The 53353-nt window shown below is 72.5% G+C and carries 52 protein-coding genes (1 of these 52 only partly in view); 22 read left to right on the forward strand and 30 right to left on the reverse strand.

Going from position 1 to position 53353, the window contains the following annotated elements:
• Positions 1 to 508 carry the 5' end (the start) of a M16 family metallopeptidase gene (locus tag ABD437_RS41860; RefSeq protein WP_425558374.1) on the reverse strand. Its footprint begins 836 nt before the window's first position, so only the first 508 of its 1344 coding nucleotides appear in the window; the start codon lies at positions 506 to 508; its stop codon lies beyond the left edge, outside the window.
• Entirely contained in the window at positions 505 to 1830 is a 1326-nt protein-coding gene (locus tag ABD437_RS41865; protein WP_344654546.1) for a M16 family metallopeptidase, read from the reverse strand. The genes ABD437_RS41860 and ABD437_RS41865 overlap by 4 nt, the downstream gene beginning before the upstream one ends.
• Before the next feature lie 178 nt (positions 1831 to 2008).
• On the opposite strand from ABD437_RS41865, the gene ABD437_RS41870 reads away from it, so the two are divergent.
• Entirely contained in the window at positions 2009 to 3850 is a 1842-nt protein-coding gene (locus tag ABD437_RS41870; RefSeq protein WP_344654547.1) for an AMP-dependent synthetase/ligase, read from the forward strand.
• Here the strand turns inward: ABD437_RS41870 and ABD437_RS41875 are convergent.
• Both ABD437_RS41875 and ABD437_RS41880 read right to left on the reverse strand, forming a co-directional pair.
• Positions 3838 to 4758 carry a hypothetical protein gene (locus ABD437_RS41875; protein WP_344654548.1) on the reverse strand — a complete coding sequence of 307 codons (921 nt, stop codon included), beginning with the start codon at positions 4756 to 4758 and terminating at the stop codon, positions 3838 to 3840. The two genes, ABD437_RS41870 and ABD437_RS41875, sit on opposite strands and share 13 nt — an antisense overlap.
• 45 nt (positions 4759 to 4803) lie before the next feature.
• Positions 4804 to 5052 (reverse strand): hypothetical protein, encoded by a 249-nt coding sequence (locus tag ABD437_RS41880; protein WP_344654549.1) that lies wholly within the window; start codon positions 5050 to 5052, stop codon positions 4804 to 4806.
• Between the two features lie 211 nt (positions 5053 to 5263).
• On the opposite strand from ABD437_RS41880, the gene ABD437_RS41885 reads away from it, so the two are divergent.
• Together ABD437_RS41885 and ABD437_RS41890 are read left to right on the forward strand one after the other, a co-directional pair.
• Entirely contained in the window at positions 5264 to 5986 is a 723-nt protein-coding gene (locus ABD437_RS41885) for a VOC family protein (protein WP_344654550.1), read from the forward strand.
• On the forward strand, positions 5983 to 6822 hold the full coding sequence (locus ABD437_RS41890; RefSeq protein WP_344654551.1) for an alpha/beta fold hydrolase: 840 nt from the start codon (positions 5983 to 5985) through the stop codon (positions 6820 to 6822). Before ABD437_RS41885 ends, ABD437_RS41890 begins: the two co-directional genes overlap by 4 nt.
• Here ABD437_RS41890 and ABD437_RS41895 read toward each other — a convergent pair.
• Together ABD437_RS41895 and ABD437_RS41900 are read right to left on the reverse strand one after the other, a co-directional pair.
• Positions 6803 to 10069: an ATP-dependent helicase gene (locus ABD437_RS41895; RefSeq protein WP_425558375.1), complete on the reverse strand. Its 3267-nt coding sequence runs from the start codon at positions 10067 to 10069 to the stop codon at positions 6803 to 6805. The genes ABD437_RS41890 and ABD437_RS41895 overlap by 20 nt on opposite strands.
• Positions 10033 to 13257 carry an ATP-dependent helicase gene (locus ABD437_RS41900; protein WP_344654553.1) on the reverse strand — a complete coding sequence of 1075 codons (3225 nt, stop codon included), beginning with the start codon at positions 13255 to 13257 and terminating at the stop codon, positions 10033 to 10035. Before ABD437_RS41900 ends, ABD437_RS41895 begins: the two co-directional genes overlap by 37 nt.
• 104 nt (positions 13258 to 13361) lie before the next feature.
• Between ABD437_RS41900 and ABD437_RS41905 the strand changes: the two genes are divergently transcribed.
• From ABD437_RS41905 to ABD437_RS41915, 3 genes are read left to right on the forward strand one after another with little or no spacing between them, the layout of a single operon-like run.
• Positions 13362 to 13886 (forward strand): PadR family transcriptional regulator, encoded by a 525-nt coding sequence (locus tag ABD437_RS41905; protein ID WP_344654554.1) that lies wholly within the window; start codon positions 13362 to 13364, stop codon positions 13884 to 13886.
• Positions 13883 to 14554 (forward strand): ABC transporter ATP-binding protein, encoded by a 672-nt coding sequence (locus ABD437_RS41910; protein ID WP_344654555.1) that lies wholly within the window; start codon positions 13883 to 13885, stop codon positions 14552 to 14554. Before ABD437_RS41905 ends, ABD437_RS41910 begins: the two co-directional genes overlap by 4 nt.
• Entirely contained in the window at positions 14551 to 16668 is a 2118-nt protein-coding gene (locus ABD437_RS41915; protein ID WP_344654556.1) for an FtsX-like permease family protein, read from the forward strand. Before ABD437_RS41910 ends, ABD437_RS41915 begins: the two co-directional genes overlap by 4 nt.
• On the opposite strand, the gene ABD437_RS41920 is transcribed toward ABD437_RS41915, so the two are convergent.
• From ABD437_RS41920 to ABD437_RS41940, 5 genes are read right to left on the reverse strand one after another with little or no spacing between them, the layout of a single operon-like run.
• On the reverse strand, positions 16637 to 17455 hold the full coding sequence (locus ABD437_RS41920) for an alpha/beta fold hydrolase (RefSeq protein WP_344654557.1): 819 nt from the start codon (positions 17453 to 17455) through the stop codon (positions 16637 to 16639). The two genes, ABD437_RS41915 and ABD437_RS41920, sit on opposite strands and share 32 nt — an antisense overlap.
• The gene (locus ABD437_RS41925; RefSeq protein WP_344654558.1) at positions 17452 to 18033 is read right to left on the reverse strand and encodes a Clp protease N-terminal domain-containing protein; all 582 of its coding nucleotides are present in this window, start codon (positions 18031 to 18033) and stop codon (positions 17452 to 17454) included. Before ABD437_RS41925 ends, ABD437_RS41920 begins: the two co-directional genes overlap by 4 nt.
• Positions 18034 to 18043: 10 nt before the next feature.
• A complete protein-coding gene (locus tag ABD437_RS41930; protein ID WP_344654559.1) occupies positions 18044 to 18271 on the reverse strand; it encodes a hypothetical protein in 228 nt (75 codons plus the stop codon).
• A gap of 59 nt (positions 18272 to 18330) precedes the next feature.
• On the reverse strand, positions 18331 to 19773 hold the full coding sequence (locus ABD437_RS41935; protein ID WP_344654560.1) for a pyridoxal phosphate-dependent decarboxylase family protein: 1443 nt from the start codon (positions 19771 to 19773) through the stop codon (positions 18331 to 18333).
• Entirely contained in the window at positions 19770 to 21140 is a 1371-nt protein-coding gene (locus tag ABD437_RS41940) for an MFS transporter (protein ID WP_344654561.1), read from the reverse strand. Before ABD437_RS41940 ends, ABD437_RS41935 begins: the two co-directional genes overlap by 4 nt.
• 65 nt (positions 21141 to 21205) lie before the next feature.
• Between ABD437_RS41940 and ABD437_RS41945 the strand changes: the two genes are divergently transcribed.
• Both ABD437_RS41945 and ABD437_RS41950 read left to right on the forward strand, forming a co-directional pair.
• On the forward strand, positions 21206 to 21529 hold the full coding sequence (locus tag ABD437_RS41945; RefSeq protein ID WP_425558376.1) for an MGMT family protein: 324 nt from the start codon (positions 21206 to 21208) through the stop codon (positions 21527 to 21529).
• 52 nt (positions 21530 to 21581) lie between these two features.
• Positions 21582 to 23060 (forward strand): amino acid permease, encoded by a 1479-nt coding sequence (locus ABD437_RS41950; protein ID WP_344654563.1) that lies wholly within the window; start codon positions 21582 to 21584, stop codon positions 23058 to 23060.
• Between the two features lie 52 nt (positions 23061 to 23112).
• On the opposite strand, the gene moeZ is transcribed toward ABD437_RS41950, so the two are convergent.
• From moeZ to ABD437_RS41970, 4 genes are all read right to left on the reverse strand, one after another.
• On the reverse strand, positions 23113 to 24273 hold the full coding sequence (moeZ, locus tag ABD437_RS41955) for an adenylyltransferase/sulfurtransferase MoeZ (protein WP_344654564.1): 1161 nt from the start codon (positions 24271 to 24273) through the stop codon (positions 23113 to 23115).
• Between the two features lie 66 nt (positions 24274 to 24339).
• Complete coding sequence (locus ABD437_RS41960; RefSeq protein ID WP_344654565.1) at positions 24340 to 25380, reverse strand: DUF3152 domain-containing protein; 1041 nt, start codon at positions 25378 to 25380, stop codon at positions 24340 to 24342.
• A gap of 27 nt (positions 25381 to 25407) precedes the next feature.
• A complete protein-coding gene (locus ABD437_RS41965) occupies positions 25408 to 26376 on the reverse strand; it encodes an alpha/beta hydrolase (protein ID WP_344654566.1) in 969 nt (322 codons plus the stop codon).
• Positions 26377 to 26397: 21 nt separating this feature from the next.
• The gene (locus tag ABD437_RS41970; RefSeq protein ID WP_344654567.1) at positions 26398 to 29118 is read right to left on the reverse strand and encodes a hypothetical protein; all 2721 of its coding nucleotides are present in this window, start codon (positions 29116 to 29118) and stop codon (positions 26398 to 26400) included.
• Between the two features lie 212 nt (positions 29119 to 29330).
• Between ABD437_RS41970 and ABD437_RS41975 the strand changes: the two genes are divergently transcribed.
• Both ABD437_RS41975 and ABD437_RS41980 read left to right on the forward strand, forming a co-directional pair.
• Positions 29331 to 29993 carry a TetR/AcrR family transcriptional regulator gene (locus ABD437_RS41975; protein WP_344654568.1) on the forward strand — a complete coding sequence of 221 codons (663 nt, stop codon included), beginning with the start codon at positions 29331 to 29333 and terminating at the stop codon, positions 29991 to 29993.
• 88 nt (positions 29994 to 30081) lie between these two features.
• Positions 30082 to 30309 (forward strand): DUF3107 domain-containing protein, encoded by a 228-nt coding sequence (locus ABD437_RS41980; protein ID WP_344654569.1) that lies wholly within the window; start codon positions 30082 to 30084, stop codon positions 30307 to 30309.
• Positions 30310 to 30352: 43 nt separating this feature from the next.
• Here ABD437_RS41980 and ABD437_RS41985 read toward each other — a convergent pair whose 3' ends face one another.
• The gene (locus tag ABD437_RS41985; protein ID WP_344654570.1) at positions 30353 to 31039 is read right to left on the reverse strand and encodes a ferritin-like fold-containing protein; all 687 of its coding nucleotides are present in this window, start codon (positions 31037 to 31039) and stop codon (positions 30353 to 30355) included.
• Positions 31040 to 31425: 386 nt separating this feature from the next.
• Between ABD437_RS41985 and ABD437_RS41990 the strand changes: the two genes are divergently transcribed.
• Both ABD437_RS41990 and ABD437_RS41995 read left to right on the forward strand, forming a co-directional pair.
• The gene (locus ABD437_RS41990; protein ID WP_425558387.1) at positions 31426 to 33210 is read left to right on the forward strand and encodes a DEAD/DEAH box helicase; all 1785 of its coding nucleotides are present in this window, start codon (positions 31426 to 31428) and stop codon (positions 33208 to 33210) included.
• Between the two features lie 14 nt (positions 33211 to 33224).
• Positions 33225 to 33584, forward strand: a complete 360-nt coding sequence (locus tag ABD437_RS41995) for a translation initiation factor 2 (protein WP_344654571.1) — start codon at positions 33225 to 33227, stop codon at positions 33582 to 33584.
• A 10-nt stretch (positions 33585 to 33594) separates the two neighbouring features.
• Here the strand turns inward: ABD437_RS41995 and ABD437_RS42000 are convergent, their stop codons facing one another.
• Positions 33595 to 34131: a DUF2231 domain-containing protein gene (locus tag ABD437_RS42000; protein WP_344654572.1), complete on the reverse strand. Its 537-nt coding sequence runs from the start codon at positions 34129 to 34131 to the stop codon at positions 33595 to 33597.
• A 98-nt stretch (positions 34132 to 34229) separates the two neighbouring features.
• Between ABD437_RS42000 and ABD437_RS42005 the strand changes: the two genes are divergently transcribed.
• Both ABD437_RS42005 and ABD437_RS42010 read left to right on the forward strand, forming a co-directional pair.
• Positions 34230 to 35078, forward strand: coding sequence for an alpha/beta fold hydrolase (locus ABD437_RS42005; RefSeq protein ID WP_344654573.1), 849 nt, complete (start codon positions 34230 to 34232; stop codon positions 35076 to 35078).
• 19 nt (positions 35079 to 35097) lie between these two features.
• Positions 35098 to 35949: an oxygenase MpaB family protein gene (locus ABD437_RS42010; RefSeq protein ID WP_344654574.1), complete on the forward strand. Its 852-nt coding sequence runs from the start codon at positions 35098 to 35100 to the stop codon at positions 35947 to 35949.
• Here the strand turns inward: ABD437_RS42010 and ABD437_RS42015 are convergent.
• From ABD437_RS42015 to ABD437_RS42040, 6 genes are all read right to left on the reverse strand, one after another.
• On the reverse strand, positions 35935 to 36777 hold the full coding sequence (locus ABD437_RS42015; RefSeq protein ID WP_344654575.1) for a RecB family exonuclease: 843 nt from the start codon (positions 36775 to 36777) through the stop codon (positions 35935 to 35937). The two genes, ABD437_RS42010 and ABD437_RS42015, sit on opposite strands and share 15 nt — an antisense overlap.
• A 32-nt stretch (positions 36778 to 36809) precedes the next feature.
• Positions 36810 to 37667, reverse strand: a complete 858-nt coding sequence (locus ABD437_RS42020; RefSeq protein ID WP_344654576.1) for a PHP domain-containing protein — start codon at positions 37665 to 37667, stop codon at positions 36810 to 36812.
• A gap of 32 nt (positions 37668 to 37699) precedes the next feature.
• Entirely contained in the window at positions 37700 to 38200 is a 501-nt protein-coding gene (locus ABD437_RS42025) for a PH domain-containing protein (protein ID WP_344654577.1), read from the reverse strand.
• Positions 38201 to 38497: 297 nt separating this feature from the next.
• Positions 38498 to 38650, reverse strand: a complete 153-nt coding sequence (locus tag ABD437_RS42030) for a hypothetical protein (protein ID WP_344654578.1) — start codon at positions 38648 to 38650, stop codon at positions 38498 to 38500.
• An 86-nt stretch (positions 38651 to 38736) separates the two neighbouring features.
• A complete protein-coding gene (locus ABD437_RS42035; RefSeq protein ID WP_344654579.1) occupies positions 38737 to 39399 on the reverse strand; it encodes a DUF6758 family protein in 663 nt (220 codons plus the stop codon).
• Between the two features lie 67 nt (positions 39400 to 39466).
• The gene (locus ABD437_RS42040; RefSeq protein WP_344654580.1) at positions 39467 to 40123 is read right to left on the reverse strand and encodes a TrmH family RNA methyltransferase; all 657 of its coding nucleotides are present in this window, start codon (positions 40121 to 40123) and stop codon (positions 39467 to 39469) included.
• Between the two features lie 57 nt (positions 40124 to 40180).
• Here ABD437_RS42040 and ABD437_RS42045 point away from each other — a divergent pair, with 57 nt between their 5' ends.
• Positions 40181 to 41737: a hypothetical protein gene (locus ABD437_RS42045; protein ID WP_344654581.1), complete on the forward strand. Its 1557-nt coding sequence runs from the start codon at positions 40181 to 40183 to the stop codon at positions 41735 to 41737.
• Between the two features lie 4 nt (positions 41738 to 41741).
• Here ABD437_RS42045 and ABD437_RS42050 read toward each other — a convergent pair whose 3' ends face one another.
• Positions 41742 to 42245 (reverse strand): MaoC family dehydratase, encoded by a 504-nt coding sequence (locus ABD437_RS42050; protein WP_344654582.1) that lies wholly within the window; start codon positions 42243 to 42245, stop codon positions 41742 to 41744.
• An 87-nt stretch (positions 42246 to 42332) separates the two neighbouring features.
• Between ABD437_RS42050 and ABD437_RS42055 the strand changes: the two genes are divergently transcribed.
• Together ABD437_RS42055 and ABD437_RS42060 are read left to right on the forward strand one after the other, a co-directional pair.
• Positions 42333 to 42770, forward strand: a complete 438-nt coding sequence (locus tag ABD437_RS42055; protein WP_344654583.1) for a hypothetical protein — start codon at positions 42333 to 42335, stop codon at positions 42768 to 42770.
• Positions 42767 to 43630, forward strand: coding sequence for an MFS transporter permease (locus ABD437_RS42060; RefSeq protein ID WP_344654584.1), 864 nt, complete (start codon positions 42767 to 42769; stop codon positions 43628 to 43630). The genes ABD437_RS42055 and ABD437_RS42060 overlap by 4 nt, the downstream gene beginning before the upstream one ends.
• Here the strand turns inward: ABD437_RS42060 and ABD437_RS42065 are convergent.
• Together ABD437_RS42065 and ABD437_RS42070 are read right to left on the reverse strand one after the other, a co-directional pair.
• The gene (locus ABD437_RS42065; RefSeq protein ID WP_344654585.1) at positions 43584 to 43967 is read right to left on the reverse strand and encodes a thiol-disulfide oxidoreductase DCC family protein; all 384 of its coding nucleotides are present in this window, start codon (positions 43965 to 43967) and stop codon (positions 43584 to 43586) included. The genes ABD437_RS42060 and ABD437_RS42065 overlap by 47 nt on opposite strands.
• Before the next feature lie 7 nt (positions 43968 to 43974).
• A complete protein-coding gene (locus tag ABD437_RS42070) occupies positions 43975 to 45057 on the reverse strand; it encodes a DUF2332 domain-containing protein (RefSeq protein ID WP_344654586.1) in 1083 nt (360 codons plus the stop codon).
• A gap of 98 nt (positions 45058 to 45155) precedes the next feature.
• Here ABD437_RS42070 and ABD437_RS42075 point away from each other — a divergent pair, with 98 nt between their 5' ends.
• Positions 45156 to 46202 carry an Rv2578c family radical SAM protein gene (locus ABD437_RS42075; RefSeq protein WP_344654587.1) on the forward strand — a complete coding sequence of 349 codons (1047 nt, stop codon included), beginning with the start codon at positions 45156 to 45158 and terminating at the stop codon, positions 46200 to 46202.
• Between the two features lie 193 nt (positions 46203 to 46395).
• Here ABD437_RS42075 and ABD437_RS42080 read toward each other — a convergent pair whose 3' ends face one another.
• Both ABD437_RS42080 and ABD437_RS42085 read right to left on the reverse strand, forming a co-directional pair.
• Positions 46396 to 47598: an acyl-CoA dehydrogenase family protein gene (locus tag ABD437_RS42080; RefSeq protein ID WP_344654588.1), complete on the reverse strand. Its 1203-nt coding sequence runs from the start codon at positions 47596 to 47598 to the stop codon at positions 46396 to 46398.
• Between the two features lie 73 nt (positions 47599 to 47671).
• On the reverse strand, positions 47672 to 48460 hold the full coding sequence (locus tag ABD437_RS42085) for an SDR family NAD(P)-dependent oxidoreductase (RefSeq protein ID WP_344654589.1): 789 nt from the start codon (positions 48458 to 48460) through the stop codon (positions 47672 to 47674).
• Positions 48461 to 48552: 92 nt separating this feature from the next.
• Between ABD437_RS42085 and ABD437_RS42090 the strand changes: the two genes are divergently transcribed.
• Entirely contained in the window at positions 48553 to 49083 is a 531-nt protein-coding gene (locus ABD437_RS42090; protein WP_344654590.1) for a DUF4190 domain-containing protein, read from the forward strand.
• 33 nt (positions 49084 to 49116) lie between these two features.
• On the opposite strand, the gene ABD437_RS42095 is transcribed toward ABD437_RS42090, so the two are convergent.
• Complete coding sequence (locus tag ABD437_RS42095; protein ID WP_344654591.1) at positions 49117 to 50079, reverse strand: HpcH/HpaI aldolase/citrate lyase family protein; 963 nt, start codon at positions 50077 to 50079, stop codon at positions 49117 to 49119.
• Between the two features lie 31 nt (positions 50080 to 50110).
• Entirely contained in the window at positions 50111 to 51049 is a 939-nt protein-coding gene (locus ABD437_RS42100) for a DMT family transporter (protein ID WP_344654592.1), read from the reverse strand.
• A 19-nt stretch (positions 51050 to 51068) separates the two neighbouring features.
• On the opposite strand from ABD437_RS42100, the gene ABD437_RS42105 reads away from it, so the two are divergent.
• From ABD437_RS42105 to ABD437_RS42115, 3 genes are all read left to right on the forward strand, one after another.
• A complete protein-coding gene (locus ABD437_RS42105; RefSeq protein ID WP_344654593.1) occupies positions 51069 to 51548 on the forward strand; it encodes a hypothetical protein in 480 nt (159 codons plus the stop codon).
• Positions 51549 to 51568: 20 nt separating this feature from the next.
• Complete coding sequence (locus tag ABD437_RS42110; protein WP_344654594.1) at positions 51569 to 52819, forward strand: magnesium transporter MgtE N-terminal domain-containing protein; 1251 nt, start codon at positions 51569 to 51571, stop codon at positions 52817 to 52819.
• An 8-nt stretch (positions 52820 to 52827) separates the two neighbouring features.
• The coding region (locus ABD437_RS42115; protein ID WP_344654595.1) for a DUF1003 domain-containing protein at positions 52828 to 53353 on the forward strand (526 nt) is incomplete at its 3' end.

A 53353-nucleotide genomic window follows, 5' to 3' on the forward strand; every position in this document is an offset into this window, starting at 1 on the left:
AGACCCGGCGCAGCAGCGCACGGCGAACCGCCTGAGCGGGCTGCGAGAACGCGATCTGGATGCGGTCGGCGAGCCGGTCGCGCTCGGTGCGCACCTCCCGCTCGGGGTAGGTGGCGGTGGTGAGGACCTCGTTGAGGATCTCCAGCAGCCGGCCCAGCCCGTCCGAGAGCGTGTTGCCGGAGACGACGAGCCGGTCGGGGTCGACGCCGACCGACAGCCCACCGCCGATCTTCTGCAGCTCGGCGGCCAGCTCCACGTTGGTGTGGGCGTCGGTGCCGGACAGCAGCGCGTTCGCGAGCACCGCGGCGACCGGCACGTCCGCACCGGCGGACTCGCCCGCGAACGGGATCCGCAGGCGGAGCTCGACCAGCGGAACGGTGCCGCGGCGCACCGCGACGACACGCAGACCGCTGGCGAGCGTGCGCTCGGCGACCTCGGGCTCGGGCAGCGCCCTGGGCTCCTCGAGATCCGGGACGGTACGGCGTGGGGCGGCGTGCGACGGGCTCACTGGGCGCTCCCCGGGACCAATTCGAGTACGGCACGGCGGGACGGACGCAGCGTCTGCGCTGCGGCGACCACCTGTTCGGCGGTGACCTCGGCCAGCAGGTGCGGCAGGTCGTTGATCAGTTCGGCCCGCCCGCGCTGCTGCTCGAGCACGGCGATCGAGAGCGTGCGGCCGAGGACGGCGTCGACCTCGCGGAGCAGGTGGGCGGCCAGCCGCGCCTGCACCCGGGACAGCTCACCCGGGGCGAGCCCGGATCCGGCCAGGCGCTCGAGCTCCTGGTCGATCGCGGTGATCACGGTGTCGGCCGACACCGACGGCGGGAAGTGCACCTGGAGCAGCAACGCGGTGGGGTCGCGCACGTCGAACGGGTCGCCCATGAAACCCAGGTAACCCGAGACGCTGGTCGCGATCGCGTCGGTGAGCACCAGCCGCTCCTGCAGCCGGGAGGCGTCGCCGTCGGTGAGCACCTCGGCCAGCACCACGTAGGGCAGGTAGGCCGCGAGGTCGTTGACCGGGTCGGGCACCCGCCAGGCCATCGCGACCGCGGGCAGCGGCGCCATCGCGTCGGAGTGCACCGCGCGGCGCTCGGACGTCAGATCGGGCTCGGCGAAGTCGGGCCGCGTCGGCACCGGCCGCGCCTCGACGTCGCCGAAGTGCCGTTCGATCAGCGCGGTCGCCCCGGCGACGTCCAGGTCACCGCCGACCGCGAGCACCGCGTTGCCCGGTGCGTAGTACGTCGAGAAGAAGCTCTGCGCGTCCTCGACGGTGGCCGACTCCAGGTCCTCGAACGACCCGTAGCCGTCGTGCGCGTTGGCGAACGTGTCGAACATGACCGGCGGCAGCAGCAGCCAGGGGAAGCCGCCGTAGGGGCGGTTCTTCACGTTGACCCGGATCTCCTCCTTCACCACCGCGATCTGGTTGGCGAGGTTCTCCGCGGTCAGCTCGGGCCGGCGCATCCGGTCGGCCTCGAGGAAGAGCGCACGCTCCAGCGCGTTGCTGGGCAGCGTCTCGTAGTAGTCGGTGTAGTCCAGGTGGGTGCTGCCGTTGAAGACGCCACCGGAGGCCTGCACGTAGCGGAAGTGGGCGAGCTTCTCCAGGTTCTCCGAGCCCTGGAACATCAGGTGCTCGAAGAGGTGGGCGAAGCCGGTGCGACCCTGCGGCTCGGATCGGATGCCGACGTCGTAGACGACCCCGACCGCGATCACCGGGGCGGACCGGTCCGGCGTGAGGACGACCCGGAGGCCGTTGGGCAACGTGAACCGCTCGACCGGGAAGCCGGTGGCGGGAATCGTGACCGGCGCGCCGGCAGAGGTGGGTGCAGACACGCTCACGACCCTAGCCCGTGAATTCGCCGAACCTCGCCTTAGGCACTCCGCCGAACGTTTGGCCAGGCCAACTAGGTCGCCGACGGGAGACGACGAGAATCGTCGAACGACGCACACGCGTGCTTACTCGTCAGTACCGTGTGCCGCATCACATGCCGGGGGCGAAGGAGCGCGCAGCATGACCGTCACCGTGGACACCGGGCACCGCTCGATCGGCCAACTTTTCCGCGCCCAAGTGGCGAAGAACCCGGAGGGCCGGGCGTTCGCGGGGCCGGCGCCGATCAGCACGACGATCGCCGGCGGCGCCATCGGCACCACGAGCCTCACCTGGCAGGAGACCGCCGAGCAGGTGTACGCGCTGGCCGCGGGGCTGGCCGAGCTCGGCGTCGGGCCCGGTGACCGGGTCGCGATCGCGTCCGGCACCCGGATCGAGTGGATCCTCGCCGACCTCGCGGTGATGTGCGCCGGTGGCGCCACCACCACGATCTACCCGACGACGGAGCCCGGCGACGCGGCGTTCATCGTGGCCGACTCCGGCAGCGTCGTCCTGTTCGCCGAGGACGCCACCCAGCTGACCAAGTTCCAGGGCAAGCTCGACGAGCTGCCGGACCTGCGGGCGATCGTCACGCTCGACGCGCTCGAGACGCCGGAGGTCACCGACGGCCCCGAGGTGCTCTCCCTGCACGAGCTGCTCGAGCGCGGCGCCGAGCGGCTGATCGCCGAGCCGAAGCTGATCGAGCAGCGCATCGACGGCATCGGCCCGGACGACCTGGCCACGCTCGTCTACACGTCCGGCACCACCGGCCGTCCCAAGGGCGTCCGCCTGGTGCACGCGAACTGGATCTGGGAGTCCGACGCCCAGGCCGGCCTCGGCATCATCGAAGAGACCGACCTGCAGTACCTCTGGCTGCCGATGGCGCACGTCTTCGGCAAGGTGCTGCTCTGCGCCCAGCTCACGATCGGCTTCGAGAGCTACGTCGACGGCCGGGTCGACAAGATCGTCGAGAACCTGCCGACGGTGCGGCCGACGGTGATGGCCGGCGTGCCCCGGATCTACGAGAAGGTCTACAACCGGGTCCGGACGATGGCGCAGGACAAGGGCGGCGCCACCTGGAAGATCTTCACCTGGGCACTCGGCGTCGGGCGGGACGTCGTGGCGCTGCGCGAGCAGGGCAAGGAGCCCTCCGGTCTGCTCGCGATCAAGTACGCGGTCGCCACCAAGCTGGTGTTCAGCAAGCTGCAGACCCGGTTCGGCGGCCGGATGCGCGGGATGATCTCCGGAGCCGCGCCGCTCTCCCGGGAGGTCGCGGAGTTCTTCCACGCCGCGGGCATCCCGATCTACGAGGGCTACGGGCTCACCGAGACCACCGCGGGCTCATTCGTCAACCGGCCGGGCCGGTTCCGGCTCGGCACCGTCGGGCTCCCGCTGGGCGACCTCGAGGTGAAGATCGCCGAGGACGGCGAGATCCTGCTGCGCGGTGGCGGTGTCATGCGCGGCTACCACCACAAGCCGGAGGAGACCGCGGCCGTCCTCACCGAGGACGGCTGGTTCCACACCGGTGACATCGGCGAGCTCGACGACGGGTTCCTGCGCATCACCGACCGCAAGAAGGACCTGGTCAAGACGTCCGGCGGCAAGTATGTCGCGCCCTCGTACATCGAGGGGCTGTTCAAGACGATCGTCCCGCAGGTCAGCCAGGTGATCGTGCACACCAGGAACTACTGCACGATGCTGATCACGCTCGACCCGGACGAGATCAGGACCTGGGCGCAGGGAGCGGGGCTGGAGTCGCTGTCGGTGGCCGAGCTCTCGAACCACCCGCAGGTGCGCGCCCACGTCCAGAGCGGCGTCGATCAGCTCAACGGCCAGCTCAACCGCTGGGAGTCGATCAAGGGCTTCGTGATCCTGCCGAACGACCTCTCGGTCGACAACGGTGAGATCACGCCGTCGCTCAAGGTCCGCCGCAAGTTCGTCGAGGAGAAGTACACGAAGGAACTCGACGCCCTCTACGCGGGCTGAATCGAGGCGACGATCCGATCGATCTCGGGGTTGTACTGCCGGTGGGTGTCCGGGATCGAGATGTAGAGCACCGCGGCGTCAGGTCGGCCGACGTCAACGAGGACGACGGCCACCTGCTCGCCGCGGGCGTCCAGACCGTTCGCCTCGAACGTCAGGTGGAACGTCGACACCCAGGCCGGCCGGCCGCCCACGACGATCTGCTCGTCGCGGGTCTGCTCCTTGACGTTGGGCTGGGGGTAGTAGGCCCGGCGGACGTCCTCGGCCACCTGACGCCCGGCGCAGGGCAGGTTCAGCGAGAGGCTGTCGCCGACCGTCGCCGGGACCTTGCCGGAGAGCACGGACGCGAGGTAGTCACCGCCCGAGTACGTCTCGGTGACGAAGTAGTAGCCGGTTTCGAAGTCGACGCCGAGCGTCCCCTGCCCCCAGGGGCCGCGATCCCACAGCGTCCACGGTGCGTCGAGCCGGAGGTAGGAGATGCCGGAACCCCGGTCGGTGATGCGCGGGCCCTCCACCGGGGCCGGTTCCTCGCCACCGGGCGGCGGGTTCTCCGACGCCGGCGGGCAGAGCCGCGCCAGTGGCGGCCCGGACGCTTCCGGGTTCTCACCGGCGAACGGGCCGAACAGGCTCGGGTTGTCGCTGCGGAAGACACCCGTCGACGCCAGTACCAGTACGGCCACCAGGCCGAGGACCAGGAGGGCACCCCCGCCGATCACCCATCTCGCCAGCTGCGGCTTCGCGGCCGGGGTTTCGACGACGTCGGGGGCCGGTTGCTGGTACGGCCGGTACGACGGAGTGACCGGCGGCCGGGGCGGCACCCAGGTGACCGGGGGCTCACTGCCGGTAGCCGGGCGCGCCCACGGGCTCTCGCCCCCACCGTTCGCGTTCCCCGACCCGTTGCCGGTCGTCATACGCAGCCGCTCCCGTGCACCGTTCCGGCCCGGGGGCGCCGTAGATCAGCCGACGCGGTACCAATCCGCGCCGGACACGTCCCGGGTCGCGGCGATGAAGCTCCGGACGTTCACGCCGCGCTCGACGGCTCCATCCTCCCTCACGGATTCCACCCGGTCACGTGACCCCGGACCGCCGAGGTCGGCCACGCGCCAGGGGGTCAGCGCGACCAGCGCCGCCATCACCAGGCCCGCGGCGGCGCTGAGCACCACCGTCGACCACCCGGCAGCCTGGGCTCGCCGGAACATGCGCATCTCGACACCTCCTGTCGGCTCCCGGGTCTCCCGGGGCCGAAGTGAAATCCCCTCACGCGTTAGGACGCTGTGAACCGGCCCCTGGTTGCATCGTGGCGCTAGTCTGCGTCGTTTCCCCGTAGATTTCTGTCAGCGAGCCAACGTACGGATGGAGCGATTCGGTCTCTACCGGCTCAGATCGACCGCCCCCGAGTGAATAAGGTCTCCGCCCATGGCGATCGCCCGATTCAAAGACCTGGTTCTGGACGCCCCGCTGAACGACGCCGCCGGACTGAGCGGATTCTGGGCCGCGGTGCTGGGCTCCACCACCACGGAGGGCCCGAAGGGCTATCGCGTGGACGCGCGGCCGGGTGCGCCGATCGAGACCCAGCTCTGGGTCAACCCCGTCGGCGAGCCGCGGATCGGCAAGACCCGCGTGCACCTCGACCTCCGGCTGCCCTCCGCCGACGTCTCGCCGCTGGTGTCGCTGGGGGCACGCATCCTCACCGAGCCCGACGTCGATCCGTGGTGGCAGCTCACCGACCCGGACGGGAACGTGTTCTGCGCGTTCCCGCCGACCGCCGAGTCGACGCCGGTCACGCGGACCACGCCGTTCGAGCTGAACGTCGACAGCGGCAACGCGCGGGAACTGGCCGGCTGGTGGGCGGCCCTGGTCGGCGGCGAGGTGCACGAGGCCGAGCACAAGGACTACTGCTGGATCGAGGGCGCGGCCGGCTTCCCGTGGGACTACTGGGTGTTCGGCCCGGTTCCCGAGCCCAAGAGCGTCAAGAACCGCTGGCACTGGGACGTCACGCTGGTGGACGCCGACGGTCCGGAACCGTTCGTCGCGGCGGGCGCGACGCTGCGGCGACGCCCGGACGAGGACGTCTCCTGGTGGATCCTGACCGACCCCGAGGGCAACGAGTTCTGCCTGTTCCCGAGGGCGGACCGATGACCCGGTGGTCGTCGGGCGGTCTCACGTTCGATCTGCGGGTCGGCGGCCCGGCCGACGGCGACCCGGTGGTCCTCCTGCACGGCTTCCCGCAGAACGCCGCCGAGTGGGATGGCGTCACCGCGCGGCTCAACGCGGCCGGCTACCGCACCTACGCCCCCGACCAGCGGGGCTACTCCCCCGGCGCGCGGCCGGACACCGTCGACGCGTACCGGATCGACCACCTGGTCGCCGACGTGCTGTCGCTGCTCGACCACCTCGGCCTGGCCTCGGCCCACGTCGTCGGCCACGACTGGGGTGCGATCGTCGCCTGGCACCTCACCGCGCGCCACCCCGACCGGGTCCGCACGCTCACCGCGCTCTCCGTCGGCCACCCGCGGGCGTTCGTCACCGCGCTGCGCTCGGACCCGGACCAGCGCAAGAAGTCGTCGTACATCTACTTCTTCCGACGCCGCTGGATCGCCGAGCGCGCGCTGCTGGCGTTCAACGCGCGGTTGCTCCGCGGGGTGTTCGCGGGCGCCGGGCTCTCGCGCGACGAGGTCGACGGGTACGTGCGGCCGCTCCGCGAGCGCGGTGCGCTGACCGCGACGCTGAACTGGTACCGGGCCATGCGTGCCCGTGACTCGCTGAACGCCGACCCGGTGCGGGTGCCGACGACGTACGTCTGGAGCGACGGCGACACCGCGCTGGGGCGCACCGCCGCCGAGGCCACCGGCACGTACGTCGAGAGCGACTACACGTTCGTCGAGCTCGAAGGCCTGACGCACTGGCTGCCCGACCAGGCGCCCGAGCGCGTCGCGGAGATCGTGCTGGAGCGGGTCAGCGCCCCAGCGAGGTGACGAGCGCGGCCAGGCCCGCCTCGTCGAGCAGGTCGGCCGGCCGCACGGTGCGCACCGCGCGGACGTAGTGGAACGCGGCGCTCACCTCGTCGACCGGGCAGCCGGCGAGCGCCGCCCAGGCCAACCGGTACGCGGCGAGCTGCACCTGCGCCGCCGCGGCCGCCGGCCCGGACGGCGGGCGGCCGGTCTTCCAGTCGACGACCTCCCAGCCGTGCGTGGTGCGGAACACCGCGTCGATCCGGCCACGGAGGACGGTCGGGCCCAGCAGCGTCGCGAACGGCACCTCGACGTGCTGGGGCACCCGGTCGGCCCACTCGCTGCGCAGGAACGCCTCCTGCAGCGCGGGGAGCTCGTCGTCGGGTGACTCCCCGGCGTCGGCCGCGCCCGGGAGCTCGTCGACGTCGAGCAGCCGGTCCGCGCCGAACCGGCGTTCCAGCCAGGCGTGGAACGCGGTGCCCCGCCGGGCCAGCGGCGCCGGTGGGACCGGCACCGGACGACGCAGCTGCCGCGCCAGCTCGGCCGGGTCGCGGCCCAGCAGGACGAGCTGCGAGACGGTCAGCTGCGGCGGCAGCGGAACGGTCACGACGTCGCCGTCGGGGCGGGCGCCGGCGCGCTCGGCGAGCAGCATCTCGGCCTCCTCCGACCAGGCCTCGGCGGCCTCCCGCTCGGCCTCGGTCTCCTCGGCCGTGGCCGCCGCGACGACGAGCGCGGCCGCCTCCTCCACCTCGTCCCGGCGTGCGCCCAGCGGGTCGAACGGCCAGAGCGCGACCCGACCGGCCGCGAGCAGCGGGTTCTCGGTGCCGGACTCGGGTTCGGCGAACCAGCCGTCGACGGTGCCGCCGCCGTTGACGCAGTGCTCGTGCACCTCGTGCAGGAACGGCGACGGGCCACGCGGTTCGATCCCGGCGTCCCACCAGGCGCCGGAGCAGAGCAGCACGTGCCGGGCCCGGGTCACCGCCACGTAGGCCAGCCGCCGTTCGTCGGACAGCGACCGGGCCTTCCACGCGTCGCCGAAGCGGGCCAGCGCGGCCTTCGCCTCGCTCTGGTCGGTGACGCCGGTCAGCACCAGCGACGGGAGGTCGGCCGCGTCGCCGCGCAGCTCGAACGGGAGCACACCGAGGCCGCGGCTCCAGGTGTCGGACATCTTGGCCGTGCCGGGGAACACGCCCCGGGAGAGACCGGGCACCGCGACCACGTCCCACTCCAGGCCCTTCGCCGCGTGCACGGTGAGCACCTGCACCGCGCCCGGCCGGACGTCGACCTGGCCGGGCGCGAGCCCGCGTTCCCGCTCGTCGGCCGCGCCCAGGTAGGAGAGGAACGCGGAGAGCGTCGGCTGTTCGGCGGCCTCGGCGAAGTCGGCGGCGACGTCGGCGAACGCGTCCAGGTGGGCCCGGGCCAGCGACGCGGTGCCCGCCGTCGCGCCCTCCAGCGTGCGGCTGCCGACCTCGATGTCCAGGCCGAGCCGCAGCTCCACCTCCGCGACCAGGTCGGGCACCGGCTGGTTGACGCGCAGCCGCAGCCGGCGCAACTCGTCGGCGAACCGGGTCAGCCGCTCGTACCCGACGGGCGAGTAGCCCTCGGCCGGGCCCAGGTCGTCGAGCGCCTCGATGATGCTGCGCTCCTCGGCCTTCTCGATCGGGGTGTCGTCGTCGGGGCCGGCGGTGGCGGCCGCCAGCTCACGGGCACGCCGCCCCAGGGCGTCCAGATCACGCGGCCCCAACCGCCACCGGGCGCCGGAGAGCAACCGGAGCAGCGCGGCGCCCGCCGTCGGGTCGATCAGGACGTTCAGCGTCGCGACCAGGTCGCGGACCTCCGGGGTGGCGAGCAGGCCGCCGAGGCCGACGACCTCGACCGGCAGGCCGGTCGCACGCAGCGCGTCGGCCAGCCGCTCGAACTGGTTGCGGGTACGGGCCAGCACCGCGACGGTGGGCGGCTGGTCACCGCCCGCCCGCCAGCGGGACGCGATCTGCGACGCGATCCAGACCGCCTCGTCCTGCACGGTCTCGTGCAGCGAGCACAGCACCTCGCCCGGGTCGGTGCGGTGGGGTGCGGCCTGCAGCTCGGGTACCGGCGTACCGGCGATCGCGTCGCTGACCCAGGTGCGCGGGCCGCCGGGTGTGCCGCGCAGGGGCGCGGAGAGCGCGTTGGCCAGGTCGAGGATCTGCGGCCCGTTGCGCCAGCTGGTGGTGAGCGGCAGCACCGGGGTATCGCCGGATCTCCGCGGGAAGTGCTCGGGGAACCGGGTCAGGTTGCCGGCCGACGCTCCGCGCCAGGCGTAGATCGACTGGCACGGGTCACCGACCGCCGTCACCGGGTGGCCACCGCCGAACAGCGACCGCAGCAGCACCAGCTGCGCGTGGCTGGTGTCCTGGTACTCGTCGAGTAACACGACCCGGTACCGGGCACGCTCGACCCGGCCGACCTCGGGATGGTTGCTCGCCACCCGGGCCGCGCGGGACACCTGGTCGGCGAAGTCCATCACCTCGTCCCGGCGCTTGCGCCGGTCGTACTCCTCCACCAGCGGCAGCACCTGCAGCCGGGCGCGCTGGACGTCGAGCACCTTCTTCAGCTCGGGGGCGATGTCGTTGCGCTGACGCGGCCCCTTGGGCAGGCCGGCGATGCGCCGGACGAAGGCCTCGGTCCAGTCGACCAGCTCGTCGGTGGTGCGCAGGTGCTCGGCGAGCTGCCCGGCGACGTCGAGCACCGCGGTGGAGACGGTCGGTGGGGTCCAGTCGACGAACGACATGTCCCCGTCGTAGATCTCGACCGAGCCGCTGGCCAGCTGCCAGGTGCGGGCGTCGGTGAGCAGCCGCGCGGAGGGCTCGAACCCGGCACGCAGCCCGTGCTCGGCCACCACCCGGGCGGCGTACGCGTTGTACGTGGCCACGGTGGGGTCGCCGACCTGCACCCCGCCGGCCATCACCCCGCGCAGCTGGCCCAGCCGCTGGCGGACCCGGTTGGCCAGCTCGGCCGCGGCCTTGCGGGTGAACGTGAGGCCGAGCACCTCCTCGGGCCGCACCAGCCCGTTGGCCACCAGCCAGACGACACGCGCGGACATCGTCTCGGTCTTGCCCGACCCGGCGCCGGCGACGACGAGCACCGGCGCGAGCGGCGCCTCGATCACCGCGATCTGCTCGTCGGTGGGGCGGGGCAGGTCGAGGCGCTCGGCGATGTCGAGGGCCGAGAACGACCCGGCGGGCCAGCCGTCGGTCACTCGTCGGTCACCTGACCCGACACGATCGGGCACGAGGAGGCGACCGCGCACATCCGGCAGTAGTTGTTCTGGGTGGCGGTGAAGACGCTGCCGGCCATGCCGTCGGCGACGTCGCGGACCAGTTGTTCGGCCCACTGGCGCTGCGGCGGTTCCTGCACCTGCTCGGAGGCGCGCACCGTGGGCATGCCGATGTGGACCAGCGACGCCCCGCCGGTCTCGGTGCCGTGCTCGGGGAAGGCGCCGTGCTCGACCGCCAGCTGGTAGACGCCCAGCTGCGGGTGCGTCGGGATCTTCTCGGCCGGCGGTTTGCTCTGCCCGGTCTTCAGGTCGACGACGACCAGGCGGCCGTCCTCGTCGCGCTCCAGCCGGTCGACCCGGCCGCGGATCGTCGCCCGCCCGACGTCGACCGAGAACTCGCGCTCGACCGCCACCAGCTGGCGCGGGTTGCGGGCCAGCCAACCGGCCAGCCGATCCACCATCTGGGTGGCGCGCTCGTGCTGTTTGCGGCCGTACCAGCCGGTGAGGTCGACGCGCCGCCAGCGCTCGTTGAGGCGGGCGGAGAGCTCGCGCAGGTCGGGGACGGTGACCTCGGCCGCGACGTCGTGCACGACCGTGCCGATGCCCTGGGCGGTGCTGGTGGTGCCGCCGCCGCTGGTCTCGAGCAGCCAGCGCAACGCACAGGTCTGGAACGCCTCGACACGCGACGGCGACACCGCGACCATCTCGTCCGGGCCGCGCAGCGCCTCGGCGTCCGACAGCGGCGCGAAACCCCACCACTCGGCCGGATCGGCGCCGGGGACACCGGCGCCCGCGAGCCGGGCGAGCTGCCGCGCGGCCGCCCGGCGGCGGACCGGATCGCCCTCGCGGTCGAGCACGACCCGGCGCAGCTCCGCGACCAGCGCCGGGAGCGTCAGCTGGCGCGGCACGACGACCGCGGCCCGGCCGCCGTCCTCCTCGCGGGGCACCAGCGGCCGCTCGGGGGGATCGATCTCGTCCAGGAACCGGGACGCCTGCTGGGCGTCCTCCCCGTCGACCGTGTCGACCGCGGTGACCAGCAGCGCGCGCCGGGCCCGCGTGACCGCGACGTAGAACAGCCGCCGCTCCTCGTCGAGCAGCTGGGCCAGGTGGCCGGCCAGCTGCGGCGGACGCCCGGCGACCAGGTCGACGAGTTCCTCGGAGCCGAGCACGGTTCCGCGCGGACGCAGGTCGGGCCAGAGCCCCTCCTGCACACCGGCGACCGCGACGACGTCCCACTCCAGGCCCTTGGACGCGTGCGCGGTGAGGATGCGGACGACCTCGCTGCGCTGGCCGGTGGGCGCGATCGAGTCGGCCGGGATGCGCAGGTGCTCCAGGTAGTCGACGAACATCGTCGGGGTGGCGCCGGGCAGCCCGTCGACGAAGTTGGCCGCCTGGTCGAAGAGCGCGACCGCGGCGTCCAGCGCGGAGTCGGCGTCGGCCCCCTCGGCGCCGCCGCGCAGGCTGTCGTCCTCCCAGCGCGGGCCCAGGCCGGACGTCTCCCAGGCGGCCCAGAGCACCGACTCCGGGGTGGCGCCGGGTTCCTCGGCCGCGGTCCTGATCGCGGTCAGCACCGACGCCACCCGCCGGGCCGGGCGGCCCCACTCGGAGTCGACCGGGATCAGGTCGCGGGGGTCGGCGAGCGCCTCCGGCAGCAGCTCGGCCGACGACCGGGTGTCACCACCGGCCGAGGCCACCAGCCGCAGCTGTTGACGCAGCCGGCGCAGGCTCAGCGCGTCGGCGTCGCCCAGCGGGGACGTGAGCAGCGCGACCGCGGCGGCGTCGTCGAGCCGTTCCGGGTGCAGCGCGACGCCGAGCGCCCGGACGATCGGGGCCACCCCGCGCTGCTGGGCCAGCGGCAGTTCGTCGGTGTCGATCTCCACCGGGACACCGGCGTGCACCAGGCCGCGACGCAGCGTGCTCGCCGAGCGCGGCGCCGAGCGGACCAGCACCGCCATCCGCGACCACGGCACGCCGTCGATGAGGTGCGCACGACGCAGCCGGTGCGCGACGTACGCGGCCTCCTGGGTGGCGCTGCGCACGGTCACCACCTCGGCGCCGTCGGCCAGCGCGGCCGGGGTCTCCGGGCCGAGGTGCGGGGTGCGCTGCCGGGCACCGCCGCGCAGACGGGTGCCGACCCGGTCGGCGGTCTCCTGCAGGGTGGGCCCGGCGCGGTGGGCGGTGCCCAGCACGACGGTTTCGGCCGGCTCGCCGTCGGCGGTCGGGAAGTCGTCGGCGAACGAGTAGACGCCGCCGGGGTCGGCACCGCGGAAGCCGAAGATCGACTGGTCCGGGTCGGCCGCCGCGACCAGGAACCGGCCGCCGCCGCAGAGCAGCCGCAGCAGCTCGCGCTGGGCCGGGTCGGTCTCCTGGTACTCGTCGACGAAGACGTGCCCACGGGCGCGGCGCTCCTGGTCGAGCAGCTCCGGATCGTTGCGGAGCAGGCTCACCGCTTCCTGGATGATCAGCGCGTTGTCGTAGCCGATGCCCTGGTTCGCGCTCTCCGCGTCGCGCAGCTCGAGTACGTCGAAGTACTGCTGGAGGAAGCGGGCCGCGGCCCGCCAGTCGGGACGCTGGTGCAGTTGGCCGAGCTCGTCCAGGCCGACCGGGTCGATTCCGCGTTCCTGGACCCGCAGCATCAGGTCGCGCAGCTCGGCCGCGAAGCCGCGGGGGGCCTCGAGCTGCTCGGGCTCGGGCCAGCGCACGCCGTACCCCTCGATGTCGCCCTCGAGCAGGTCGCGGATGAGCGCGTCCTGTTCCGGGCCGGTGAGCAGGCGGGGTGCCCGCTCACCGCGGAGCGACGCGTCGCGGCGGAGCAGGCCCCACGCGTAGGAGTAGAACGTGCGGGCCAGCGGCTCGGTGGTGGTGCGGCCGAGCCGTTCGGTGATGCGCTCGCGCAGCCGGCCGGCCGCTTTGCGACCGTAGGTGAGGACGAGGACCGACTCCGGATCGGCGCCGGCCTCGACCCGGGCCACCACCGACTCGACGATCGTTGTCGTCTTCCCGGTGCCCGGCCCGGCCAGGACGAGCAGCGGGCCGCTCTCGTGCGCGGTGACCGCACGCTGGTCCGCGTCGAGCGTGAGGCGCTTCGCGGGCGCGGGTGTGCCGCGGACGAGCCGGTAACGACTCTTCGCGTGGGGACGCTCACGGACCGCTACCGGCGACGCGCCCCGGGCCGCGACTCTCAGCGGCTCTCCCTCACCCACCTTCGCATGAGACCACGGGTGCCCGACAAGAGTGGCCCCGCCCCACCGAAGTGTCCGATTTAGCATATACACTCGGCGTATACTCTCAGCGTATAGTTGCCGACATGAACGTTCCCCTCGCTCTGCTCGGTCTGCTGGAGCGGCAGCCCAGCCACGGCTACGACCTCAAGCGGAACTACGACATGTTCTTCGGGCGCGACAAGACCCTCTCCTACGGCCAGGTCTACGCGACGCTCGGACGGCTGGCGCGCGACGGCAAGGTCGTCGTGGGTGAGGTCGCACCCGGCGACGGCCCGGAACGCAAGCAGTACGTGATCACCGACCGCGGCGCCACCGAGGTCGACGCCTGGCTCACCGAGCCGGTCGATCCCGAGCCGCACCTGCAGAGCGTGCTGTTCTCGAAAGTCGTGCTCGCGCTGATGCTCGACCGGCCGGCGGCGGAGTACCTCGACCGGCAGCGCGCCTCCCACCTGGCCCGGATGCGCGAGCTCACCGAGGTCAAGCGCACCGGCGAGCTGATGGATGCGCTGCTCGCCGACCACGGGCTGTTCCACCTGGAGGCCGACCTCCGGTGGATCGACCTGACCCAGGCCCGGCTGGACAAACTCGCGGAGGCGGTCAAGCGATGATCCTGCAAGCCAAGAACCTGGAGCTGTCGTTCGGGTCGACGCCCGCGTTACGGGGCGCCGGCCTCGAGGTCCGCGCGGGCGAGATGCTCGCGATCATGGGCCCGAGCGGGTCGGGCAAGTCGACGCTGCTGCACTGTCTGGCCGGCATCCTGGTGCCGGCCTCCGGTGAGGTGTGGTTCGACGGGCAACGGATCGACACCCGCTCCGACGAGGAACGCAGCCGGATCCGCCGGGAGCGCTTCGGGTTCGTGTTCCAGTTCGGCCAACTGGTGCCCGAGCTCACCGCGCTGGAGAACGTGGCGCTGCCGCTGCTCCTGGGCGGCGTCCGCCGGAAGCAGGCCGTCCGGCGGGCCGCGCCCTGGTTCGGCCGCCTCGGCCTCGACGGGCTGGAGGACCGGCGCTCCGGCGAGCTGTCCGGCGGCCAGGCCCAGCGGGTGGCGCTGGCCAGGGGCCTGGTCGCCGACCCGGCCGTGCTCTTCGCCGACGAGCCGACCGGCGCGCTCGACTCGCTCACCGGCGAGCAGGTGATGGACCTGCTCGTCGGCATCGCCGGGGAGCACGGCACCACGGTGGTCCTGGTCACGCACGAGCCACGCATCGCCGCCTACGCCGACCGCGAGGTCGTCGTCCGCGACGGCCGGGTCAACAGCCCGGCGCTGGCCGCATGATCGCCTTCGGGCTCCGGCTCACGCTCGCCGGCGGACGCGAGGCGCTGGCCCGCCTGGCGCTGATCGTCGCCGCGGTCGCGCTCGGCGTCGGCATGCTGCTCGCGATCGTCGCGGGCATCAACGCGGTCACCACGCAGAACGACCGCACGGCCTGGCTCTACACCGACGGCCGGGCCACCGGCTCCGGCGATCCACTCTGGTGGGAGACCAGGGCGGACTTCTTCCGCGGCCGGGATCTGACCCGGGCCGACGTCGCCGCCACCGGGCCGGATTCGCCGGTGCCGCCGGGGGTCGACCGCCTCCCCGGCCCCGGCGAGTACTACGTGTCCCCCGCGCTGCGCGACCTGATCGCGTCGACGCCGGCCGCGGAACTCGGCGACCGGTTCCCCGGCCGGCCGGTGGGTGTGCTCGGCGAGGACGCGGTGGCCTCGCCGGACGACCTCGTCGCGCTGGTGGGGCGCACGCCGGCCGAGATGGAGCGGCTGGCGGGCGCCGAGCAGGTGACGGCGATCGGCACCTCCACACCGCAGGCCGACTCCGGCGCGCTCAAGGCCATCCTCGGCATCGTCGCGGTCGGTCTGCTCTTCCCGATCCTGATCTTCGTGAACTCCGCGACGCGGCTGGCGGCGGCCCGCCGTGAACAGCGCTTCGCCGCGATGCGACTGGTCGGGGCGACCCCACGGCAGATCTCCCGGATCGCGGCGGTCGAGTCGGCGGCGGCGTCGGTGCTCGGTACCGTTCTCGGCTTCGGCCTGTACCTGGTGCTGCGGGGGCCGATCGCCGAGGTCGCGTTCGCCCGCGCGCCGTCCTACCCCGGCGACGTGGCCCTCACCGCGGTCGACACGGTCGTGGTCGCGGTCGGTGTCCCCCTGGCGGCCGCGGCGTCGTCGCTGTTCACGCTGCGCCGGGTGCGCATCTCGCCGCTCGGGGTCACCCACCGGGTGACGCCGAAGCCGCCACGCGCGTGGCGGATCGCCCCGCTCGTGCTGGGGCTGTCGCTGCTCGCCTGGACGGTCGGTCGGCGCCCGGAGTCGACGTCCGGGCAGACGTTCGTCTACCTGGGCGGCGTCGCGCTGGTCATGGTCGGCCTGATCGCCAGCGGACCGTGGTTGACGATGGTCGGCGCCAGGGCGCTGGCCCGCCGTTCGAGCCGGACCTCGACCCTGATCGCCTCGCGACGGCTGGCGGACGACCCCCGCGCGGCGTTCCGCTCGGTCAGCGGGCTGGTGCTGGCGTTGTTCGTCACCACGGTCGCGATCGGAATCATCACCTCGATGGTCGCGGAGCGCCGTACCGCGGGCGACCCGGACACCGCCCGGATGGAGGTGTACCTCACCGGCGAGACGGCCGCGCCACCCGCTGTCGACACCGTTCCCGGCGTGCTGGCCACGGCCGAGTTCCGCGAGGCACCGGGCGGCGGTTACCGAACATTGATGTCCTGCGCCGACCTGGCCGCCTCACCCGAGCTGGGACGGTGCCCGGCCGGAGCCGCGGTCGTCGAGGTGGCCTCGGCGCTCCTCGAGCCCGGCCGGACGTGGCCGGCGTCGGAGCTGTCCGCGGCCGAGTTCGCCCGGCGGCCGCTCACCGGTTTCCTGGTGCGGACCGACGGCTCGCCCGCCGCGCTGGAGCGGGCCCGGACGGCGTTGGAGGTCGGCTTCCCCGGCTACCACCACCCGCCGTCCACCGAGACGGACCGCTCGGCGACCTTCAACCGCTCGATGGAGGGCTGGTCGCAGGTCGCGAACGTGGTCGTCCTGGTCAGCCTCCCGGTCGCCGGATGCAGCCTCGCGGTCGGCGTGGTCGGGGGCCTGCTCGAGCGACGCCGTCCGTTCAGCCTTCTCCGGCTGAGCGGCACCCCGCTGGCGGTGCTGCGCCGGGTGGTGGCGTTCGAGAGCACGGTGCCGCTGCTGACCGTCGCCGCGGTGGCGATCGGGAGCGGTCTGCTGGCCGCGCACCTGTTCCTGCGGTCCCAGCTGTCGATCTCGCTCCGGGCGCCCGGAACGGAGTACTACCTGGTGGTGGGCGTCGGCCTGGGAGTGTCGCTGGCGGTCGTCGCCTCCACGCTGCCGCTGCTGCGGACGCTCACCGGCCCGGCGTCAGCGCGGAACGAGTGAGCTCGGCGAACTCCACCGGGTGGGTCAGGTAGCCGAGGTGGGCACCGGGGAACTCGGTGATCGTGGTGCCGAGCCGGGCCGCGAGGACCTCGTTCGGCCGGTACGGCACCAGCCGGCCACCGGCGTCCCGGGAATCGTGCCCGCCGGCGAGCACGATCCGGTCCTTGGCGCGGCGGAGCGCGCGGAGGTCCGGCACGCGCCGCACGTACTGCCGCAACTCGTGCTCCAGGAAGAACTCCTGGCTCGACGTCAGGCGCGCGAACATCTCCGCCAGGTGCGGCGGTGCGTCCGGCGGGACGTGCTCGGGCGGGGGTTCCTGGCCGACCGCGGCCGCGAAGACACGCATCGCGGTGGCGGCGCCGTCCCGGCGGAAGGTGGCGTGCACGTCGTCCAGGAGGGCGTGCCAGCGGGCGGCGTCGGGCAGCAGGGCCAACAGCGGCGGCTCGTGGGCGATCACCGTGACGACGCGCTCGGGGTACCTGGCCGCGAGGTGCAGCGCGACGATCGCGCCGGAACTGCTGCCGAGTACGTAGCCCGGTTCGTCGCCGAGCAGGGCCACGGCGTCCTCGACGTCGTCGCTCAGGCGCCGGGCCTCGTCCGGCGGCACGCCGGTCGCGCTGCGGCCGAACCCCCGGCGGTCGTAGGTGACGACGGTGAAGTTCCGGGCGAGCAGCCGGGGCAGCGCGCCGAAGCTCGACGCGTCGCCGCTACCGCCGGGGACGAGCAGCAGCGTCGGGCCGCTGCCGACCGTCTCGGTGTGGAGCGCGACCCGCACCGGGGCGCTCACGCCGCGCTCTGGAGACGGGCCTCGGCGCTCTTGCGCAGGTCGGCGAGGTCGACCCCGGCGCCGACGATCACCTGGGCGGCGAGCCCCTCGCCCTCGCGGATCACCCCGAGCAGGACGTGCTCGCTGCCGATCCGACGCTGGTCGAGCCGGATCGCTTCGCGCAGCGACAGCTCCAGCGCCTTCTTCGCCCGCGGCCCGAACCGGGTGCCGCGCTGCGGACGACGGAAGATGCCCTTCTTCTCGGGCTCCGGCGGCGGGGTGGTCCACGACGCCGGGCCCAGCGACTTCTCGACGTTCGCGAGCACGGCGTCGAGGTCGATGCCGATCGCTTTGAGGGCCTCGGCGTCGTCGTCGGTGAGGATCCGGCCGGATTCCCCGACGATCCTCGCGATCTCCGCGCGCACCCGCTCGTGTTCGAGGCCGGCCTCGTGCAGCACCGCGTAGGCACCCGAGTGCGGCGTGGTGAGCATGCCGAGCAGCAGGTGCTCGGTGCCCACCCGGGGGTGGCGCAGCTGACGCGCCTCCTCCGCCGCGCCGAGGACGATCTCGCGCGCGTCCTGCGTGAATCGTTCGAACATCTCCGTCCTCCTAACTCGGGGAGCCGGGCACCCGCCCGGCGTACTTCTTGTGCACGGCCTGCTTGGTGACTTCCAGGACCTCGGCGATCTCCTGCCAGGACCAGCCCGCTCGGCGGGCGTTCTCGACTTGCACTGCCTCCAGCGTTTCGGCCAGTCGGCGGAGCGCGCGGACGGCCCGGAGGCCCACTCGCGCGTCCCCGCTGCTGGCCGCCGCGGCCAGCTCGGTTGCCTCGCTCATGTCGTCAACTTTAGTTGACCCGACGGGCAGCGTCAACCACAGTTGACGAGCCGGGGGTGTCAGGGGACGTAGAGCAGCCCGAAGAACTCGACCAGCAGGCGCTCGCGCAACCGCGGTGGGGCCGCGGCGAGAAGCGCGTTGATCTCGGCCATCCGGGTGGGCAACGTGAACGCGCCCTCGCCCGGCGCCAGACCGCCGACCGCCAGCAGGCCCGCGAACTCCTCGGACGTCAACGTGGAGGGATCGAGCGAGCGCAGGTACTCGACGATTCCGGGGTCCACCGACACCGCGCCGTGCGCACGTGCCGCCGCCACCGACGCACGCAGGTCGGCGAGGAACGGCTCGATCCTGGGCGCGCTGGCCGCGGTGACGGTCAGGTGCAGGTTGGCCGGCAACTCCCCCAGCGCGAACTGCGGCTGCACATACCAGCCACGCACGGTCAGCTCGTCGGCCAGCACGAACAGGTCCGGGCCGTCCGGGGCGGCGCCGAACGCGACCAGGCTGGCCTGCGGCGGGCCCAACACCCGCAGCCCCTCCACCGCCGACACTCCGGAGATCAACGCCCTGGTCGCGTCGAGCGTCCGCTCGGCCAGCCCGAGGTAGCCCTCCTCGCCGAGGTGCCGGAGCACCGCCCACGCCGCGGCCAGCGGCGCCGCCGACTTCGTCGACTGCATCGTCGCGTTGATCATCGAGTACCCCGGCCAGTCCGCGAACGCGAAGAACTGGCTGCGCCGCAGCGCGGCATCGCGATGCAGGAGCACCGACGTCCCCTTGGGCGCGTACGCGTACTTGTGCAGGTCCACCGAGACGCTCGTGACGCCCGGCACCCGGAAGTCGAAATCCGGTACCTCGACGCCCAGCCGGCGCCAGAACGGCAGCATCCACCCGCCGATGCAGGCGTCCACGTGGCACCGCACGTTCCGTTCGGCCGCCACCGCCGCGATCTCGGCGACCGGGTCGATCACGCCGTGCGCGTACGACGGCGCGCTGGCCACGACGAGCACGGTGCGGTCGGTGACCGCGGCCGCGACGGCGGCCGGGTCGGGCCGGAACGTGACCGGGTCGACGTCGACCGGGACGAGCTCGACCTGGAAGTACTCGGCCGCCTTCGCGAACGCCGCGTGGGCGGTGACCGGGGCGACCAGCTGCGGCCGCTCCACCCCGGCGCCGTCCCGGGCCGCTTTGACCGCCAGCAGGATCGACTCGGTGCCACCGGACGTCACGGTGCCGACCGTGTCCGGTCCGCCGCCGAGCAGCGCCGCCGCGGCGCCGACGACCTCGTTCTCCATCGCCAGCAGCGAGGGGAACACCGTCGGGTCGAGCCCGTTGAGCCCGGTCACGGCCTGCGCGGCCCGGTGCGCCAGCTCGTCGAGCCCGGCGAGCCCGGAGTCGTAGACGTACGCCCAGGTGCGCCCGCCGTGCGTCGGCAGGTCACCGGCGCGCAGGTCGGCCAGCGCGGTGAGGACGTCGTCGGCCGCGGCACCGCGCTCCGAGAGGCTCATGGTTCTCCGTGGGTGGGGGTGGTGAGCGCGGCCAGGCGCGCGGGGGTGAGGTCGTAGCGCCGGAGCAGGGGCAGCGCACCCAGCACGATCACGGCCGGCAGCACCGAGAACCCGAGCGCGATCGCCACCCGCGCGCTGTCCGGCTGCGCGGCGGCGTCGACCCCGGAGCGGTAGCCGCCGAGCTGGAGCACCAGGCCGAACAGGCCGGGGCCGAGCGCCAGACCGAGCGTCTCCCCGCCGGTCCAGAGGCCGGTGAACACCCCGGCCTGCCGACGCCCGGTGACGGCTTCGTCGGCCGCGATCGTGTCGGGCAGCATCGCCAGCCCGAACACCTGCTGGCCGGCGTACCCGACCCCCACCAACGCCGTGGCCAGGAGCACCGGCACCAGGCCCACCAGCAGGCCGAGGGCGACCAGGAGCGCACCGACGCCGAACAGCACCGACCCGGCCAGGTACCCGGCGCGCTTGCCGATGCGCGCGCCCACCCGCTCCCAGAGCGGCATCACGACCAGCGCCGGCCCGACAAAACACACGAACAGCAGCGACGTCGCCCCGGCGTCCCCGAGCGGGCCCGCGGCGACGTAGTCGGTGCCGGCCAGCATCGCGCCGATGCCGACGGCCTGGACGACGAAACACGCCAGGAGCAGCGCGAACGGCCGGTTCCCGCGGGCGACGGCGAGCTGGCGACGCAGCGACGGCTCGCTCTCGTGCACGGTGCCGACCGGCGCACGCCGGGTGCCCCAGAACGACGCCAGCGCACCGGCCGCGATCAGCACCGCGATCGCCACCCCGGCGACGCGGTAACCAGCGAGGCCGCCGCCGGCCGCGTCGCGGATCGCCGGAGCGGCGGCGCCGGAGGCCAGGATGGCCAGCGCCAGCACCGCGATGCGCCAGGTCATCAAGCGGGTGCGTTCACGGTAGGGATCCGCGCTGCCCGCGGTGATCTCGGCCGGCATCGCGACGAACGGCACCTGGAAGAACGCGAACGCGGTCGCGGTGGCGAGGAACGCGATCGTCACGTAGACCGCGCCGGCGGCCCCGTCGAGCGGCCCGGCGAACAGCGCGGCGAACGTGACCGCGGTGCCGAGCCCGCCGACCAGCAGGTAGGGCCGACGCGGGCCCCAGCGGCTCGTCGTCCGGTCGGAGATCCGGCCCGCCACCGGGTTGAGCAGCACGTCCCACGCTTTGGGGAGCAGGACGAGCAGGCCGGCCAGCCCGGCCGCGACCGCGAGCGTGTCGGTGAGGTACGGCAGCAACAGCAGGCCGGGGACGGTGCCGAAAGCACCGGGCACCAGCGAGCCGGCCGCGTACCCGATGCGGGTGCCGCGCCCGAGACCGGGCCGCACCGAAACCGGAGTGACTGTCACGTTTGCATCCTGGCGCTTCCGACGGACCGGCGGAAGGACATTCTGACCCGTGAACAATGGGGCGCGTGACCCCAACACCGCCGAGTGAGTACGTGGAGCAGGTGCTCGACGTCGTCGAGGAGATCCCGCCGGGCCGGGTGATGAGCTACGGCATGGTCGCCGAGGTCGTCCGGGAACGCACCGGCAGCGGTTCGGCCCGCACGGTCGGGGCCGTGATGGCGCGCTACGGCAGCGCGGTCCCCTGGCACCGGGTGGTCGCCTCCGACGGCCGTCTCCCGCCCGGGCACGAGGACGAGGCGACGCGGCGGCTGCGGTCGGAGGGGGTGACGTTCCGCGGCGTGAAGGTCGCGATGGACGCGGCCCGGTGGTGGCCGGGAGAGACGGATTAGTTGAGCGCCACAAGGGGAAACAGGACCGGCAACCGGACCGGGAGGCACCCCCATGAGCGTGATGCGCACCAAAACGGTCGAACAGGCGATTCAAGAGACTGAAGAGCCCGAACATCAACTCAAAAAGGATCTGTCCGGTCTGGACCTGACGGTCTTCGGCGTCGGGGTCATCATCGGCACCGGAATCTTTGTTCTCACCGGCGAGGCGGCCCAGGAATCGGCCGGTCCGGCAGTGGCGATCTCGTTCGTTCTCGCGGCGATCGCGTGCGGCCTGGCCGGTCTCTGTTACGCGGAGTTCGCGTCGACCGTGCCGGTGGCCGGTAGCGCGTACACGTTCTCCTACGTCGGCATCGGCGAACTGGTCGCGTGGATCATCGGATGGGACCTGATCCTGGAATTGCTGATCGGCGCGGCCACGGTCTCGGTCGGCTGGTCGCAATACCTCTCGGTACTGCTGGAGACGATCGGGTGGGAACTCCCCACGTCGATCGCCAATGCCGAGGACGGCGTCTTCAACCTCCCGGCCGCGGTCATCGTGCTGATCCTCACCGCGGTCCTGGTCACCGGCATCCGCATCTCGTCGCGCCTGAACGCGATCATCGTGACGATCAAACTCGCGGTCGTGCTGTTCGTGATCGTCGCCGGGCTGTTCTTCGTGAAGGCGTCGAACTACACGCCGTTCATCCCGCCGACCAAACCCGCCGAAGGTGAGTCGGGCCTCTCCGCGACGCTGATCCAGACGATCTTCGGGTCCGGCCCGGCGAGCTTCGGCGTCAGCGGCATCCTCGCCGCGGCGGCGCTGGTGTTCTTCGCCTACATCGGCTTCGACGTCGTCGCGACCGCGGCCGAGGAGACCAAGAAGCCGCAGCGCGACGTGCCCCGGGGCATCCTCGGCTCGCTGCTGCTCTGCACGCTGCTGTACGTCGCGGTGTCGCTCGTCGTCGTCGGCATGCAGAAGTACAGCGAGCTCGACCCGAAGGCGCCGCTGGCCACCGCGTTCCGCGACGTCGGACACCCGCTGTTCGCCGACATCATCACGGTCGGCGCGCTGGCCGGCCTGACCACCGTGATCATGGTGCTGATGCTGGGGCAGAGCCGGGTCGCGTTCGCGATGAGCCGGGACGGACTGCTGCCGAAGAAGATCGGCGCCGTGCACCCGAAGTTCGGGACGCCCTACCGCATCACGATCATCGTCGGCGTCATCGTGGCGATCCTGGCCGGGCTGCTGCCGCTCTCGGCGCTGGCCGAGATGGTGAACATCGGCACGCTGTTCGCGTTCACGCTCGTGTCGATCTCGACGCTGGTGCTGCGCCGGACCCGGCCGGACCTGGACCGGGCGTTCCGGGTGAAGGCGCTGCCCGTGGTGGCGGGGCTGGCCGTCGTCTTCTGCGTCGTCCTGATGCTGTTCCTGGAGGTGGCCACCTGGCTGCGGTTCCTGGCCTGGATGGCGCTCGGGTTCGCGATCTACTTGGGGTACGGCAAGCGCCACTCGCGCCTCGCGCGGAACGAGCGGCAGAAGATCGACGCCTGACCCGCACGCAAAAGGGCCCGCCGCGATTCGCGGCGGGCCCTTTTCGTGGTGCTCAGTACTCGGGAAGGCTCGGGTCGATCTGCTTCACGTAGCCGATCACGCCACCCTGAACATGGACGGCGTCCTTGAAGCCGGCCTGCTTCACCGCGGCCAGCGCCTCGGCGGAACGCACCCCGGTCTTGCAGTACAGGACGATCTGCCGGTCCTGCGGCAGCTGCGAGAGCGCCTGCCCGGAGAGGATGTCGCCCTTCGGGATGAGCGTCGCGCCCGGGATCGAGACGATCTCGAACTCGGCCGGCTCGCGGACGTCGACCAGGAAGTAGTCCTTCCCGGCGTCCTTCCACTCCTGCAGCTCCAGGTTGGTGATCGTGGAGCCGCGGGCGGCGTCCTGCGCCTCCTCGGAGACCGTGCCGCAGAACTCCTCGTAGTCGATGAGCTCGGTGATCGGCTCGGCCGCGGGGTCCTTGCGGATCTTGATCGTGCGGTACGACATCTCCAGGGCGTCGTAGACCATCAGACGGCCGAGCAGCGTCTCACCGATGCCGGTGATCAGCTTGATGGCCTCGGTGGCCTGCACCGACGCGATCGACGCGCAGAGAATGCCGAGCACGCCACCCTCGGCGCAGCTGGGCACCATGCCGGGCGGCGGCGGCACCGGGTACAGGTCGCGGTAGTTCGGGCCGTGCTCGTCCCAGAAGACGCTGACCTGGCCCTCGAACCGGTAGATCGAGCCCCAGACGTACGGCTTGCCGAGCAGCACCGCGGCGTCGTTCACCAGGTAACGGGTGGCGAAGTTGTCGGTGCCGTCGACGATCAGGTCGTAGTCACGGAAGATGTCGAGCACGTTGTCCGACTCGAGCCGGGTCTCGTGCAGGATCACGTTGACGTACGGGTTGATCTCCTTGACCGAGTCACGCGCGGACTCGGCCTTGCTCCGGCCGATGTCGGACTGGCCGTGGATGATCTGGCGCTGCAGGTTCGACTCGTCGACGGTGTCGAACTCGACGATGCCGAGCGTCCCGACACCGGCGGCGGCCAGGTACATGAGGGTGGGCGAACCGAGACCGCCCGCGCCTACACACAGCACCTTGGCGTTCTTCAACCGCTTCTGCCCGTCCATCCCCACGTCGGGGATGATCAGGTGCCGCGAATAGCGGCGTACCTCGTCCACGGACAACGACGCGGCCGGCTCGACCAGCGGCGGCAGGGCCACGAGCGGCTCCTTCCAGGCGGGGATACTCCAGGGCTTGAACCTGGCCTCCGCCCCCATTGTTCCCGATCACTGACCGGCGGTCGGCGCCCCGCTCAGATACTTCCCGTCGACGAACGGCCACGCGTTGGGCACACATCCCTGCAGGCCCAACGTTTGCTGCTGCATCACCGGTGCCGGTCGGCCCCGGCCGCCACAGAGCACGTGTCCGTGGCCGAGCTGGTGTCCCAGCTCGTGGTTGACGACGTACTGCCGGTAAGTAGCCAGGTCGCCGTTGAACGCCGGGACGGCCAGCAGCCAGCGCGCGAGGTTGATCACCACCTGGTCGCCGGTGCGGCAGGACGTGTAACCACCCGGGTCGAGACCACCGGCGCGGCAGATCCGGTTCGTGGTCTCCGGCGTCGCGAGCAGGATCACCGCGTCCACGTCACCGCCGGCGACGCGTTGGAACCGCCACTTCTTCGCGGCGGTCCAGCCACGCGGGTCCGCGAGCGTCGTGTCGACGGCCTCGGCGAACGTGCCCGCGCCCTGCCCGGATCCCTTCTCCACCCGCACCTGGTACCGGACCAGGGTGCCCGCGGTGCCGCGGATCTTCGACGTGCCACCGGCCACGGTGAACGTGCCCGAACCGCGCTGCGGCACGGAGATCGCGGCCGGCCCGGACGGCGTCGCTTCCGGCTGGAGCGCCTCGGCGCTGGGGTTGGCCACCGTGGGCAGCTGCGGGCTCGCGCTCGCGCTGGGGCGGGCGCTCGGCTTCTCCGGTTCGGTGTCGTTGCCGCGCACCAGGTCGACGAGGACCAGGACGCAGGTGAGCAACGCCAGCAGCACCAGAAAACGGCGACGACGACGGGCCGCGCGACGCCGGGCCGCCTGCCGCTGCGCACGCAGGTACGTCGCGGACACCGAGTAGCGCGGCGGCCCCGCCGTCGCGGAACGGTCACCGGGACGACGTCCACGGCGGATCTCGGTCTGGAGCGCACGGCGGGCTTCGGAGGTGGTCTCCGGGCGGTGCGCGCCGCGAGGACGTCGCGCCCGGAACTCGGTCGTCGCGGTACCCGGCGGGGAGTCGTCCTCGCGCACGGTCGGGTCCGCGGTCCGCTCGCTCAGCACGCCTCCCCGGTCCCAGTTTCCGCAGCCTTACCCCGTGTACTGCATACGATGCCCTATCAGCGGGAGCACCGCGCGAGCCACGATACGGGGACATTCGAGTTGAGCTGTATGTCCCACACCGCGCAGAACAAGCAATCGACTGCCCGGTATCGCCTTTGCAGTCCTTGCAGCCAGTTTGACACTCACCATCCGATCTTGATGTCCCCAGATGACGAGCGTCGGCGCCGTGATCCGGGCGGCGAACCGCCACAGCGAACGCCCCGGTGGCACCAGGTACGAGCCCACCAGCCCCCGGACCGTGCGCACGTACGCCTCGGCGCCCCACGGCACCGCGAGACGCTGCTCGGCCTCCGCCACCGCTTCGTCCCAGCGCTGCGGTGAGACCGCGTCGGGGTCGGCGAAACAGACGTCGACCATGCCCCGCGCCATCTGGTGCGGGGTCGCGCCGCGCAGCACCCGCTCGACGATGCGCTCCACCCGCGGGACGAACAGCACCGGCAGCATGTGCCGGTGCGTCGACTGCGGCAGGTAGACCGGCATCGCCGGCGAGATCAGCGTCAGCGTGCGCACCAGGTCCGGGCGCTGGGCCGCGACCCGGATGACGACCGCACCGCCGAGCGAGTTGCCGAACAGGTGGACCGGCCCGCGCCCGGACGTCTCGATCCAGCGGATCACCAGGTCGGCGTAGCTCTGCTGGCTGTACCCACCAGGCAGCGCCGGGCCGCTGCGACCGAACCCGGGCAGGTCGATCGCCTGCCCGTCGAGCCGGTCGGACAGCAGGTCGGCGAGGTCGGTCCAGTTCTGGCCCGACCCGCCGAGACCGTGCACGTAGAGCGCGGGCTCGGCGCCCGGCGCGGTGGCCGGGGTCTCGCGGACGTGGATCGCGACGGCGCCGCCCGGCCAGGGAACCTCGACGGTGCGGCCGGGCCACGGGGGCACCTGCGGATCGGCGGTGGGACGGACGGCGGAATCAGGGGCGAGGCGAGCAGGCGTCACTCGATCCAGTGTGCCCGTGGATCAGTAGTTGCCGCCGTGCCGTCCGCTGTCCTCCTCCGCGTAGCGACGCCGTGCCCGGCCGCCCGGCTGTTCCCGGCGATCGCCGGGCTGACCGGGGCCGTTCGGACCGCCGGGGCCGCCGGGGCCGTTCGGACCGCCGGGGCCGTTCGGACCGCCGGGGCCGGGGCCGCGGTAGCCGCGTTCGGCCGGGCTCGGCTCGCGTTGGCTCGGCGGGCCGATCGGCTGCGGGTCGGCCCAGGATCCGCTCGGGCCGCCGGCGCCACCGCCCGGGCCGAGCGGGTCGTGGACGAGCGGCCAGGTGCCGGTGGGTTCGGCGGCGTGGCGGCGGCGCGGTGGCCCGGAACCCGCCGGGCCGGGGCCGAGCGGCCCGGAACCCGCCGAGCCGGGGCCGAGCGGGCCCGGGTTCGCCGGGCCGAGCGGACCGGAGTTCGCGGGGCCGAGCGGACCGGACGACGTCGGGGTCGGGCCGAGGCCGCCGTAGCCACCCGGGCCGGACGCCGGGCCGAGCCCGCCGAGGTCACGGGGGCCGAGATCGCGGGGGCCGCTGAGGTCGCGGGGACCGCCGAGGCCGGGGCCGACCGGGCTGCCAAGGCCGCCGAGACCGGGCCCGGAGCCGCCGGGGTTGCGCCCGGAGGCGGGGCCGCCGAGCCCGTAACCGTTCGCTCCGGAGCCGTTCGGGCCGGAGCCGTTCGAGCCGTTCGCGGTCGGGCCGCCGTATCCGTTCGGCCCGTAGGCGCCGTAACCGTCCGACCCGGACTGGCCGTAACCGTTGGCGGACGCGGCCGGTTGACCGGCCCCCGGCGGCCCGGAGTCCGCGCGCCCGTGCCGGCCGGCCCGACCGGCACCCGCGGGGCCGGCACCCGAACCGGTCGGGCTCGCACCCGTGCCGCCGAGGCCGCCGTACTCACGCTCGAGGTAGCTGCCACCCAGGCCACCACCGCTGCCCAAGCCACCGCCACCGCCGCTGCCCAGGCCGCTGCCGCCGCCCAGGCCACCGAGGCCGCTCGCGCCGTTGGCCGAGCGCCCGTAGGACACGTTGCCGGGCTCGGCGGGCTCGTCCCAGCGGGGCGGGCTCCACTCGGCGGCGGCCGGGGACGGGTCCTCGGACGTCGGCCACGACCACACCGGCTCGGCCGGCGGCGTGTACGCCTCCGGCTCCACCGGCGGCGTGAACACCGCGGAGGACGACGCCGCGCTCAGATCACCGCTGGTGCGCGCACCGAGGCCGGGGTCGGGCGGGTTGACGACCGGGAACGACCCGCTCGCCCGCTCCGCCGCCGGGGCCGACGCCGCGGCCGGCCGCTCCGGGCCGTCCTTCGTGACGTCGTTGTCGACCAGGCGCGCCCAGGTGGCGGCCGCCCAGTCGCCCAGGTCACCGCCGCTGCCGGGGCCGGAAGCCAGCTCGAGCTCACCGGTGGGCGACGCGACCGGATCGGCGTACGGGGAGGGCGACGGTGACGACGGCGCCACGAACGGCGTGCTCGCCGCGTATTCCGGCGCGGTGCTGCTCGCCGACGAACGGGGTTCGCCGTACGGCTGCTCGGCTCCCTCACGCGCGGCCGCCGCGGCACGGCGAGCGGCACGACCACCACGCACCGGCTCACGCCCGGCCGGCTCCGGCGTCGACTCCGCCGCCGCCCCGAACGGCGAGCTCTCCGCCGCGGGGGTTCCCGACCGCGTGCCCTCCGTGGCGGAGACGCCGAACGGCGAGCTCTCCGCCGTGGACGCCCCGAAACGCGTGCTCTCCGGCCGCGTGGCCTCCGAGTGCGTGACGTCCGCGCGGGGCGAGTAGAGCGGCTCGGTCTCGGGCTCGGCGTCGTACGCCGGCTCCTCCTGGCCGCCGGGGCTCTCCGGCCGGCCGGCGCCGTCGCCGTAGCTCGGGCTGTCGGGGAAGTCGGTTCCGGCCATGATCGTCCGGTAGGTGGCGGTGTTCTCGACCGCCAGCGGCGGCGCGGAGTGCAGGCTGGCCGACGCCCACGAGGACGACGCGCCGTTCTCCGGCAGCAACGACTCGAACCGGCGGTTCAGCGCGGAGAGCACCGCGCGCACCATGGCCTGGCGTGCGTCGCCGCGGACCAGCGCCGCGCCGGCGAGCCGGTCGACCTGGCCCGGCGTCAGCAGCGTCACGACCGCGACGGCGAGCCGGTCGGATCCGATGTCGGTGAGCTCGGCCTGGTCCAGCCCGCAGCGGGCCCGGCCCTCGAGCAGCGCGTCGACCGCGTTCAGCGTCGCGCCGGCGACCGTGCGCAGGACGGTTCGTTCCACCGCCGGACCGCTCGCCGAGCCGACGACACGCGCCGAGTGCGTCGCGAGCGCGACGTCCACCCGCACGTCCAATCCGCCGGTGACGACCTGTAAGCGCTCGAGGTGGACACGGCGCTGCGGACCGTCGAGCGGCACGCTCCGACCCTCGTCCACACCATCGTCCACCAGAACCGATCGGGTCTGGTCAACCTCCACGCCGAGCCTTTCGTCCAGGATCCGGGTCACTGACCACGCCACTGCCCTCTCGTCCGCACCGTCGACGAGATCCACGTGCAGAGTACGGTCTCCGCCCGCCGCGGTTCGAAGCTCGACGTCACGGACGCCGACCACCGCGCGCACGGCGTCGAGCAGCGCGGTCACCGCGAGCGGCCGGGAGCTTTCCGGACCGGAGGAGCGCACCGAGAACACCGCGTGCGCCCCGACCAGGGGTCGGTGACGATGCGGAGCGGTGGTCACGACGTGCTCCTTCTTCTCCTTCGACCTGGAAGCAGGCTACCGACGGATGGCCCTTCCGGTCAGGCCTCTCTGCGGGAACGGTCCAGTACCGAAGGGGCAAACGGGCCGAACGTACGGCGGTTCCGGCCGAGCGGGCAGAACGTTCGAGACACCTCGCGTAGTCTTGCTACCCGGCGGTAAGTGCGGAAAGGTCCGCAAGGCTGGAGGAGACCATGGCTACCCCGGTGAGCAGTGATCCGGTCGCCGCGAGCGGCGCCAGGACGGGTCGGCTGCCGCGGTCCGCGCGGCGTCGTCAGTTGCTCACCGCCGCGCAGGAGGTCTTCGTCGCGAACGGCTACCACGCGGCGGCGATGGATGACATCGCCGATCGGGCCGGTGTCTCCAAACCCGTGCTCTACCAGCACTTCCCCGGCAAGCTCGACCTGTACCTGGCGCTGATCGACCAGCACACCGAGGCGCTGGTGAACCATGTCACACAGGCGCTCGCCGGGACGACCGACAACAAAATCCGCGTGCACCTGGCGACGAAGGCCTACTTCGACTTCGTCGACGGGGAGGGCGAGGCGTTCCGGCTCGTGTTCGAGTCCGACCTGCGCAACGAGCCGGCGGTACGCGAGCGGGTGGAGCGGGCTTCGCAGCTCTGCATGGAGGCGATCGCCGACACGATCGGGCATGACACCGGTGTCTCACGCTCCCGGGCCGAGTTGCTGGCGGTCGGTCTGACCGGTGCGTCGGAGATCGCCGCGCGCTACTGGTTGAACGCCAACCGGTCGGTTCCGAAGGAGGAGGCGGTCGGTCTGCTGAGCACGTTGCTCTGGCGCGGCATCTCGGACTTCCCGCTGGAGCGCGAGGCGGAAAATTCCGCTCAGCGCTGACACCGCCGCCCGAGCCACTCGGTCACGACACCGATCGGATAGCTTTTAGCTCGGTTGAAGTGAGCGTGTTCAGCGAGGAGGCACTGCGGTGGAGGTCAAGATCGGCGTGCAGTTCGCTCCGCGCGAGCTCGTGCTGGAAAGCACCCAGAGCCAGGACGAGGTCGAGCAGGCGGTGGCCGAGGCGCTCGGCGGGCGGTCGGGGCTGCTGTCCCTCGTCGACGAGAAGGGGCGGCGCGTGGTCGTCCCCGCCGACAAGATCGCATACGTCGAGATCGCCGAGAGCGAGCTGCGGCGCGTGGGGTTCGGCACTCCCTGATAGCGAATAAGACGAATGCCCGGCCGTCGGCCGGGCATTCGTTTTATGACCGGAGCCCCAGCGCGGACAAGCGGGCGGCGTGGCCGGTGGTCAGGCGGTCGATCAGCGCGGCCAGGCCGGCGAGCCCGCTCGGCTCCACCAGCTCGACCAGGCGGGGACGGGCCGCGACGACGAGCTGCGCCTGCGTGATCGCCTCGGCGACCAGGCGGCGGGCCCACAGCCCGAGCCGGTCGGCCAGCACCGGGTCGGCCTCCACCGCGGCACGCACCTCGGCCACCGCGAACGACGCGTGCCGGTCGTCGTGCAGCACCTCGAGCACGAGCGAGCGGTCGGGCTCGGCGAGGTGCGCCGCCACCTCCCGGTAGAAATCGTCCGCGATGCCGTCGCCCACGTGCGCCTTGACCAGGCCTTCGAGCCAGTCACGCGGCCGCGTCGAGGTGTGGTAGGCGTCCAGCGACGGCACGAACGGCTCCATCGCGTCGACCGCGTCGACGCCGAGCTCGGCCAGCCGGTCGGCGAGCCGCCGGTAGTGCACCAGCTCGGCCGCGGCCATCTCGCTGAGCGCGGCGCGTCGCCGCAGGTCCGGCGCTAGGCGGGCGTCCGCACCGAGGTTGTCGAACGCGACCAGCGCGCCGTAGGAGAGAACGCCAAGCAGGTCGGCTACCGCTTCATCACCCGAAACGCTCAGCGGAACTCCTCGAACTGACGGTTCTACGGTCGACGTGCACACCGTAGAGCCTGTTTAGCTCCGGGGACGCATGGCGGTCTTCGTCACAGATCGCCGACCACGTCGCCACGCGACCGCAGGTGCGAAAACCGTCGCGGTAGGCTATGAGTGAGGTGACACCCGTCACCGCACTAACTCGCGCCGTAGTGATCTCCCCCGCGCGGGCGCCAGGTCCTTCGGACCCACAGACGGTAGTACCAGCACCAACAGCAGTTGAACATCGAGCGCGGACCCCACTCCAGGGCGCCGTCCCGTTGAGCCCGCTGCCGCACCGCGGCAGGCGCGAGCGCCGGACGTGCCCCTGTTGCTACCGGATCCACCAGGGCGTCTGCGCACTCGGAGAGAGGCGAAGACCCCTGAACACGAACGACACGACAGAAGCTGACCCGATCCAGTTGGAGCACGCCACCACCGGCGCTCCCGAGGTCGAGCAGATCGAAGAACTCACCGCCACCAAGCCGGTCAGCGAGCAGAACCCGCTCTTCGCCGACCTGGGCGTCCGCTCGGAGACCGTCGAGGCGCTGGCCTCGGTCGGCATCACCCGCGCGTTCGCGATCCAAGAGCTCACGCTCCCGATCGCGCTCGCCGGCAGCGACCTCATCGGCCAGGCCCGCACCGGCACCGGTAAGACACTCGGCTTCGGTGTCCCGCTGCTGCAGCGCATCGAGGCGCCGGGCGAGGGTGAGCGCGCCGCGGGCGGCGCGCCGCAGGCCCTGGTCGTCGTCCCCACCCGCGAGCTGTGCGTCCAGGTGACGCGCGACCTGTCGGCGGCCGGCAAGACACGCAAGGTCCGGGTCCTCTCGGTCTACGGCGGCCGGGCCTACGAGCCCCAGATCTCCGCGCTGAAGAACGGCGTCGACGTCGTCATCGGCACCCCGGGCCGCCTGATCGACCTGGTCGAGCAGGGTCACCTGCAGCTCGGCGCGGTGTCGATCCTGGTGCTCGACGAGGCCGACGAGATGCTCGACCTGGGCTTCCTGCCCGACATCGAGCGCATCCTGGCCACGATCCCGTCCGAACGGCAGACGATGCTGTTCAGCGCGACGATGCCGGGCCCGATCGTGGCGCTGGCGCGCAACTTCATGCGGCAGCCGGTGCACATCCGGGCCGAGGAGCCCGATGCCGGGCGCACGGTCCCCACCACCGCGCAACACGTCTACCGGGCGCACGCGCTCGACAAGTCCGAGATGCTCGCGCGCATCCTGCAGGCCCGCGACCGCGGGCTGACGATGGTGTTCTGCCGCACCAAGCGCACCGCCCAGAAAGTCGCCGACGACCTGATCGACCGCGGGTTCGCGGCCGCCGCCGTCCACGGTGACCTCGGCCAGGGCGCCCGTGAGCAGGCGCTGCGCGCGTTCCGCTCGGGCAAGGTCGACGTGCTCGTCGCCACCGACGTCGCCGCGCGCGGCATCGACGTCACCGGCGTCACCCACGTCATCAACTACCAGTGCCCCGAGGACGAGAAGACCTACCTGCACCGGATCGGCCGCACCGGTCGCGCCGGCGCCGACGGGGTCGCGGTGACGTTCGTCGACTGGGACGAGCTCACCCGCTGGACGATGATCAACACCGCGCTCGAACTGCCGTTCGCCGATCCGCCGGAGACGTACTCGACGTCGGATCACCTGCTGGCCGAGCTCGACATCCCGGCCGAGACCACCGGCGTGCTCCCGCGCAAGGAGCGCACCCGCGCCGGCCTGGACGCCGAAGAGGTCGAGGACCTCGGCGAGACCGGCGGCAAGAAGGCCCGCGCCACCCGGGTGCGCACCCGCAGCCGCAGGGGCGGCGGCGACGTCGACACCCGGGCCCCCGAGGACGAGGCCGCGGAGATCGAGCTGCCGGCCCGGCAGCGCACGAAGCCGCGGCGCCGGCTGCGTGGCGGTCAGGTGCTGAGCACCACCCCGCTGCCGGAGGGCACCGAGTTCACGGCCCCCGAGGCCACGGAGATCACCGCGGACGCCGCTCCGGCGACGGTCGCGACGATCACCCCGCCGACGTTCCTCCCGGCGGCCGACACCGCTGACGCCGGCGAGCCGATCGCCGCGGTCGACGGCGAGGACGGCGCGGCTCCGCGTCGTCGTCGGCGCCGCCGCAGCACCGGCGCGAGCCGGGCCCGCCGGGCCACCGGCACCGAGGCCGCGGACGCACCGGCCGACGCCGCCAGCGGCGAGTGACAGTGCCACCGTCCGTGAACGGTCTGAACGGCTGGGCTTCTCCGGACGGTTCGGCCGGCGACGTCTTCTGGCGTCGCCCGGCCGGCTCGGCGAACTCGGCACCGCCCCCGGGCCGTGCTCCGGCGGCACCGGCGCAGTACGCCGGCCCGCCCCGGATGCACCGCCCGGCCGAGGCGGTCGGCTGGGGCCCGGTGATCGTGCCGGGCCCAGTGGCGCGCTCACTGCCCGAGCAGGACCACGAGGCGCTCGACCGGGAGGACGCGCAGGCGCGTGCCGTCACGGTCGGCGTCGGCGTCCTGACGCTCGTCGTGCTGTTCCTGCTGCTGCTGATGATGGTGATCCGGGCGGGCACCGCCGCTGGCGCCGGAATCTAGTCGAGCAGAGTCAGCCGACGCTCTCCCACACCATGCGTGCGCCGGTGTCGCCGGCGCGGGCGACCGAGACGGCGGCGCCGACCGCGGTGGCCAGCAGCGCGATCATCAGCACCACCGAGACGACGGTCAGCACGGTCGAGCCGCTGCTGTTGGCGGGCGGCGGCTCGCCGACCATGCCCCACTGGTCACGCTCGTAGCCACGCATCGGCTCCCGCCGGTTGGCCCGGGCGCGCTCGACGATCAACAGCACGACGGCCACGACGGCGAGCAGCACCGCCATGTTGCGGGTGTCGAGCCCGAAGCCGCCGTGCTCGTTGATGGCGTCGGAGCCGCCGAGGAACTTGGCCAGCCGGTCGCCGGTCTCGGCCGCGACGATCGACGCGCCGGCGCCGGCCAGCGAGCTGAGCGCCAGCACCCACCCGATCTTGGGCCGGAACCGCGGCACGAGAACGTAGGCGAACGAGCACAGCACCGCGATCGGCACCAGCACGACCGCGGCGTGGACCACCAGCGGGTGAGCCGGCAGGCCGAACACTTTCTCGAACACGGGATCCTCCGCCCACAGGGTTACAGCCGTACCCTAAGTAAATGCCTGGCTAGTCACACGAGGAACTCACGTAACAGGTTCGCGGGCACACTGAAAGCGTGACTCAGCTCGCCCCTCACCGCGCCGACCGGGTGGTCTTCCCGGCCCTCGGCTACGACGTCGCCGGCTGGGACGCCGCGCCCGCCGGGCGTCGCCGCGGCACCGCGTTGTTCGTCCCCGGCTACACGGGCAGCAAGGAAGACTTCGCGCCCCTGTTCGACCCGCTGACCGGGGCCGGCTACCGCGTGGTGGCGATCGACCAGCCCGGCCAGTTCGAGTCACCGGGCCCGGAGTCGCCTCTCGGCTACACCGTGGAGTGGCTCGGCGACGTCGTCCGCGCGGTGGTCGCCGCGCTCGGCGACGGGCCGCCGCACCTGGTCGGGCACTCGTTCGGCGGGCTGGTCGCGCGCGCGGCCGTGCTGGCCGCGCCGGCCGAGTTCCGCTCGTTGACGCTGCTGGGGTCCGGGCCGGCCGCGATCGTCGGCGCGCGGCGCGACCGCATGGAACGGCTCGCCCCGCTGCTCCCGCTCGGCCTGGACGCGGTGTTCGACGCGATGGACCGCGCGGCCCGCGCCGAGGAGAGCTGGCGGGAGCTCGCCCCGGAGTTGCAGTCGTTCCTGAAACGGCGGTTCGTCGCCTCGTCGGCGGCCGGCCTGCAAGGCATGGGCGACGCGCTGAGCACCGAGCCCGACCGCACCGCGGCGCTCGCGGGCACCGGCGTCCCGGTGCTGGTCTGCCACGGCGAGCACGACGACGCCTGGCTCCCGCCGGTGCAGGCCGACATGGCGGAACGGCTCGGTGCCCGCCACCACGTCGTCCCGGACGCCGCGCACTCCCCCGCGATCGAGAACCCGGCGGCGACCGCGGAGGCGCTGACGGCGTTCTGGGTGCACACTGAAACTCGATGATCCGACTATTGGAGGCCCCATGGTGATCTCCGACCTCGGCCTCTACGGGCCCGAGAGCGTCACCTGGCGCATCCACGCCGATCCGTCGTTCGCGATCGGTGGTCTGCGTGCGCTGCTGCTGCAGGCGCTGCACCCGGTGGCGATGGCCGGTGTGTCGGCGAACTCCGGGTTCCGCGCCGACCCGTGGGGGCGTCTGCAGCGCACGACCGAGTACGTCGCGGTCACCACGTTCGGCACCGCGGCCGAGGCCGAGGAGGCCGCGGGCAAGGTCCGCCGGGTGCACCGGCGGCTCACCGCGCTCGATCCCGACTCCGGCCGGGTCTACCCGGTGGACGACCCGGCGCTGCTGCTCTGGGTGCATTGCTGCGAGGTCGACTCGTTCCTCTACGCGGCCCGGCGCGGCGGTCTGCGGCTCTCCGACGCCGACGCCGACCGGTACGTCGCCGAGCAGGTGCGGCAGGCCCGCCTGGTCGGCCTCACCGACGAGGTGCCGCGCACGGCGGCGGAGCTCAGCGCGTACTTCGCCGAGGTCAAGCCGCTGCTCCGGGCCACCGGGCCGGCCTACGAGGGCCTGCGGCTGCTGAGCGTGCCCCCGATGCGCTGGTGGGTGCGGTGGGCGACGCCGGCCGCCCCGAGCTGGGGAGCACTCGTCGCGATGAGCTTCGGGCTGCTGCCCGGCTGGGCCAAGCGGCTCTACACGCACCTGCCGGTGCTGCCCGGCAGCGAGTTGACCGCGACCGCGAGCCTCCGTGCGCTGCGGACCGCCGTGCTGGCGCTGCCGGCGAGCGTCCGCGAAGGCCCCCACCTCAAGGCCGCGCGCGCCCGCGTGGCCGGTGTTCCGGTGCGCCGCCTGGAGTCACTCCCCGCCTGAGGGCAGCGCCGCCCACGGTTCCTTCGCCGGCGCCGCCGCCTGCCCCTCCGGGCAGTGGCGCCGGAAATCGCACCACGAGCAGCGCGGCCCCGGAGCGGGCGGGAACGCCTCGTCGGCCGACGCACCGGCCTCCTTGAAGGCGGTCTCGGCCTCGACCGCGTCCGCAGCAGTGGCTTCCGCCCGCCTCAGATGCCGCTCCAGGCGCTCCGGGGTGTGGACGTAGGTGTAGACCTCACCGGCGCTCAAATGATGCAGCTCGACACGCTGACAGGGCCGCCGGAGCGTGCGCGCGGCGGCCAGCGCGTAGAGCGCCAGCGCCTGCGAGCCCGCCGCGTCCGATTCGGACAGCGCGGAGCGCCCGGTCTTGTAGTCGACGACGACCGGCTCGCCGTCGCGGTCGTCGAGCCGGTCGATGCGGCCGGAGACCGCGAGCCGCTCGGTGCGCATCGCCACCGTGCGCTCGAGCCCGAACGGCTCGGCGCCGGGATCGACCTTCTCCAGGTAGCGCTCCAGCCAGCCGGCCGCGAGCTCCTTCGCCGCCGCCTGCTGTTCGGCGTCGCGGTAGCCGTCGGAGATCCACGCCTCGCGCAGCAGTTTCCGGCTCGCCTCCGGCGTCCGCTGCGGCCGGGGCAGCAGCCACCACGAACGCAGGACGTTGTGCACGGTCGCGCCCAGCGCGTTGTGCGCCCAGGGCGCACCTCTGGGCGGCGTCGGCCGGTCGACATAGGTCATGCGGTACCGGCGTGGGCACTCCGCGAACGAGGCCAGTTTGGACGGAGTGCAGGAGAAGAGCCGGGTCGGCATCCCGGCGAGCCCGAGTTGTTCCATCACAGCGATCTTCGCACGGAGGTACGACAACCTCAGCCCGTGATCGGAACCGCACCGGTGGCTTTGGCGACCAGTTCCTCGTACGCCTCGGGGCGCGTGGTGTTCTCCCCCAGCCGCACGGTCTTGTTCGTGCCGTGGAAGTCGCTCGACCCGGTGGTGAGCAGGCCGAGGTCGGCGGCGATGCCCGCCAGCGCGGCCCGCTCGGCCGGCTCGTGGTCGGGGTGGTCCACCTCGACGCCGTTCAACCCGGCCGCCGCGAGCTCGGCGTAGACCGCGTCGTCGATCACCCGGCCGCGCTTGGACGCCTTCGGGTGGGCCAGCACCGTCACCCCGCCCGCTCCGCGCACCAGCCGCAGCGCCTCGATCACCTCGATGTCGCGCTTCGGCACCCGGTAGCGCGCGCCCAGCCACTCGGACGCGAACGCCTCCGGCACGTTACGCACGACCCCGGCGGCGACGAGCGCCTGCGCGATGTGCGGACGGCCGACCGGCGCCCCGTCGGCGATCGCCAGCACGCCGTCCCAGGTGATCGGCGCGCCGTCGGCCACCAGCATGCCGACCATCTCCTCGGCCCGGGTGAGGCGGGAGGCACGCAGCGCCGCCCGCTCCGCCGCGAACTCCGGCTCTCCGGCGTCGAACAGGTAGGCGAGCAGGTGCAGGCTGATCGGCCAGCCACGCTCGGGGTTCCACAGGCACGAGAGCTCCGCGCCGGTCACCAGCGTCAGGCCGGGCGGCAGCGCGTCGACGGCCGGCTGCCAGCCGGCCGTCGTGTCGTGGTCGGTCAACCCGATGACGTCCAGGCCGGCCGCGATCGCGTCGACCATCAGCTGCTCGGGCCGAACCGTGCCGTCGCTGGCCGTCGAGTGCGTGTGTAGGTCGATCCGCTCCACGCCTCACCGTAGCCACGTGCGGTTCGCCGCCGTCAGTCGCCCTCTTCGCCGACCGCCAGCATCTCCTCCGGGTCGTACATGACCTGGCAGAACAGCAGGTACAGCTCGTTCGGGTACGGCAGCGGCGCGATCTCGCGGAGCGCCTGGTCCTGACCGGCCGATTCGAGCACGAACGTGCCGTAGTTGAGCACCCGACCGAGCGGGCTCTGCTGGTAGGCCATGTCGGTGACCCGGGCCAGCGGCATCATCGCGACCCGGCGGGTGACGATGCCCTCGATGAGCATCACCCGCTTGTCGGTGAGCACGAACTTGTCGAAGAACCAGTCGCCGATCTTGAACCCGGCCAGGAGCAGCAGCACGATCCAGAGCACCGCGGCCGCACCGACCACGTAGGGCACGCTGCCCATCGCGCCCACGACGTAGCCGAGCAGGAGCGTGCCGCCGGCGAGCGCGAGCAGCCACTGGCTGACGTGGATCCAGTGCCGACGCCATTCGCCGCAGTACCGCTCGCTGTCGAACAGGTACTGAGCCACGTGCCGGGACGGCTCGAGTATCGGGCGGAACGGCTTCGGCGGCGGTGGCGGCGCCGGGGCGGCGGTCGGCGGAGCGGGCGGCGGCGGACGGCCGCTCGACGGATCCAGCGGATCCGGCGGGGGCGGTGGCCCCGGACGCGGAGGATCGTCGTCGGTGGGAACCGGTGTGATTCCCAACCCCGCCGATGGCGGGTCGTTGAACGTCCGACGTCCGAGCTCGCGCTCCGGATTCGACCCAGTGCCTGGGTCGTCTGCGGCCATCGCACACCTCCACGAGGGGACGGAAGTGGACTAGTACTAGAACACGTTAGACACGAACGTCCCGAAACCGGTCGCGATGTCACGCAAGCCGTCACCCAGCGAGCGCAGTAAGTTCGCCGCGTCTCCCGGCTGGGTCACGATGTAGAAGACGAGAAACGCGACCGCGATCCAACCCAGGGCCTTTTTCACTGCAGCCCTACCTCCCGCTCGGCGACGAAGGCCGTTCTACCATCGCGGGCAAGCGGGAGCGAACATGCGCAGGCCGTGTCGGCGGGTCAGCTGACTCCTTCCTCTGGCGCGTCCCATTGAAGGTACGGCGAGAGAGCGCCGAAGGGCAACGGTCCTGGTAGCCCATCGCGACCGTCCAGCAACACAAAGTGCTCAGCAAGCACATAGCCCGCTTCTTCGGGCCAGGCGATCGCCCACAACCACATGCCCTTGGCTTCGCCCACATAGGCGCACCGATCGTGTCCGGCCTGGATCGACCAGAGCGGGGTCGGGTGCCCGGCGGCGACGATCTTCGCGTGCGCGTTCGTGTCCAGCAGGCCGGCGCAGAGCGTCTCGCCCGGGTCCGTTCCGGACCGGCCGGCCAGGCGCGAGCCCAGCCCGACCCCGGGCTCCTCGGCCACCAGCACGACGTCGGCCACCCCGCCGAGCGGCGCCGGTCCGGTGCAGGCCACGGCGGTGGCCCCGATCGGGCGGCGGTCGTCACCGGCCCAGGCCAGCCCGGTGACGGTCCAGTCGGGAAGCATCGGCCAGGGCAGCCAGACCGGCACCCCGGCGTCCACCCGCACCGCGTCGAGCACGTCCGTGCCCAACTGGCGAGCGACGTGCAGCGGCGGCACGGCACCGTGCACGGGGCAGCGCCAGTCGCTGTGCATCAGGTCCGGAGGGCGGACCGTGTTCGCACAGCGTGGGCAGCAGGGCGGTGTTGACACAGCGCAACCGTCCGCCCTCAGTGGGTCTCCCGTCAAGACCTGACACGTTTGGACAAATCAGTCAAGCTCAGTTACTCACCGCATACCTACGGATCCACGCGTGCATCGCGATGCCCGAGGCGACACCGGCGTTGATCGACCGGGTCGACCCGAACTGCGCGATCGAGCAGACCAGGTCGAGCCCGTCACGCGCGGCGTCGGACAGCCCGGGCCCCTCCTGACCGAAAAGCAGGACGCAGGCCCGGGGCAGCTCGACGGTCTCGAGCGGCACCGCGCCGGGTAGGTTGTCGATCCCGATCACCGGCAGCCGTTCGTCGGCCGCCCACGCCAGCAGCTCGTCGATCCCGGCGTGGTGCCGGATGTGCTGGTACCGATCGGTCACCATCGCGCCGCGCCGGTTCCACCGGCGGCGCCCGACGATGTGCACCTCGCGGGCCAGGAACGCGTTGGCGGTGCGCACGACCGTGCCGATGTTGAAGTCGTGCTGCCAGTTCTCGATGGCGACGTGGAACGGGTGCCGGCTCCGGTCGAGGTCCTCGACGATCGCCTCCCGCTTCCAGTAGCGGTAGCGGTCGACGACGTTGCGCCGGTCACCGGCGGCCAGGAGCTCCGGGTCGTACCGCGCGTCCGTGGGCCACTCCCCCTCCCACGGGCCGACGCCGACCGCGAGCTCGACCTCGCCGGAGCTGTCGGGTTCCGGACGGAACTCAACGTCACTTGCCACGGTCGCCACCTTAGGTGCGTCAAAGAGTTGCCATCAGCCGACCGGAAGCAGCCCGCCTTGACCATCGCCACGTTGATACCGGAACAGCGGACCCGACCAGAGACGGAGGTGCTGGACGTCGCCGAACCGACCCCCTGGTGGCGGCGCGCCGCTCTGACCACGGCCGAGGGGGCGATCGGCGTGGGCGTCGCGCTCGTCTTCGTCGCCTGGTCGCGTCGCGTGGACACCAACCCGCTCAACCAGATCGCCCAGGTGAGCGCGCTGGCGCACTTACAGCTCCAGCTCTGGGTGCTCGGCGCGGTCGCGATCGTGGTGGCGCTGGCCGGCCTCCGCTGGGCCGGTCACCGGTTCGCGCACCTCGCCGAACCGGTCGCCTGCGCGATCGTCTCCGGAGTGTCCACGAGTCTCGTCGCGGGGGCGATACTCGTGGGCCTCAACGGCACGCCCTGGGGCGTAGGCGGCCGCTCGCACGACTCCAACCACCTCGCCCACTGGGCCACCGCGTTGTCGGACGGGCACTCGATCACCAGCCCGATCTACCCGCCGGCCTACGTCTACGCGCTGTCCTGGCTCTCCGACGTCACCGGGCAGCCCGCCTACTACGCGCTGAAGGACCTCCAGATCCTCGGTACGGCCCTGCTCGGCCCGATCGCCTACCTGGCGTGGCGAATGGTGCTCCGGCCGCTCTGGGCGCTCGGTGCGGGCACAGTGGCGGTGCTGCCGGTGCTCGACGGGTACAAGCCGGCCGGCGCGATCGTCGTCGCGGTGTCGATCCCGTTGTTCGTCGCGGTCACGCAGGCGTTCCGCCGGTCGGCGACGCTGCCGGTGCCGGCGCTGATCGGGCTCGGCGTCGGCCTCGGCGCGCTGGCCGGTCTGCTGCTGCTGACCCACCCGGTCTACGTGCTCTGGCCCGCGCCCGGCGTCGCCGCCGCCGTTCTGCTGTTGACGCCGTGGCGGCGCGCCCGGTGGCGGGCGGCGGTGCTCGCGCTCTCCGGGCTCGCGACCCTCGGCGTGGTCAGCGGCCCGTACCTCTACCGGTTCCTGACCGGCGTCCCGGACGTCCAGGAGAACTACTTCTACTTCGACGCGCTGCAGGACCCGGCCTACTTCCTGATGTGGCGGGGCAGCTCGCGTCCGACCGGCGACTGGCCGATTCCCGGCGAGGTCGGCGGCGTCGGCGTGTTCGGCCTGCTGGTGGCGGTCGCGATCGGGGTGGCGCTGGCGCTGGCCTGGAAACGGAGCCTCGTCGCCACCGTCGTGCTGTGCTTCGCGAGCGTCTGGATGTTCCGCTTCTACGCCGCGGCCCGGATGTCGGCGCTGCACGAGGTGCGGCTGTGGCCACGTACCAGCGTCATCCTGGCGTACTGCGCGCTGCTGCTGATCGGGGCGGCCGCGTTCGCGCTCTGGCGCCGGCTCGGCCGGGACCGGCCACCGGCGGCCGCGCTGGGCGTCGTCGTGGCCGCGCTGCTGGTGTTCGGGATGGCGGGTTCGGCGACCGCGTCGCGTTACCTCCCCGACGGGCCGGGCAAGCCGGGCTCGCTGACGTGGGCGGCCCAGCACGCCCGGCTCCTCGACGGCTCCTGCCCCCGCTGGGTCGGCCAGTCGTGTTGGTGAAGACCTAGGCCTTCGGCTCGGGGCGGCCCGGCTGTTCGCCGCCCCGGGCGTCGCCGTAGGAGCGCTTGGGCACCATCACCTTGCGGCGGAACACGCAGACGACCGTGCCGTCCTGCTTGTAGCCCCTGGTCTCGACGTGGACGACACCGCGGTCGTCCTTGGACTTCGACGGCGTCTTGTCGAGCACCGTCGTCTCGCCGTAGATCGTGTCGCCGTGGAACGTCGGGGCGATGTGACGCAGCGACTCGACCTCGAGGTTCGCGATCGCCTTGCCGGACACGTCGGCCACCGACATGCCCAGCAGCAGCGAGTAGATGTAGTTGCCGACGACGACGTTGCGCTTGAAGTCCGTCGTCTCCTCGGCGTAGTTCGCGTCCAGGTGCAGCGGGTGGTGGTTCATCGTGATCAGGCAGAACAGGTGGTCGTCGTACTCGGTGACCGTTTTCCCGGGCCAGTGCTTGTAGACCGCGCCGACCTCGAACTCCTCGAAATACCGCCCGAACTGCATGCGAACGCTCCTTTGCTACTCGCTGGTAACCGAGGATCTTGCCGGTGCTTTTCGGCGCTCGCAGCGATCAGTGTCACACTGCCCGTCGTGGCCACGCTTACCCCGACCGGGAAGCGGATCCGGATCGGCGCGACGCTGCTCGGACTGCTCCTGCTGATCGTCACGACGCTGTTCGGGACCGACGACGACTTCCCCGCCGCGCCGTTCCGGATGTACTCGACGACCGACGAGCTGGACGCGCCGGTGCGGTCGCTGCGGCTGGAGGGCGTCACCGTCGAGGGCGAGCGGATCGTGCTGAAGGACTCCGACACCGGCCTGCGACGAGCCGAGATCGAGGGGCAGCAGGCCCGGATCAAGGCCGACCCCGCGCTGCTGGACGCGGTCGCCGAGGCCTACCACGAGCGGAACCCGTCGAAGCCCCGGCTGCGCGAGGTCGACGTCGTCGTGCGCCTGATCGAGCTGCGCGACGGGCGCCCGACCGGCGAGCAGCAGGACACCACGACGGTCCGGCGGGAAATCTCGTGATCGACCGGTGGTTCTTCTCGCCGGTCGCGCTGGGCCGGATCGCGATCGTGCGCACGATCGCGTACCTCTTCGTACCGATCGACGTCTTCCTGATCACGCCGTGGGCGCTGGCGCACCGGAACGTGCCGGTGGAGCTGTACCAGCCGCTGCGGATCGCCCGCCTGCTCGCGCTGCCGTCGCCGACGCACACGATCGTCGTCGGGCTGTGCGTGGCGCTGGTGGGGTGCGCGCTGGCGGCGGCGACCGGCCGGGCCCCGCGCGTGCTCGGAACGCTCGTCGCGGTGCTCTACCTGGCCTGGATGATCGTCGCGATGTCGTACGGGAAGGTCGACCACGACCGGGTGGGCTACCTCGTGCTGCTGGCCGTGCTGCCGACGGTCGGGCCGGCCCGGTGGGGCGACCGGACACCCTCCGAGCGCGCCGGCTGGGCGATCAAGGCGACCGCGATCGCGGTGGTGTGCACGTACTTCCTGGCGGCCTGGGCGAAGTTCCGGTTCGGCGGCATCGACTGGCTCACCGGGGCGACGTACACGAAGGCCGTGCTGCGCCGCGGCACGATCTTCTCCGACTGGACCGTGCACGTGCCGTACCTGCTCGTCCTGGCGCAGATCGGCACGATCGTGTTCGAGCTGGCGAGCCCGGTGCTGCTCTTCCTCCGCGGCCGCTGGCAGACCTGGGCGGTGCTGTTCCTGTTCGGTTTCCACGCGATGGTGTACGCGGGGCTGACGATCGCGTTCTGGCCGCATTTGGTCGCGCTCGCGGCGCTGCTGCCCCTCGAGCGCACCGGTGCGTGGCTGCGCGAACGGCGGTGGCTCAGCCGGCGAGGCGATCCCGTTCCGCCTGGGGCAGCGCGCACGTAGCGGTGCCGCCGGGCAACTTGTCGCGGTTGCGGGCGACCCAGCGGTAGACCGGCCAGGCCGCCGCCCGCACCGGCCGGAGCCGCAGCACGTGCCCGGCCGGACGCCAGAACGAGCCCGCGTCGATCAGGAGCTCCGCGATGGCCTCCGGACCGGCGGTGCGGCGGCCGTCGGAGACCCACTGCACCGCGGTCTCCGCGTCGTCGACGGTGAGCTCGAGCGCCTCCAGGTCGGTGCGCTGCCACGCCACGACGTCCGCGGACGTGGGGATGCGTCGTTCGATGAACCGGGCACAGGTGGAGCAGAACGCACAGTCGCCGTCGTACACAAAGGTCGCCACGACTCCATTATCCCGCCCACTCGAACGGGATGCCGTGGCCGTTCGTGGTGCCGAGCAACTCGGTGCCGCCGTGCGGCCAGAGCGTCAGCCGGGCGGCGAACCGGCCGCGGCCCTCCTCGTCGGTCTCCGGCTCGAACGCGAGCCGCGCCAGCGGTGCGTCGCCGCCGGCGTGGTTCCCCACGTCGTCCAGGAGCGCTTCGATCGCGCGCCAGGCGCCGGGGTCGACGTAGCTCCGGACGACCGAGTGCCACACCAGCGTGACCGTTCCCGGGCTCGCCTCGGCGAGCCGGTCGCCGAGCCAGCCGGCGGTGTCCGCGGCCCGGTCCACCCGGGCCGGCACCCGGTCGGCCACCGCGAGCGCCGCGCGTAACCGCTCGAGGCGGTTCACCTGCTCGGCCCAGACCAGCGACTCCAGCCGGCGGCGGTGTTCGGCGTCGGCGGGGTCGAGCGGGTGCGGGTCGCAGCCGCGCCGCTCGACGACCGCGACCCGGGTTCCCGGCGGCACCGGCGGGTGACCCCGGAACGGCTCGTCGAGGACCAGCGGGCTGCTCGGGTCACCGTGCACCACGCCGTCCACGCGGTAGCCGAACCGGTCGGCCCGCAGGTTCAGCCCGGCCGAGGCCCCGATCTCCAGCAGCCGGACCGGCAACCCGGTGTGGTGCGTGAGGACGGTCAGCCCGCCGTAGAGCGCCGCGGCCCGCCCGGTCTCGTTCGTCTGCACCGGCGCGGTGAGGCGGGCCGCGAACTCGTCCGGACGCTCGGTCAGGGCCTTGAGCAGCGGCTCCCACGCCTCTTCGAACGGCTCCGCGCCACCGACGCTCGGGTAATACGGCGCCAGCTCCGGGAGCGAGCCGGCCAGCACCAGGTAGTGCGCCGCGGCCAGGAACCGCAGGCCGGGCGCGTCCGCGGCGGGGCGGTCGACGTACGGCGCGAGGAGCGTCGCGACCGGTCCACCGGCTTCGGCGTCGTCGGCGGCGGCACGCAGCAGCGCCCGGCTCAGCGGGGCGCGGTCCCCGCACCCCACCGCCTGCCAGCGCAGATGTCCCGGGAGGTCGCCGGGTTCCGGAAACGGGGGAAGGTCGAAGGACATAGCGATCTCCCAAATCGGACTTTTGACACGCGTGTACCTACTGGCGCTCGAACGCATGTTCGAATACGGTGGACTCGTACGCGACGACGGGAGAGGCGATGCGCTGGGACCACATGCGGTTGCGGTCGGCCGAGGCCGACACCGAGGGCACCACGCCGGTTCCTCTCCCGCTGTCGCTCGACGGTGCCGGGGTCCGGGTCCGCACGATCGACACCCCCGAGTTCCGCGGGGTGACGTTCTACGAGATCCGGGCGAAGTCGATCCTCAACCGGGTGCCGTCCTCGTCGCCGGTGCCGTTCGGGTGGACGGTGAACCCGTACCGGGGGTGTACTCATGCGTGTACGTACTGTTTCGCGAGAAAAACGCACACTTATCTGGATTTTGATGCCGGGCACGACTTCGATTCGCGCATCGTCGTGAAGATCAACGCCGGTGAGCTGCTGCGTCGCGAGCTCGGCGCCCGTTCCTGGGCCGGCGAGCACGTGGCGATGGGCACCAACACCGATCCCTACCAGCGCGCCGAGGGCCGGTACGGCCTGATGCGGGAGGTGCTCACGGCGCTGCGCGACCACGCGAACCCTTTCTCGATCCTCACCAAGGGCACGCTCGTGCTGCGCGATCTCGATCTGCTGACCGAGGCGGCACAGGTCACCGACGTGCGGGTGAACGTCTCGGTGGGGTTCGTGGACGCGGCGCTCTGGCGTCAGGTGGAGCCGGGAACGCCCAACCCGCGGGCCCGGCTCGGGGTCTGCCGGGCGTTGACCGACGCCGGCATCGGGTGCGGCGTACTGATGGCGCCGGTGCTGCCCTATCTCACCGACACCGACGAGCACCTCGAAGCGACCGTCGCCGCGATCGCCGAGGCGGGCGCGGTCGCGGTCACCCCGCTGCCGCTGCACCTGCGCCCGGGTGCCCGCGAGTGGTTCTTCGGCTGGCTGCGCGGCGCCCGGCCCGACCTGGTCGGCGCGTACCGGCGGCTGTACCGCGAGGGGTCGTACGCACCGGCCGAGTACACCCAGGCGGTCGTGGCGCGGGTGCGTGAGATCGCGACGTCGTACGGCATCGGCCAGCGCGCCCCCGGCGAGGCCCGAGCCGTCCGACCGGCGCCGGCCGAGCCGGCGGCGCAGCAACTCACGCTGCTCTAGCCCGGGCGGCGCGAAAGACGTGCTGGCGGCCGGGCCCGGCCTGGGGACCGGTCCGGCGGTCAGCGAATTCGGTGCTGTTGCGGTGCGCCTTCCTGCGGCGGCGCGCCGGTCAGCCGGCACCGGACCGGTGCACCCCGCCCTACCCACGTACGTGGTCCGGGTCTGCGTGGGCGGGCGGGGTGCACTCCGGCGGTCAGCCCTTGAGGCCGTACTCGCGCAGGAGGCCACGGCTGATGATCGTCTTCTGGATCTCCGAGGTTCCCTCGCCGATGAGCAGGAACGGCGCCTCACGCATCAGCCGCTCGATCTCGTACTCCTTGGAGTAGCCGTAGCCACCGTGGATGCGGAACGCCTCCTGGGTGACCTCGGCGCAGTACTCGCTGGCCAGCAGCTTCGCCATGCCGGCCTCGACGTCGTTGCGCTGACCGGCGTCCTTGAGCCGGGCGGCGTTGACGGTGAGCGCGTGCGCCGCCTCGATCTTCGTCGCCATCTCGGCGAGCTTGAACGCGATGGCCTGGTGGTCGACGATCGCCTTGCCGAACGTCTTGCGCTGCTGGGCGTAGCTCACGCCGAGTTCGAACGCCCGGATCGCGATGCCGCAGGCGCGGGCGGCGACGTTCACGCGGCCGACCTCGATGCCGTCCATCATCTGGTAGAAGCCGCGGCCAGCCTTCTCCGGGCCGCCGAGGATCGCGGTGGCCGGTAGCCGGGCTCCGTCGAAGATGAGCTCGGTCGTCTCGACGCCCTTGTAGCCCATCTTCTCGATCTTCTTCGGCACCGTGACGCCCGGCGCGGTCTCCCCGTAGCCGGGCTCCTTCTCGACCAGGAACGTGGTCATGTTCCGGTAGACCGACTCCTCGCCCTGGTCGGTCTTGACCAGCGTGGCGACGACCGACGACTGCGCGCCGTTGGTCAGCCACATCTTCTGGCCGGTGATGAGGTAGTCGTCGCCGTCCTTCTTCGCCCGGGTGGAGATCGCCGAGACGTCCGAGCCGAGCGCGGGCTCGGACATCGAGAACGCCCCGCGGACGTCACCGGTCGCCATCTTCGGCAGCAGGCGCTGCTTCTGCTCGTCGGTGCCGTGCTGGCGCAGCAGGTACGCGACGATGAAGTGGGTGTTGATGATGCCCGACACGCTCATCCAGCCCCGGGCGATCTCCTCCACGACCAGCGCGTACGTGAGCAGCGACTCGCCGAGACCCCCGTACTCCTCCGGGATCATGAGCCCGAACAGGCCCATCTCCTTCATCCCGTCGACGATGTCCGAGGGGTACTCGTCGGCGTGCTCGAGCGCCTGCGCGTGCGGGATGATCTCCTTGTCGACGAAGGTCCGGACCGTGGCCAGGATGTCGGTCTGGATCTCGGTCAACCCGTGGGTCTGCGCGAGACGGGCCATCGGGCGATCTCCCTCGGTCGGCGATTGTTACCGCCGAGTATCGCCGACCGAACCGATCAAGGCGGCTGTGAACCTAACCACGGGATTCCAGCACCGAATTACCCCCGTCGACCACCAGCATCTGCCCGGTGACGTAGGACGCGGCCGGCGTCGTCAGGAACGCCACCAGCGCGGCGACCTCGTCCGGCGAGCCCGGCCGGCCGAGCGGCGTCAGGCGCCCGTAGTGCAGTTCGCTCACCGTGGACGACCCGGTGTGGATCCAGCCCGGGGCGACCGCGTTCACGGTCACGCCGTCGGCCACCACCTCCATCGCGAGCGCGCGGGTGAGCCCGACCATACCGGCCTTGCCCGCCGCGTAACCGGCCTCGGCCGGCATCGCGTTGACCGGCCCGGTGGTCGACGCGATGTTCACGATCCGGCCCCAGCCCCGCTCGGTCATGCCGCCGACGAAGGCCCGGCTGGTCAGGAACGCGGTGGTCAGGTTCCGGTCGATCTCCGCGCGCCAGTCGTCGTCGGTCAGCTGGCTCACCGGGCGCAGCACTTCGGGGCTGGCCACGCTCGCCATCCCGGCGTTGTTGACCAGCACTTCGACGTCACCGAGCGCGTCGCGCACGGCGTCCGCGAACGCTTCGACCTCGGCCGGGTCGACCAGGTCGACGACGAAGCCGGACGCGCCGAGCTCGGCGGCGCGCTCGTGGATGCGCCGGGTGGTCGAGACGATGCCGACGCGGGCGCCGAGACCGATGAGGCGCCGGGCGATCGCGTAGCCGATGCCGTCCGGGCTACCCGCGCCGGTGACGAGGGCGACCCTCCCGTCGAGGCGGTCGGTGGGGTTAACCGTCGGGGCGACGTGCTCACTCATGGGGAGATTGTGTCGTACGTGCCGCACGCGGCGGTGTCCGAACCCGGCCCGAACGGTGCTACCACCGAGACGAGTGTGATAGACCCGCGCCCATGACGAATCCTCCGCCGGGCGAGGCCAACCCGTGGGCTAAGCCGACGTCGGGGTTCCCCGACCCGACGTCGGGCTATCCGAACCCCACGTCCGGTTATCCGGACCCCACGTCGGGTTACGGAGCCACCCCCGGATACGACCCGAACGCCTATCCGGCGTACTCGGCGGCCGGCCCGGTGCCCAACGCGTACGCGCCGGCCGGCGCCTGGGGCGCACCCGCGCCGTACGCACCGGCGTACCCGCCGCCGCGCAAGCAGAACGGCCTCGCGCTCGCGTCGCTGATCGTGTCGATCGTCTCGCTGATGATGTGCGCAGGCCTGCCCGGCATCGTCGGCGCGCTGCTCGGCCACTCGGCGAAGAAGCAGATCCGCGACACCGGTGAGGACGGCGAGGGCCTGGCCACGGCCGGCATCATCGTCGGCTGGATCGGCTTCGGCCTGTTCATCGCGTTCATTCTGTTCTACGTCGTGCTGATCATCGGCTTCGGCATCTTCGCCAGCTCGTCGTCCTCGTCGGGCACCACGTACTGACGGTTCGGGGGCCCGGGCGGGCCCCCGAACGACTCAGCTCTCCGGCGGCGTGAACGAGGACGTGCGCGACATCCCGGCCGCACGCCCCTTGGCCGCGATCACCAGCGCCATCTTGCGGCTGGCCTCGTCGATCATCTCGTCGCCGAGCATCGCCGAGCCCTTCTTGCCGCCGGCCTCGGACGTGCACCAGTCGTAGGCGTCGAGGATCAGCTCGGCGTGGTCGTAGTCCTCCTGGCTGGGCGCGAAGATCTCGTTCGCCGCGTCGATCTGGCCCGGGTGGAGCACCCACTTGCCGTCGAAGCCGAGCATCGCCGCCCGCTTGGCCACGTCCTTGAACGCGTCGACGTCGCGGATCTGCAGGAACGGGCCGTCGATGGCCTGCTTGTCGTAGGCCCTGGCCGCCATCAGGATCTTCATCAGGATGTAGTGGAACGGGTCGGCCGGGTAGTCCGGGTGGAGCGCGCCCACCACCAGCGACTTCATGTTGATGCTGGCCATGAAGTCGGCCGGACCGAAGATGATCGTCTCGACGCGGGGCGACGCCTGCGCGATCGCATCGACCTCGATCAGCCCCTTGGCGTTCTCGATCTGGGCCTCGATGCCGATCTTGCCGACCTCGAAGCCCATCGTCTTCTCGATCTGGGTCAGCGTGAAGTCGAGCCACTGCACCTGGGCGGCGCTCTGCACCTTCGGCAGCATGATGCAGTCCAGGTTCGGCCCGGCGCCCTCGACCACCTCGACGACGTCGCGGTAGGTCCAGTGCGTGGTGAGGTCGTTGACCCGCACGACGCGGATCTTGTCGCCCCAGCCGCCCTCGTTCAGCGCGGCGACGATGTTCTTGCGCGCCTCCGGCTTGGCCAGCGGCGCGCACGCGTCCTCGAGGTCCAGGAAGACCTGGTCGGCCGGGAGGCCCTTGGCCTTCTCCAGGAACCGCGGGTTCGAGCCCGGGACGGCCAGGCAGGAGCGGCGCGGCCGCAGGGTGCGGGGTTCGGACATGGTGGGAGCTCCTCACGGCGCTGGCGGCAACTCATGAGTAACTTACCGACGGACCGTCACCGCTCAGCGGCTCCGGAAACGGTTCAGACTGTGACCTTCTGCTCGCCAGGACCACTAGCGCCAGGCCGCCGAGCAGCACCGCCATGCCGGGCCAGGCGAGCACCGGCGGGGTCTGGCCGAGGAAGATCCAGGCGAGCAGCGCCGCTCCGGGCACCTCGAACAGGATCGCGACGCTCACCGCGGTGGCCGACAACGACGCCAGCACCCGGTTGATCAGCGAGTGCCCGAGGAACTGCGGGCCGAGCGTCAGCGCGATCAGCAGCAGCCAGTCGTGGGCGCGGTACCCGCCGAGATCAGCACCTGCGGCCAGGCAAACGGCCAGCAGGACGAGCGCGCAGACCCCGTAACAAATCGTCGTGTACGTGGTCGTGCTGGTCGTGAGCCGCACCCGGGAGCCGACGGTCACGTACGCGGCCATCAGCACCGCGCCGACGATCGCCAGCGCGTCCCCGGCCAGCGCCTCCCCCGAGACCGTGACGTCGGCGCCGGTCATCGCGGTCGCGCCGACGACCGCGAGCACGACCCCGAGCCAGAACCTCCGGGAGAACCGCTCCCCGCCGGCGACCGCGAACAGCGCCGCCCAGATCGGCTGCGTGCAGACCAGCGCGGTCGACGTCGCGACGCTGGTCATCGTCACGCTGGGGATCCAGGTGCCGAAGTGGCCGGCCAGCAGCGCACCGGCCAGCAGGCAGCGGCCCACCGTGCGGCGGTCGGGCCGCTCGGCGGGTACCCGCGCGAGGCGCACCGCGGTGATCGGCGTCAGGACGAGCGCGGCGAGCCCGAGACGCCAGAACGCGATCGCGAGTGCCGGTGCGGCGATCGCGGCGATCAGCGGCCCGGAGGTCGCCACCGCGGCCACCGCGAGGCCGAGCGTCGCCCAGGTGGCCGGAGTGGGATCGGGACGCGTCACGGCTGCCAGAATCCCAGGCATGGTGCATGCGCTGATCGGCGAGGCGATGAAGAAGGCCGCGGTCGGCTGGCTGACGGTCGGCGACCGGCCGGCCACCGCGGCCTGGCTGACCTGGATCGACGACGCGGCCTACGTCGTGCACGGCGGCCCCGAGCAGCCGGTGCCCGGTCTCGCGGATTCGTCCGACGTCGTGGTGAGCGTGCGCGGGGAGCACGGCGGGCGGATCGTCGCCTGGCCCGCTTCGGTCACGCGCGTCGAGCCCGGTTCGCCGACCTGGGACGAGGTCGCGCCGCAGCTGGCGGCGAAGCGGCTGAACGCGAGTGATCCGGTCGGGGCGCCGTCGCGCTGGGCGGGCGACGCCACGATCAGCCGCCTGGTGCCCTCCGGTGACCCGGTCGACTCCGACGAGGCCGGCGCGGAGGCCGCTCCGCCCCGTCCCACCTCGGCAACCACCCCCACACCGGTCCCACGAACCCTGCACCGTCGGCGCCGGGCGTGAGCGACGGTTAGGCTGCGCAGGTGACCACCGGCACGCGGATCTACCTGGCACGACTGGCCGGCGTCGCGGTTTTCGACCCGAGCGGCGACCAACTCGGCCGGGTCCGGGACGCGGTGGTCCGCCCCCGCGCCGAGGTCAGCCGCCCGCCGCGGGTCACCGGGCTGGTGGTGGAGATCGTCCACCGGCGCCGCATCTTCGTCCCGCTGGGCCGGGTCACGGCGTTCGACCCGGACGCGGTCATGCTGAACACCGGCACGATCAGCCTGCGCCGCTTCGAGCAGCGCACCGGCGAGCTGATGGCGCTCGGCGACATGCTCGACCGGCAGGTGACGCTGGGCGGCGATCCCCCGGTGCGCGCGGTCGTCGTCGACGTGGCGATGGAGCGCTCGCGCAGCGGCGAGTGGGAACTGATCAAGGTCGCGGCGCGGGAACACTCGTCCGGTGTGCTGGGGCGGCGGCGCGGTCACCTCAAGCAGGTCGACTGGGCCGACGTCGACGGCGTGATCAGCAGCGAGGACCGGCAGGGCGCGGCGAACCTGCTCGCGGTGTTCGACCAGCTGCGCGCGGCCGACCTCGCGAACGTGCTGCAGGGCCTCTCCGACAAGCGCCGGGTGGAGGTCGCGGCCGCACTGGGCGACGACCGGCTCGCCGACGTGATGGAGGAGCTCCCCGAGGACGACCAGATCGAGATCCTCGGCTCGCTGGACAGCGAGCGGGCCGCGCACGTGCTCGAGGAGATGAACCCCGACGACGCCGCCGACCTGCTCGGCGAGCTGCCCGAACCCGAGCAGGAACGGCTGCTGGCGATGATGTCGCCGTCCGAGGCCGCGCCGGTCCGGCGGCTGCTCGACTACACCGAGGACACCGCGGGCGGAATGATGACGTCGGAGCCGGTGATCATGCCGCCGGACGCCACCGTGGCCCACGCGCTCGCCCGCGTGCGCGACCCCGACCTGACCCCGGCGCTGGCGTCCCAGGTGTACGTCTGCCGGCCGCCCTCGTCGACGCCGACCGGCCGGTTCCTCGGGATCGCACACATCCAACGGCTCCTGCGTGAGGAGCCGAGCACGCTGGTCAGCGCCGTCGTGGACGCCGACCTGGATCCGTTGGACCCGGACGCCACGCTGGCCCAGGTCTCGCACTACCTGGCCACGTACAACCTGGTCGCGGTGCCGATCGTGGACGAGAACGACCGGCTGCTCGGCGCCGTGACGGTGGACGACGTGCTGGACCACCTGCTGCCGGAGGACTGGCGCGACCGGGACGGATAGGACCTGCAATGACGGATATCTCTCGGTCGCGTAGCCGGCTCGACCAACCGCGCGAACGGCGTCGGCGGCTGCCGCGGTTCGACGCGGACGCGTTCGGGCGCGGCTCCGAGCGCGTCGCGCAGTTCCTCGGCACCGGCACGTTCATCCTGATCCAGACGGTGATCGTGGTCGTCTGGGTGATCCTCAACGTGTTCGCGGTGCAGCTGCGCTGGGACCCGTACCCGTTCATCCTGCTGAACCTGGCGTTCTCCACGCAGGCCGCGTACGCCGCGCCGCTGATCCTGCTGGCGCAGAACCGGCAGGCCGACCGCGACCGGATCTCGCTCGAGGAGGACCGGCAGCGGGCCCAGGCGGCCAAGGCCGACACCGAGTACCTCGCCCGCGAGCTGGCCGCGCTGCGGCTGGCGCTCAACGACGTCGCGACCCGCGAGTACCTCCGCTCGGAACTCAAGAACATCGTCGACGAGCTGCGCGAGCCCACCGACGCGGAGCCCGAGCCGTCGCGCAAGGCCGGGGAGTCCCGGCGGGCGGATC

The sequence above is a fragment of the Cryptosporangium japonicum genome (assembly GCF_039524755.1).
Lineage (GTDB): Bacteria > Actinomycetota > Actinomycetes > Mycobacteriales > Cryptosporangiaceae > Cryptosporangium > Cryptosporangium japonicum.

What these genes read in the sequence shown, in the direction of transcription:
- ABD437_RS41870 (WP_344654547.1), top strand. Translation starts at nt 2,009, where the DNA reads ATGACCGTCACCGTGGACACCGGGCACCGCTCGATCGGCCAACTTTTC.
- ABD437_RS41875 (WP_344654548.1), bottom strand. Translation starts at nt 4,758, where the DNA reads ATGACGACCGGCAACGGGTCGGGGAACGCGAACGGTGGGGGCGAGAGC.
- ABD437_RS41880 (WP_344654549.1), bottom strand. Translation starts at nt 5,052, where the DNA reads ATGCGCATGTTCCGGCGAGCCCAGGCTGCCGGGTGGTCGACGGTGGTG.
- ABD437_RS41885 (WP_344654550.1), top strand. Translation starts at nt 5,264, where the DNA reads ATGGCGATCGCCCGATTCAAAGACCTGGTTCTGGACGCCCCGCTGAAC.
- ABD437_RS41890 (WP_344654551.1), top strand. Translation starts at nt 5,983, where the DNA reads ATGACCCGGTGGTCGTCGGGCGGTCTCACGTTCGATCTGCGGGTCGGC.
- ABD437_RS41905 (WP_344654554.1), top strand. Translation starts at nt 13,362, where the DNA reads ATGAACGTTCCCCTCGCTCTGCTCGGTCTGCTGGAGCGGCAGCCCAGC.
- ABD437_RS41910 (WP_344654555.1), top strand. Translation starts at nt 13,883, where the DNA reads ATGATCCTGCAAGCCAAGAACCTGGAGCTGTCGTTCGGGTCGACGCCC.
- ABD437_RS41915 (WP_344654556.1), top strand. Translation starts at nt 14,551, where the DNA reads ATGATCGCCTTCGGGCTCCGGCTCACGCTCGCCGGCGGACGCGAGGCG.
- ABD437_RS41925 (WP_344654558.1), bottom strand. Translation starts at nt 18,033, where the DNA reads ATGTTCGAACGATTCACGCAGGACGCGCGCGAGATCGTCCTCGGCGCG.
- ABD437_RS41930 (WP_344654559.1), bottom strand. Translation starts at nt 18,271, where the DNA reads ATGAGCGAGGCAACCGAGCTGGCCGCGGCGGCCAGCAGCGGGGACGCG.
- ABD437_RS41935 (WP_344654560.1), bottom strand. Translation starts at nt 19,773, where the DNA reads ATGAGCCTCTCGGAGCGCGGTGCCGCGGCCGACGACGTCCTCACCGCG.
- ABD437_RS41950 (WP_344654563.1), top strand. Translation starts at nt 21,582, where the DNA reads ATGAGCGTGATGCGCACCAAAACGGTCGAACAGGCGATTCAAGAGACT.
- ABD437_RS41975 (WP_344654568.1), top strand. Translation starts at nt 29,331, where the DNA reads ATGGCTACCCCGGTGAGCAGTGATCCGGTCGCCGCGAGCGGCGCCAGG.
- ABD437_RS42010 (WP_344654574.1), top strand. Translation starts at nt 35,098, where the DNA reads ATGGTGATCTCCGACCTCGGCCTCTACGGGCCCGAGAGCGTCACCTGG.
- ABD437_RS42015 (WP_344654575.1), bottom strand. Translation starts at nt 36,777, where the DNA reads ATGGAACAACTCGGGCTCGCCGGGATGCCGACCCGGCTCTTCTCCTGC.
- ABD437_RS42050 (WP_344654582.1), bottom strand. Translation starts at nt 42,245, where the DNA reads ATGCAGTTCGGGCGGTATTTCGAGGAGTTCGAGGTCGGCGCGGTCTAC.
- ABD437_RS42070 (WP_344654586.1), bottom strand. Translation starts at nt 45,057, where the DNA reads ATGTCCTTCGACCTTCCCCCGTTTCCGGAACCCGGCGACCTCCCGGGA.
- ABD437_RS42075 (WP_344654587.1), top strand. Translation starts at nt 45,156, where the DNA reads ATGCGCTGGGACCACATGCGGTTGCGGTCGGCCGAGGCCGACACCGAG.
- ABD437_RS42080 (WP_344654588.1), bottom strand. Translation starts at nt 47,598, where the DNA reads ATGGCCCGTCTCGCGCAGACCCACGGGTTGACCGAGATCCAGACCGAC.
- ABD437_RS42085 (WP_344654589.1), bottom strand. Translation starts at nt 48,460, where the DNA reads ATGAGTGAGCACGTCGCCCCGACGGTTAACCCCACCGACCGCCTCGAC.
- ABD437_RS42090 (WP_344654590.1), top strand. Translation starts at nt 48,553, where the DNA reads ATGACGAATCCTCCGCCGGGCGAGGCCAACCCGTGGGCTAAGCCGACG.
- ABD437_RS42095 (WP_344654591.1), bottom strand. Translation starts at nt 50,079, where the DNA reads ATGTCCGAACCCCGCACCCTGCGGCCGCGCCGCTCCTGCCTGGCCGTC.
- ABD437_RS42105 (WP_344654593.1), top strand. Translation starts at nt 51,069, where the DNA reads ATGGTGCATGCGCTGATCGGCGAGGCGATGAAGAAGGCCGCGGTCGGC.